Source organism: Clostridium sp. AF37-5, from assembly GCF_003477605.1.
Taxonomy (GTDB): domain Bacteria; phylum Bacillota; class Clostridia; order Lachnospirales; family Lachnospiraceae; genus Eubacterium_F.
This window is the reverse complement of sequence record NZ_QUDR01000024.1, coordinates 1-48,745: the sequence shown is the minus strand read 5'-3', so window position 1 is coordinate 48,745 and position 48,745 is coordinate 1. Positions and strand designations below refer to the sequence as shown.

Here is a 48,745-nt window from a genome sequence, read left to right as displayed (position 1 = left end):
ATTTGCTATGTCCTTTGTTTCTTGGTTGTCTAAAATTTCTTTTTTTCAAACTTCATCCTCCGTTTTTTCAAATGTAAACCTTTTATCTTGTCATAGTATACATTTGAAAATCGGAATTGTCAACCTTTATTTACATTCCACAAATTTTCCTTCTTTGTCAAGTTTAAGCACCGCATGATTATCCCACTTACCATCCTCCTCCATATGGAGCGTGACATCTAAATATATATTTTTAGAATTTGATTTTGGCGAAACTTTCATATCCATACTTGTTCCTACACAGTTCCAACCCAAATCCTCAAACAGGGTATCTCTCTCATCCTGATTCTCAATACATACCGTTCTTTTTCCTTTTTCCACACATAAAATATTCACACTGCTTTTATTATAGAAAAACTCTTTACTGCCAAATTTCCCGGCGCTTGTATACTGCTTTTCATATGCTTTCCATACGTCATTTTTATCAAAAATCTTTTTACCCTGCGGGTTCTTCACAATAAAATTATGATTTTTAAAATCAAGCAAAACACTTGCATCACTTGTTTTATTATCATAATCGTGTTCCATTGCTTTCACAAGAATAGTCTGCGTTTTATCAGAACATTCGGCAGTACCTTTTTCAAAATTCTGATAAAATGCTTTTAAATCCTCATATGAATATAACTGCCAAAATTCCTTTTCGTAAAAGTCTTCATTTTTCTCCCAAGACTCTTCGATTTTAAAATCAGAAAGACTCTTACATGACGGATATGGAAAAGAAATATACTTTTGGTTCTCGTTCATATATTTCGGATACTCCAAAGTAAGCACTTGGTTTTCCAGACACAAATACTTATGTTTCTTCCCTTTCTCACTTCTTTCATAAAGGACATAAGAATTGTTATTCTTAAAATAACGCGCCGCCTTATATTTTGTGTGATTTTCATCCAGATAATCAGTTAATTCCACAAAATACGACGGATTTTTCTTTTGAACCGTTTTGAGATTTTCTTTATAAGAAATAAACTCCCAATTCTGACCAAATTCCGAAACACAGCCACTGCCAGTGCCAAATCTGACTGCCTGAACAGAAAAATCTTTTTGCTTCGTATCCCAGCGCTCAACGGATAATTTTATTTGTTTCAAATCTTTTGGATTTTCCCTTTTCCCGCTTGTGTTTTTTATTTTTTGTACCATAGGACTGCTCGTTGCTTCAACACTTTTTGGCGTTGTTTCTGCTCCTACCTCCAACGCCTTCTGCGGATTTTTTGACTGTTCCTTTGTGCCAGTCCCACATGCTGATAAACAAAGTACACACGCACACGCCAGCAAAATTTCTTTTCTCATAAGCAAAACCTCCCTACTTCACTCTTTTCCCACGGTAATAAATCTTTATCTTTTTATTATTCTTAGCAAATGGCTTTTTCCAATTGTTATAGCGTTTTACTTTATGTGAAATGATTAGCTTTTTCAGTTTGGCTTTGGTTACAACCACGTTTTCACTAATCTGTTTTATTTTTTTCGACAATGTCAACGTGCTTCCCTTGCCAAACACATAAACAAGTTCTTTTTCTGCCTTCCGATACAAACATCTTTTATGAACCGCAAAATATTTGTTTTTCTTCGATACTTTTACCGTTTTTAGGCTGGTGTTTTTTAACGCCGTCGGCTCAATCCATTTCACGCTCTTTGGTATTGTAATTTTCTTTGTATCCGGCATTACCTGAATCAAAGTTTTTTCGGTTTGATTGATAACCATATTACCAGAAAATGTAAGTGTGTCATTTTTTAAATATTTAGTTTCATGTGCAAGCCCCGGCAACCCATCACAGTAGCCAAAAACATTCGCAGCCTCCACTTTAAATTTTGCCGGAAAATCAATTTTCTTAATATCTTTGCTTCCGAAAAATGTTCCATTTTTCAAACTTGTAAGTTTGTCTGACAAATGAATATATTTTAAGTTTCCCATTGCACCAAAAGTACAAGATCCCATCTCGCGAATTGTATCAGGCATCACAACGGATTTAACATTAAGTATTTCCAAAGTCGGGCGGCTGTCGGCATCACAATAATCAAACATTGTCACACCAAATAAGTTTTGTGGCCACGCAGCTTCTTCCCCCTGATATAAATCTGCACTATATCCCAATCTCACAACCGGCGCATTTTCAATTTTTTGAGGAAATATGATATCCAGCATTTTCTCTTTGTTTAACAAATCCGCTTTAAAAATCCAGCTTTCTTTTTTATCTTTCGATAAATAGGCATGATAGGTTGCATCCTGATTGGTAATCGTATATTCCTTAGAAACATCCCAGTAATCCAACCGCTCCATCGCAGAAATCTCCGCTGCATTTGAAACATTTGCTTTCAGACACAATGCAAAAAACAGCAAAAACATCGACACCAAAATCTTTTTCATTTTCATAAAATCACTCTCCTTACTTTCATTTACACGTCCATTAATCATGTACCTTGTACTTATATAACGAATGATAACTGGAAAATGTTGCAAAAGTAAGGAATTTTTTTACGACATTCCCACCAGCAAAACCGCCACCATCGCCCCGGCAAAAGTTGCCACCAATGCACCGGTAAGTGTATAACGCGTTTTGGTCACGCGCGCCGTCATAAAATAAACGCTCATGGTATAGAAAATGGTTTCCGAACAACTCATAAGAACTGACGCTAATGTGCCAAGATAGGAATCTGTTCCATATGTTTTGTATATATCAAGCAAAAGACCGGTTGCCGCCGAGGATGAGAACATTTTCACGATAAAAAGCGGAAGCAGTTCGCCCGGAAAATGAAGGATATTTACAACCGGTGCAAACATACCGGCGAGCCACTCCATAAAACCGGACTGCCGCAAAACTCCTACACCAATCATCAAACCAATTAACGTCGGCAGAATTTTATAGACCGTCAAAAATCCATCTTTGGCTCCCTCAATAAACGAATCAAAAATATCCACTTTTTTGCACATGCCATAGCCGACAAGATAGAGAATCACGAATGGTATCATGCAATCTGAAATATAATAAAGGACTTCCATTTACCGCTCCCCCTTTTTCTTTGATACTTTTCTTGCTATTACAGAAAAAATAACACCGGCTGCCGTCGATACAATTGTAGCCACTAGTCCCATGCCAAGAATTGAAGCAGGCGAGGCAGAACCATACTGGCTTCGATACGCTATAATATTAACCGGAATCAATTGCAAAGAGGAAATATTGATAATCAAAAAAGTACACATATCCGCACTGGCAATGTGGCTTCCATGATTTAATTTTTTCAATTCTTCCATTGCCTTTAAACCAACCGGCGTAGCCGCCCATCCAAGCCCAAGCACATTGCTAATCATATTGGCGGCCATATATTCATTTGCCTTATGCTCTTTTGGCACGCCCGGAAATAAAAAGGCAAGAACCGGTCGAAGTGCTTTTGTAAGCGCATCGATAATTCCTGCCTTTTTTGCAATATTCATAAGTCCTGTCCACATGGACATGATGCCAAGCATCGTAATACATAAAGTCACTGCTTCTTTTGACGAATCCAGTGCTGCTGTTCCGATTTCTCCGATTTTGCCGGTTGCCGCCGCAAACAAAATCCCAATGAGAATCATAAATCCCCAAAGTTTATTGAGCATACGCACACGCCTTTTTCTTTTATTGTATGCGGCAGGAAGATAAACATTCCCACAAAATCAAAAATCGCTGTTAATCAGCGGTGTTCCAAACACAACTTTTGTAACATCCTTTTTTTCATCATAAGAAAATGCAGCCATCATATTTATGCGTCTGCCATTTACCTTTTTGGAACTTTCAAATCCGCTTGTATAGCCGTATGCGACATAGTAATCCGAACTGCTATCGGAATTGCTGTTCATTACTTCTCCACCGCCAAACTGACGAAAAAGTTTGTCCGCCATTGTTTGCTGCTCCGATGCATTCAGCCTGCCATTTACCACACCTTCCATCACACGATTGTCACTATTTATATTTCTTATATCAGCAGCCGCCTCCTGAGTTGATGCTTTCATAATATCACTTTTTGCAAATGCCTGTTCAAACGCAGTCTGCGAAACATACCATCTGGTTAATACAGTCTGCAAAATCACAATAGCCCACAGAACAAACGCCGCAAAAGCCGCTGCAAAAAATTTCTTCTTACCCAAATAAAATCATCCTTTCCAAAGTCATCCACTTGTGACTTTCTTATAGGATTTCCGATTTTTTGAAAAATATGCAAAAATTTCAGTTGTTTTTTTATCTGTTACAATGTTTTTTAATTGCAATAATCAAGCGGAATCTTTTGCGCATCATGGGCGTTTTCACTCATTGAGCTGCGTAACAGCAGGGGCATTGAAACTACCAATGCCTCCTGCTGACGCGCTCAAAACCCACGATTCACAAAAGATTCCGCTTGATTATTACAAACAAAAAAAGATAAGTAACCGTTGATAAAAACAAAATGCCTGACATTCTCGACAACGCTTTTTTCAAAAAATCGTGCTAAGCGTTGTTTTTTAGCTTGTCTTTTTCCCCAAAATATTCCTTTTTTAGGTGGCGTCAAGGTCAAAAACAACTCTTTTATCAATTTATCCCATTCATGGTTGCCCTTTCCCCTCCATAGCCTTACAAATAAGCAACCCTTTCAAGATTTCAGCCTGTTTGCGTTGCATTGACCAGCTTGCCCGCATAAAAAAGTCCTCTTTTGTCAAAACTAATCATGATGTAATGAGAAAAAAGAGACGGTTAATTTCACCATGAGGAATGTTGAACACCGCCGGTGCGCAGAGGGCGTAGTCTGCCCTCACGCACCGCTGCGTGTGTTCTCTCAGCGGAAGCGATTCCGAATGGGAAATTAACCATCTCTTTTTATTAACTATTACATCATAATTATTCATCACTCGTAGCGGCAAAAAATCACACTTGAATTCTGTCCGCCAAATCCAAACGAATTACTCATTGCCACACGAACCTCTTTTTCAATTGCCTTATGTGGAACATAATTCAAGGATGCACATTTTTCATCCAATTCATCCAGATTTAATGTTGGTGGAACAACACCGGTGCGAATACACTGGATACAAGTAATTGCCTCGGTAATACCGCCGGCACCCATCATATGTCCGGTTGCGCCTTTGGTCGAAGTCACAGCCATTTCGCCGGCATGCTCTGAAAAAAGTTCTGCAATCGCATTCGTTTCAATCGGATCACCCATACCGGTAGAAGTTCCATGTGTATTAATATAATCTACGGATTCTTTTGTAATACCTGCATGCTCGATTGCTTTTTCCATGCAGAATACCGCACCAATTCCTTCCGGATGCGGACTTGTTACATGGTAGCCGTCGGTGCAGTTGGAAAATCCTGCAAGTTCTGCATAAATTTTAGCGCCGCGTTTTTTCGCATTTTCTTCCGTTTCAATAATCAGCGCACCGCCGCCTTCGCCAATGACAAAACCATCACGGTCTTTATCAAACGGGCGACTCGCCTGCTGCGGATTCTCGTTATTGGTGGACAACGCATGTGCCGAAGCCAATCCCTGAATAAACAATGGGGATAATGCGGATTCCGTTCCCATCGCAAGAACGGCGTCTGCCTGTCCGGACATGATTAACATGCAGGCGGTACTGATTGCGTCACCACCGGAAGAACATGCTGTGCTCACCGTCAGACTTGGACCACGATAGCCTTTTGCAATTGCCACCTGGGCTGCTGCCTCATTGCCGATAATTTTCGGCACAAAGCGCGGGCTGACTTTTTTATGCTCTCCCTTGCTTAATCCATCCTGCACCTCTGCAATCGGAGAGATACCGCCAAGTGCCGTACCAACAACAATACCCATGCGCTCCGGTACAGTAATTTCCTCTCCGGCATCCGCGATTGCTTCCATCGCTGCTGCATAACCATACTGCATAAACACGTCCATTTCACGCGTCAGTTTCTTTGGCATAAAGTCTTCCGCATTAAAATCTTTGACTTCAGCCGCAATTTTTACCGGCAGCTCCTCGGTGTCAAAGCGGGTAATCGCTTCCACGCCGCATTTTCCGGCCACAAGATTTTTCCAATAATTCTCTACGCCAATTCCAATCGGCGTCACAGCACCCATTCCGGTGATGACAAGCCGACTATTCGTTGTCTTCATTTTCATTCCAGTCATTCTCCTTGATTTCTTTTCTACGAATCTTACCACTTATAGTTTTAGGCAATTCTTTCGTAAAGTCAAGTATTTTTGGCCATTTATATGACGCAATATTCTTTTTCAAGGATTTCATAATCTCATTTCGCAGTTTATCCGTTCCCTCTTCACCGTTGGCAAGAACGATACTTGCCTTAATTGCCTGACCACGGATTGGGTCCGGCACAGAAGTAACGGCACACTCCAAAACGTATGGAAGTTTCATAATTTCATTTTCAATTTCAAATGGTCCGATGCGGTAGCCGCTGGACTTAATTACATCATCGGTACGGCCGACATACCACAGATAACCGTCCTCATCAAAGTAGGCAGTATCACCTGTGTGATAATAACCATCATGCCATGCATTCTGTGTTTTTTCTTCGTCGCCGTAATATTCCATAAACAAACCATTTGGCGCACCATCTTCTGTGCAGATAACAATTTCACCCTCTTCTTCCGGACCGGCAAGTGTTCCATCCGGCAGCATAATCTGTACATCATACTGTGGTGTCGGCACACCCATGGAGCCCGGTTTTGGTGTTGTACCAACGAGGTTACCAATTGTCAATGTTGTCTCGGTCTGTCCAAATCCCTCCATCAGAGTAAGTCCGGTTTTTGCCTTAAACTTCTCAAAGATTTCAGGATTCAATGCTTCACCTGCTGTTGTTACATTCTGCAAAGAAGACAAATCGTACTGGTCTAATTTCAAATGAACCATTACACGGTAAACCGTTGGCGGTGCACAGAATGTTGTAATTTTGTATTTCTCAATCATATGAAGAATTTCTTTTGCATCGAAATTATCAAAATCATAGGTGAAAATACATGCTTCGCACAGCCACTGACCATAAATTTTACCCCACAGAGCTTTTCCCCAGCCAGTATCGGAAATGGCAAAATGGATGCCATCCGGGTCAACCTGATGCCAGTATTTCGCTGTCACATAGTGTCCCAAAGGATACTTAAAGTTATGGGTTGTAATTTTCGGATACGAAGTCGTACCGGAAGTAAAGAACATAATCGATGGGTCATCACCATGGATTGCATTCTCACCATGTGGTCTGCGGAAATGACTTGAAAAATATTTTACTTCCTTGTTAAAGCTGCGCCATCCTTTGCGGCTGGCACCAACCATGATTTTCACTTTCAGATTTTTGTAGCTGCGGCACGCCTTATCCACTTCGCGTGAAACCGGGCCGTCTGCCGTACAAAGAATCGCATCTACATTACCGGCTTTAAAACGATATTCAAAATCGGATTTCAGTAAAAGATTTGTTGCCGGAATTGCTACTGCACCAATCTTGTGCAGTGCCAAAATCGCAAACCAGAACTGGTAGTGGCGTTTTAAAACGAGCATTACGCGGTCGCCTTTTTTAATTCCTAAAAACTGAAGATAGTTTGCTACCTTAGAAGAATAACGTGCCATATCATAAAAGGTAAAGGAGCGTTCCTTTCCATCCTTTGAAATGTGAAGCATTGCTACTTTGTCCGGATCTTTCTTTGCCATCTTATCTACCACATCATAAGCAAAGTTAAAATTATCATCATTTACAAATTTAATGTCCTGCAAAACACCGTTTTCATCTTCCTTAACCTGAATAAATGGTGCTGCAATATCGCCTTTTGAAAATGCCATTTGCGTTCCTCCTATATCATATCCTGCAAATTATTTTTATGTTCCATGTAGTTTTCAAAACCACATCATATTGTAAACAATACATCACGCTTTCTCTATTGTCAAGAAAAACAACGCAAAATCGTGATATTTAATATATTTTTTACACTTCCAGAAGAATCCGTTTGAATTTACCCTTATAATATGATAGAATTATGTTGACTTATGTACACAGATGAATGGAGGATTTTGTTTATGTTCAAAATTGTTGAAAAAAAGTCCCTGAATCCTACTGTCAGTAAAATCACAGTAGAGGCTCCTTTGATTGCAAAGAAAGCAGAGCCGGGACAATTTATTATCTTCCGCGCAAAAGAAGATAGCGAGAGAATTCCTTTGACAATCGCGGATTTTGACCGCGAGGCTGGAACCGTTACCATTATTTATCAGATTGTTGGTGCCGGTACAATGGAATTAGACACCTTAAAAGAAGGTGAATACATTCACGACTTTGTAGGCCCGCTTGGTGTTCCTACACACACAGAAGGATTGAAAAAAGTAGCAGTTGTCGGCGGTGGTGTTGGCTGTGCCATTGCTTACCCAATTACAAAGAAACTGCACCAGATGGGTGCTGAAGTTCACGCCATCGTTGGATTCCGTAATCAAGACTTAGTAATTCTTGAGGACGAATTCAAAGCAGCCAGTGACAAACTCGTCATGATGACCGATGACGGAAGTTATGGCGAAAAAGGTCTGGTAACAGACGCATTGGAAAAATTAATTCAGGATGGAAATGAATACGATGAAGTCATTGCCATCGGACCATTGATTATGATGAAATTTGTATGCCTGACAACGAAAAAATATGACATCAAAACCGTTGTCAGCATGAACCCGATTATGATTGACGGAACCGGTATGTGCGGCGGCTGTCGTCTGACAGTTGGCGGCGAAACCAAATTTGCCTGCGTAGACGGTCCGGATTTCGATGGACACCTCGTTGATTTCGATGAAGCAATGCATCGTGGAACAATGTACAAAGAATTTGAGACACACGCCCGCGATGAATATTGCAATCTACTCAAGAAAGGGGAAAATTAATCATGGCAGAGAGAAATATGGATATGAATAAATGCCCAATGCCGGTACAAGACCCGGATGTCCGTAATAAAAACTTTGACGAAGTAGCTCTTGGCTACACCTATGATATGGCAGTAAACGAAGCTCGTCGCTGCTTAAACTGTAAAAACAAACCTTGCGTCAGCGCCTGCCCAGTTCAGATTAACATTCCGGCATTTATTGAGCGCGTAGCAAATGAAGATATTGAAGGTGCTTTTGCGATTCTTTCAGAATCCACTTCCCTTCCTGCTGTCTGCGGCCGTGTATGCCCACAGGAAAATCAGTGCGAAGGCAAATGTGTCCGCGGTATCAAAGGCGAGCCGGTTGGTATCGGACGATTGGAGCGTTTCGTTGCTGACTACCACAGAGAGCACTGCACAGACGCACCGGTTAAACCGGAGCCAAACGGTCACAAAGTTGCCGTTATCGGTGCCGGCCCAAGTGGTCTTACCGTTGCCGGTGATTTGGCTAAATTAGGATACAAAGTAACAATTTTTGAAGCACTTCACCTTGCCGGCGGCGTTTTGGTTTATGGTATTCCGGAATTCCGTCTTCCAAAAGCAATTGTGCAGAAGGAAATTGATAACTTAAAAGCAATCGGTGTTGATGTAGAAACCAATATGGTAATTGGTAAAGTATTAACCATCGATGAAATTTTCGAAATGGGTAACGAAGCAATCTTCGTTGGTTCCGGTGCAGGACTTCCTCGTTTCATGAATATCCCTGGTGAAAGTCTGAAGGGTGTTTATTCTGCAAACGAATTCCTGACTCGTATTAACTTAATGAAAGCTTACCGCGACGGAAGCAAAACACCAATCCAGCATGCAAAGAAAGTTGCTGTTGTCGGTGGCGGTAACGTAGCTATGGATGCAGCCCGCAGTGCAAAACGTCTTGGTGCAGAAGAAGTTTACATTGTATACCGCCGTGGTATGGAAGAACTTCCTGCCCGTAAAGAAGAAGTTGAGCATGCAGAAGAAGAGGGAATCATCTTTAAGACACTAAATAACCCAGTTGAAATCCTTGGCAATGACGAGGGTATGGTATGTGGCATGAAATGTGTTGAGATGGAACTTGGCGAGCCGGATGAAAGCGGACGCCGCCGTCCGGTTGAAAAACCTGACAGCGAATTTGTTCTTGATGTTGACAGCGTAATCATGTCCATTGGTACAAGTCCAAACCCATTGATTCGCTCCACAACCCCTGGTCTGGAAGCAAATAACCGCGGATGCTTAATCACAAAGGATGAATCCGGTTTAACAACCCGTGATAATGTATACGCCGGTGGTGACGCCGTAACAGGTGCCGCAACCGTAATCCTTGCCATGGGTGCAGGAAAAGCTGCCGCTAAGGCAATTGATGAGGCATTGAGAGGGTAAATAATACGGCTATTCTTACGATAAAAAAGGAAAAACTGCAAACCGACTCGAAACAGAGAATTCGCTTCACGAATTATGTTTCTCGCTGGTTTGTGGTTTTTCCTTTTTTAGGTAAGTCTAACTTATTGTATTCCTAACTCTATCACCCATTCCACCCGCTCCCAGTCCTAACAGACACCAGAACACAGGCGCTGTTACTACCATAGAATCATTAAACATCCCGGCAAAGAGATATCCTAATACAGAAATCAAAATTGCCCGTATAAAATACTCTTTCTGCGTATGGCACTTTCCTTTGGCTGCCGCAAAGCCACGCTTTAAAAAAATCACAAAAAATGCAAGCATCAGAACAAGCGAGAGGCACCCTGTCTCAATTCCCATCTGAAGATAATAATTATGTGGCTTCTTATAATAAGTTGTCAACAAATCATACTGATATCTGGCAACATAATCATTATGCGGGAACACAAAACCAAACTGGTCGGGCCCCGCGCCAAGCAGCACATAATCTTTTAACAGCGGTATCGTTCTTGACCACACAAAACCTCGAAGCGATGCCACCTCATTCATCCACGATGGCAGTGCCGTTTCGGCGTGAATACACAAATCCCATTTTCCGTTTGCATTGAGATAATAATACTTCCCATCCCCACGCTGATTGGTAAACCGCCAGACACTCTTTTTGTACTTCATTTCATAGCCATAAACGGTCTTTTCACCGTCCGCAAATGCTTTCTTTTCAAATGAAAATGCTTTCCACTTTCTATCCGGTGTCTTTTTAAGCGTGATATTTTCACCGCTTCCCTCTATGACAAAAGAATAATTTTTCTTTTTATAGCGGATTTTCACATGGTCATCCTTCGTTTCAATATAAGATAACTTTTTACTTCCCTTGGTAGAAAACCGAACCTGCTGCCATTTTCCAAAAATATCCCCTGTGATGTACCAGTTGCAGAAAGATAAAATTGCAAGCACAGAAACCAAGACGCAGAGAATTGTTCTTTTGTACTGACAGACTTTGTTCCGATATTTTACGCCGCCAACACAAAACGAAACCAGTACCGCAAGCGTGCCGGTCCGCGACTGCGAACCAAAAAGGCAGAAAATCAGCAGATAAAAAAGCACGAACCAAAAAGTTCTCTCCCGCTTTTTACCCGCCTCATGGAAATAAACAATCATTGCCACCGTCACCGGCAGAAGAAGCGCTACATAGCTCCCCACATAGTTCCAATGGTACAAAGTTAAATATATAAAATGTGAAACTCTCGCCTTTCTCCCACCTAGAAACTCTTTCACAAAGCCCATTGACAATAAATCAAATCCAAAGAACTGCGAAATGCCAATCACGCCAAGGATTCCAATTGAGACACCAAGTATTTTTATCAGTATGGAAATATTTTCTGTTTTATTCACCCAAAAAAAACTGTAAAAGAACACAAGCAGATACGAAAGTATTACGAAAAGCCCCTGCATATTGCCGGTCATCCCCCGCACACTCAGAAAAGGATGATTTGCATGCAGAGAAGATGCAATTGCAAAACCACCATATAATATAGGTAGAAGAAGATATTTTGGCATCTCGTGAATCTGCCGCCAAAAGCGCATACGAACCAAAAGCACAATCATAAAAAGACAGCAAAAAAACAGGACAAACAATTTACCATACAAAAAGAAATCTGACTCAACCGCATTTGCGGGAAGCCACGGTTCATTCTCTGTGTATGTTTTACTGTTTATCCTGCCTACAACAAGGGGCAGAAACGCAAGCACCAAAGCAATTGGTGCTAACGTTATCCATTTGTCCCATTTTTTCATCATATTCCTTACTGTGCAGCTTCAGTAGCTCCTTCTTCAACAGCTCCGTCAGTCTGAGTCTGAGCGTCCTGCTGAACAGGTGTCATATCAGCTTTTCCCTTTTCCAAAACAACTTCCATTGTCTGTCCATTTCCCAAATCTAATTTGTATGTGAGCGTCTTCTTGTCTTTGTCATATGCCATGGACATGTAAATTTCATCTTTACCTTCCATTTTAACTTCAATTCCGTCAGAACGTCTCTCATAATCAAATTTTGTCTCACCGTTTGCAGTTACCATTGTCATTTTATCATCTTCTGTGATATTTACATTTACAGTTGCCTGACTAGGATCAACGCCAAGGGATGCTGCATATTCATCAATTGTCATACCATTGATTGTCTTTGCTGTCCAATCACCTTTGATGTCGTCATAAGAAATACCACATCCTGCCAAACTTAACATCATTACAAATACTAATACTGCTGATACAATCTTTTTCATTTTCTAAATCCTCCAAATTTTAATTTTTTATAGAATATTATTATTTACTTTCATTTGCCATAACAAGCATAATTCCTTTTGTAATCTAGTCGGAATGTAAATTTGTTCACCTCCCCGTAAAATAATTTCTGTTTTGGTAACATCTTTAATATAGCCCGCATTGATGTAATAACTTTTCCCGCAGGTAACAAAATCACCGCCATCCGGCATTTTTTCTTTTGCCCTCGTGAGCGAACAATTTGTCCGAAAATCCCCATGCAGCGTATGTATCATCGTCGCATGCCCACATGTTTCCATGTAAATGATTTCGTCTAAGCAAAATTTTTTCATTGTGCGGTCTACCATAAATGATATGTTTTTTTTCATTTGATAAAACATATTCTGAAAACGGTTCAGCGCACAATCAACCTGCTGCTGCACAAACGGCTTTATCAAAAAGCCATCGGCATATACGGAAAAGGCATCCATTGCATAGCATTCAGATGCTGCTGTCATAATCATCTTCTGATTACTCTTTCTCCCCTGAAGTTTTTTTACAATCACAGGGTCTTTTATCTTTTGCTCCGGAAGGTTTACAATCATAAGACTCGGTTTGTTTACCGGAATTTCGGATAACATATTTTCGACCGAGCTGAATTCTTTTATGCTTACTTGATAATTGCCACGCAGATATTTATCTACGCACTTTTTTATCGCTGACCGCTCTTTTGCGGATTCATCACATAAATAAATTCGCATAAAACCCCTCCTCAAAAGATTCCGTGCTCCCAAAATATCATACTTTGCGGATAAATCCTACGCTTTCTGTCAAAACGGCAAAAAAAATGCAGAAACGGTAAAGTCTCTGCATTTCTAATAAATTTCTTTTATAACTCCGGCTTAATCTCGCCATTTTTCAAATTCAGGAAGGCAACGTCTGACATCGTGCTCTTGCCGGTAATATCCGTTACTTCATAAGTAAAGGCATATTTTCCATCCGGCAAATCTTTTTCTTTGAATTCATAACTTTCCTTCCATGTAAATTCATCGTCTGGCATTTCCTGAACCTCATTATTTCCTTCCATGCTCTGTGCGTAATAGACAATAGCTACTTTATCGCCCTTCTCCAATGGTCGCATATCTTTTCCCGCCTGTCCGGATTCATCCACACCGGAAGTTGCACCAAGAATATAGAAGTCTTTTGCCTCATAATCATAGGCGACACTCAAATAGCTGTCTTCTCCATTTAATTTAATCGGAACCGTATACAAATTATAATCATCGCCCTCATAAACTAACTCCATGTAACATTCTCTGTCATTAATAGAACCCCAGACGCCGCGGAAGTTATCCTGGAATACACCTTTTTCCCAGTCGCACTCTAAGTCGTTATCTTTTCCTAAAAAGACAATTGCTTTTCCGTCGTCACTGATATAAGCAAAATTGAAAGCAATGCTTTGAATACTATCTAATTTTGCCGGGTCAATGTTCAACTGGATGTAATCATTTTCATTAATTGACATCTCAAGGTCACCGTCAAATCCGCTTACTTCCTGTACTTCGCCGACACCACTTTCACTCAATGCCTCATCGGATATATTGGCACCGATGGAATAATTGACAAAGGAAGAATAAATATTCTCTGCGGCAATCTGCTGGTAACGGGCTGCTGATTCCTGGTCGCCGTCATAGGAATAATAAACCGAAAGTCCGCTTGCATGACGGCGGTAGTCTCCATTTATTTTATAAACAATCGCATCGGAAAGTGCTTTTTCAATCTGCGCTTTGCTCTCACCGATCAACCCTTCTGCATTCTGTGCCAAATGCCCTAAGTCAACCATGTTTGTGTATCCTTCTTTGTCATTATTACCACCATAATTTTCTGCCTTCGTGGCACTTCTGGCAAATTCCGCGCATACAGAGGAATCTTTTTCTGCTTTTTTCAAAACGACCTTACCCATATTCTGCAGGGCTTCAATTATTGCCGGTGTCTTGGACAAATCGGTTACGGAAAGTGTAATTTCCGCATCCGTTCCTGCTTGTTTACAACCTTGTTTAAAACTGTCGCAGATTTCTTTACCAAGTTCGGCACCGTTCATAGCCGGATTTTTTGCAAGTTTAGAAAGCCATCCGCTGTACAGCCATCCATTTCCCGGCTCTGTCTCCTCAGACGCTACCATGTAGGACGCATAATTCTGGAATACATTCGCTGTATCTACCGTTGCCATCAGGCAGGTATCAAAACCAACAACCTCAAACGGCTTTTTGTCACCGTAGACATCTTTCATAACAGCGGAAATTTCGTCTAATACCAACGAATCCATTTCATAATTTTCATCAAAAGAGACACCGCTTACACTTCCACCACCATGATTCCAGAACAACAACATCTTATGGTCTGCCGGATAGTTTTCCTCTGCATAATTGAGGAATCCCTTTAACGTCTCCGGATCACCCATGCTTGCCTGCTCAGTTTCATCTTTTAAAGTAAGTGTATCTCCACTGTACTCATAACGCTGAATCCGGTCGGTTTTTACCTGATCATTCTGCCACTTTGACGCACCACCCGTCTGAATTACCACTTTTACGTTTTCCGGAAGCTTAACCTGCATCATTTCATTTAGATCTGCTGTTGCTGCACCGTAATTGCTCTCCAAATCGCTGCCACACAGATACCAATAAACAACCCAAGTATCCTCCTTACTGAAACTCTGTTTGGCTTCTTTCTCTTCGTCCGCGCAGCCGGTCATTGAAAATAACATACACAAAACCAGCACAAGCGCCGTCCATTTTTGATATTTTTTTATCTCCATCTTAAAATTTCTCCTTTCTGCTCATTTCTTCATTGTATCGGCTCTTTCTAAATCCTGCAACAAACCTTGCAGAATTGTGGGCAAAGGGTGAAAAATTGCTTGACCCTTCCTTATGAATTTGTTAAAATTTTATATAGGTAAATGTCGCAAAATGATAGGAGGCAGCAATGAATATCGCAATTGTAGATGACTCAGAAAGCGACCGCCAATTACTACAGGAATTGCTAATACGTTATTTCGATATAAGCGGAATCAGTATTACGATTTACCCGTTTCAGTCGGGTGAACTTTTTTTGGCAGGGCTTTCTCACCATTCCTTTGACCTTGTCTTTCTCGATATTTTCATGGATGAGATTACCGGTATGGACGCGGCACACAAATTATTAGAAGCAGGCTGCGACTGCACAATTATTTTTTTAACGTCCAGCCGCGAATATGCACTCGAAGGATACGAAGTAGGGGCTTTTCGTTATTTGCTTAAGCCACTTACTTACGACAAGTTGGAAGATACATTAAATCCCTTTTTACGCAAATTTCGTGGGGAAGCAAGGAAGCTTCCACTTATGGTAGAGCGGACACCGCTGTACATTCCTTATTCGGATTTGTACTATTTATCATCGGTGATGCGCCAGACAGAAGTTCATTTAGAAAAAAAGGTGCTAAAACAGTCTTCCGCCATTAATTTTCAAAAAACAGTCGCTCCACTCCTTAGTGATTCCCGGTTTTTCCTTTGTTCCAAAGGCATTATCGTGAATTTACAGCATGTGAGTGAATTAGAAAAAGATCACTTCGTTCTCAATAATGGAGAGGAAGTACCAATTAGCCGGCGGAATCTATCGCAGGCAAAAAAGACTTTTTTGGATTTTTCGTTGAATCAGTAGCGGGAAAGGATATTTTTTATGCGCAGATTGAAAATGGTTGTTTATTTACTAATTCTTGGCATTCTCAGTTCACTTTTGGGGAATGTCTCTTTTGCGTGGGCATCCACACAGGACAAATTAGTTATTACAGAAATTTATGATCTGGATCTTGCATCTGCTCCCCTCATGTTTCCGGTTGGCTCTCACCATTTTCAGGAAACCATTCAGACTTACAGTAATTGCCCTCTCTACGCCGTCTGTGAAGATGAAAACGAGAGCACGGAACTGATACCATCTTATGACATTCACTCGGTTGATGTGCAAAAAGAAGGCATCTATGAAATGACTATGACTTTGCAATATAACAAAGAAATGTTCCAACTGGCAGAGAACTATTCGGAAACCTATACCATTCCGGTCTGTATCTCTGACCCGGAAAAGTTTGAAATTTTTTCAACCTTTACATCGTTCCACCACACAACGCTGAGTTTTGTGCATCATTTTAAGGATTTTTCCACAATAGAAGGGGCCTATGTAAAATCCAAAACCGCCCTTACTCAATCTCAACTAAACAAAGCCGAATGGACAACAATTACATCTTCGGAAAATTTCAATACAACACCGGATGGCGTCATGTTATCATCTGCTTTTTTTGAGGAAGATGGCTATTTATATATAAAATTAACCAACGAAAATCTTACCTCCAATATTCTTTGTCTGGAGCAGAAAGGTGAACTCGTTCGCTCGAAACCAATTGAGGGTGACCGTGACGGTGGCGATTTTTCCTCGGAAGACCCGTTTGAAATTACTTCACCGGTATCGACACCGGACAGCGGGCAGACTACACACCACACAGCCGTGCCAAAACCAACTGCCACAGCGGCAATTATAATTCCAACAACGTCTGTTTCTTCCATTCCCAAAAAAGAAACAACGCGCACGAAAAAAAAGAAGAATTCTTCCTCTGCCCAGAAATCAGAGGGAATGATTACCGGCATTACAAGCAGTACAGAAAAATCCGGTTCAAATACCAATACAACTACATCAATGAAAAAAGATACGGCAGACAGTGCCACCACTTCCCATGCCAGCGAGAAAAAGACAATAGAACAGGTTGGCTCAAACCGTATTTCTCTATCCGGAAAACGACTTCGTCTGATTGCGGAATCAAATCCAAACTATGTTCCGTTTACTTATGATAATATTACGCTTGAAATTCCGACGAATTATCTTTTATCACTGAATCTTAAAGATAATGAAGTACTGATGGTAAGTATTGTTCCCGGTTCCAGTAAAGAGGTAACTCTTGCAGTTCGTGCCGCAGGTAAAGTGTTGACGAATATTCCAAACAGCCGGCTTACCTGGAAGCAGGAGAACAAAACGCGCACCATTGACAAAACCGGCGTTTACAAGCCCCCGGGCTCTGCCAAACAAAATCTTCCGGTCAAAAGAAACCGCGTGCCTCGTCTTGTAATTATAGGTGCCATTATGTTAGTTCTGATTTCGACCGGCTGCTTTGTCTACCACAAAAAAGAAAGGAAACATTAAGATGAAACCTCGCTTTATCAAACTATTTCTTGCTTTGTTTCTTCCTTTTGCCTCCTTTCTGCTACTTGCGCATTTTCTATTCTATTACAACAATAAATATGAAAATAATCCGGTTTACCCAATAGGCGGTGTCATGTTTTGTTCCGATTCCGACTTATCCGGGGATTCCGTAATTTTCCTTGCCCATCAGTGGAATTTTTTCCCGGGCAAACAATATACGCCTTCCGATTTTAATGAAAAAAAAGTAACGGGAGGCACTTTTTTAACCCTTGGCTCATTTGGCAATTTCAGTCTTGGCAGTACTTCCGAGGCATCGAATGGCACTGCCACCTACCGCTTAACACTGTCTCTACCAGACACGGCACGGACATATTCTTTGTATCTGCCGGAAATTTTTTCCGCTTACACACTCTACCTAAACGAGGAAAAGGTCTGCTCGCAGGGAAATCCTGACCAGACGCATTATAAAGATTTAATTGGCAATAAAGAAATTTCTTTTACCGCCTCCGGAACCGTTCATATCACAATTATTGCCACCAATTATTCGCATATTTACAGTGGTATTACCTATCCACCGGCCTTTGGAACAGTTACTGCCATCCAGAAATATCTTTCCACAAGACTTTTCATCTCTGGCATTACGCTTGCAGCCATTTTTCTTTTTTCTGCCTGCTCACTGTTCTTTTTCTGCCGGCTAAAACATAAAAATGCGCTGATTTTTACTATTTTGTGTGGTTTGTTTTTTGTTATCTCCTTGTATCCGGTTCTATTTTCTTACGGCAGTTATTCTGTTTTTCCGTGGTATCCACTGGAAATTGCCTGCTTAACCGCCATGTATCCATGCATGGTTTTGCTGCAGGGAACGATATTAAATCTCCCCAAGAAATTAATTCGGCACGAAACGCTTATCTTTGGCAGCTGTGTTGTTTTATCGCTTGTATTCACTCTGTTTTTACACGGCAGCACACACTTTGCCAAAATATATTCTGAATTTTTGTTTTTATACAAAGCGGGCTGCGCCCTTTTGCTTTTATTTCAGGCATATTATTCGTATCAGAAAAAATTACACACGTCACCAATTCTCTTAATTGGTACGGTTTTGTTTGCCGCCTCCCTGACTGCTGACCGCATGTATCCGGGCTACGAACCGATTTACGGCGGCTGGTTTCAGGAAATTGGCACTTTTCTGTTAGTCATTTCTATCGGCTATGAATTGTGGCAGGATTTATCGAAGACCTACCGCGCAAAACTTTTGTTGGAGGAAGAAACTCATTATCTGGCAAAACAGATTGAAATTCAGAAGGCGCACTATCAGGAACTTACGGAACGCATTGACGAATCAATTCGCCTGCGCCACGACCACCGTCACCATATGCAGACTGTCACAACCTATCTGCAAAATAATGAGCGCGAAAAAGCACTGGAATACTTGGCACAATACGCAGAGCAGAGGGAGCAGAAAGGACGTATCGTATTATGCCGTAATATGCTCGCGGATGCGATTTTACAATACTATCAAACACTCTGCAAAAACAACGACGTAGCTTTTGAATGTCTGGCAAATCTTCCGCAAACACTGTCGATTCCAGACACTGACTTTTCGATTTTGTTTGGTAATCTTTTGGAAAATGCATGGGAGGCCGCAAGCCAGACACCGGAAAATGCGTATATCCGCGTCCAGATTCAGCCACAGAAAAACAACATTGTTGCAATGATTGAAAATAGCTGCAAAAAAGAACCAATCCAAAAAGCGAATCGGTTCTTCTCAACAAAACATTCCGGTATGGGTATCGGTACCCAGTCTGCCCGCCTCATCGTTGACAAGGCAAAGGGTGTTATTTCCTTTGAGCCAAAGGACGAAATCTTTGTAGTGCGTTTCGTCCTTCCAAATACTGTAAAATAATTACCGGCTTAATTTTCTCTTTAACTGTTCCGGATTAATGGCGGATAAAAGTGCGGTTTCTTCGCTGATTTCGCCTTTCCGGTACAGTTTCAAAATATACTGATCCATCGAAACCATCCCCAGTTCTCCGGACGTCTGAATGACATTATCAATCTGATAGTTTTTGCTGTCTCGAATCATGTTCTGAATCGCCGGCACAATTTTCATAATTTCCACCGCAGGAATCATGCCGCCGCCTTCTCTCTGCAGTAGCTGCTGGGAAACGATGCAGTCTAACACAAGTGATAACTGGATTTTAATCTGATCCTGCTGATCTGCCGGGAAGGAGTCCACAATTCGATCAATCGTATTTACCGCTCCCTTGGTGTGCAGTGTTGCAATAACAAGATGTCCGGTTTCCGCTGCTGTCATCGCCGTGCGAATCGTTTCCGCATCGCGCATTTCCCCTAACAGAATGACATCCGGCGCCTGACGCAGACATGCACGAAGTCCGGTTAGATAATTCTCGGTATCAATTGCAATTTCACGCTGGCTGATTAACGATTTCTGGTTTCGGTGCAAATACTCAATCGGGTCTTCCAGCGTAATAATATGTGCTTCCCGCTCTTTGTTAATCGCATCGATAATACATGCTTGTGTCGTCGATTTCCCGCTTCCAGCCGTTCCTGAAATAATAATCATGCCGTGCTGTAGTTTCGACAGAGCAATTACCTCTTCCGGAATTCCCAGGTCCTTGTAATCCGGAATCCGGAACGAAACAACACGGATAACCGCCGCCTGTGAGCCACGTTGGAAATATGAATTGACACGAAATCTCGCCAAGTCCTCAATGGCAAAGGAAAAATCATCATCTCCCTCTTCTAAAAAATGTGTTTTCTCCCGGCTGGCGCACTCATAGATTTCATCTAAAAGCACCTTTGTGTCATCCGGCATCAGACGCTCCGCCGAAGCTTCCATTGGACGAATTTCGCCATCCACCTTATAACTCAATGCACCACCGGCAACAATAAAAATATCCGATGCTCCGTCAGAGACCGCTTTTCTTAATATTTCCACTAAACGTTCCATATCTTTTCTCTCTTTCTTTAGTCTGGAAGCATTTGTTCCATTCCATCCCAAACATCGATGGTATCGTCCGGTTTCCACTCACCGGTATACTGCTTCTCCCACTTTACTACATGAAATTTTTCTTTTTGTTTTTTGATTTCAACAAGCAGTTTCTGCTTATCATCAATCGCACAAGTGTAAGAATAAGTATTTCCTTTCTGTTTCACACCATCCGGCATATTACCTGCCCGAATCTGTGAATATATCTCTTCTGCTTTCGTATCTGCTGCATAGTAATTACTCACCGCTTTTACGGATTTTTCTGCCAGGTTATAGTTTGCTTTTGCCGTCGACAGTGACAAAAGCGCAAATACCAAAAAACATAACACGGCAAAAATCGTCAGAATCGAACTGCCGCCAACGCTTGTGAATGAGAGCTTTCGTTTTTTCATGATGTGCCCCCTCTCTGCCAAGCCGCCGCAACATGATAAATTTCTTCCTTATCTTCATCAAAAACGGTAACTTTTGCATTTGTCAAATACTCATCTGCATCCGTCTTTATCATTTGGACCGTCATATGGTCCTGCTCAAAAGGAATTTCCAGAGTATCTCCCTCAATCTGACCGGGCATCTCCCCTACTACTTTCTGCCAGTCGCCGGCGCACGTTTTACACATCTCAATTACTTCCTGTGCGTGTTCCGCCGCAATGTTTTCCTTTTCACCACGCGTAGATAATCCATTAGCATAGACAAATGCCTGCAAACACACGGCTGCCGCCAGCGCAAACACTAAAATCATAATAATCTGCTCCATCAGCGCTAACGGAGCTTTGCTTCTTTCATAATTCACAATGCCACCCCGCTTTCTTCACTTCGCAGAGAAACGGTTGTCTCATTCTCACGTCCTTCGCTATCTTTGGATGTAATTCGTATGAGACTGCCTTTTTTCTCAAAATGCAAATCTTTCGCATCCATAATCGCCACACCATCTTCCGGCTTCATCTCGGATTCCTCAGCAGCAAACAACTCATACACCTTACCCTGGTAATAATAAATTTTCAAATCATACCGAATGCCATCGATTGTTTCCAAAAGATGCAACGTATTTACCTCATCATCCACATCCGGCGAAGCAAATCCGCCCACTTTTACGGCATCTGCTCTGTCATAACCACGAATCTGGGCAGACACATAAGACGTGATAATTCTTTTGTTGTATGCATTATTATCACGCTCGACCAAACTTTTATATTGATTTGCTCCCAATGCTAGAACTGCCACAATTGTCATGGCAAAGATAGCAAACAATACAAGAACAAATACATTTTCAATACTATGTCTCTGACTGCTTCTCTTCATTGCTAATCGACCCGCTCCTGATTTTCCATTACTGTAATTTCCGGCATCAAATTTTTGGCAAATACTTCATAAAAGACGGTAAAACGGCTTTCATCAATCTGGATTCCGTAATTTTTCTTTAAATATTCAAGGGTAGGCGGATATACGCCTTCTGTCGCATAGCAGGTCATTGTTGCCTTACGAATGGAGTTTTCGAGTTGTTTCATGCTCTCTGCCTCCTGCCCCTGATTCAGCCTTGCCGCCCCCGCGTTCATCGCATAAAGCAGTCCGCCAATCACCGCTGTCAGCAATACAATTTTTATAATTAAAAAACTTCTCTGCTTCATCATTTTCATCCATCCTATCCAATCGAAGACATGATATGAATCAACGGTAACATCACGGTTATCAAAACAATTCCTACAAGAATTGAAGTAATAATGACAATCGTAGGCTCAATCTTTCCAACTTTTCGTGCAATTTCCAACTGCACTCTGTCGTCCATACGCCGTGAAATTTCTGCCATTGCCGTATCAGATGTACCACTTTTGGCACCCAAATCTAAAATCCGGCAAAATGACGCTTCCAACACTTCATTTTCTCGGAATGACTTCGCCATTGGCTCGCCCACTTCCAGCATCTCAAGGCATTTCTCATAACGCTTCTTCGTCTTTTGATTTACGTCCTGAAAAAGCATCGCTGTACGGAATGCATCTTCGGTATTTAATCCACTCATCATTCCCATCGCCATCGCTGACGCAAATCTTGCTTCACCCATCCGGCGCACAATTCCGTGTCCGCCGAAAACTTTTTTATACAGTTTCACAAAAAAGCCTCTTGCCCTCTTGCTGCAGGCAATCACTGCTGCCACTAAAACAATGACAAATATGATACCGCACAACACCGGCATGATACTTCCGAGCCAGTCGCCAAACCGCAGTAAAAGCTTCGCCGTGCCGCCCATCGTACCGCCAAGCTGCTCATAGACCTGATTGAAAATCGGCAGCACCTTGACAAGCAGCACAACTAAAATTACTAACATCAAAATCATCAATATAAACGGATACAGAAGGGCACTGCGAATCTGCGACATCAACTGCTGCTGCCTGTCGTAATAATCTGCCAGTGCCTGAAAGGACTGCTCCAACCGCCCTGTCTCCTCACCGGTTTCAATCATATCGCCGACGTACTTCGGAAACGTACCAACCTCCCGAACTGCTTCGGAAAACGGTTTACCTTCCGTCACCAAATCCGCTAACTGCTCCAGCATTTTTTTGCTTTTTTTGTCCTTTTCGTCCTCAATTAAAAGATACAATCCATCTTCGATTCCAATGCCGGCATGCAGTAAAAGCGACATTTCCAGACAAAAAGCAGAAACATACTCATTACTTACTGTTTGCTTACTCATGACACACTCCCCTGATTAGTAACTCAATTTTTCTTTGTAATTTCTACCATTTCCTATGTATTTCATAATGGACTTACTCGATTTACTGGTCGAAGCAAATGTCGGGTCCATCAGTTTCCATTTCTTACCGTTAAAGTAAATCATTTTGGAAATGCGTCCTTTTTTCTTGGAATACACGTTAATCCATGCATGATAGGCATTTCCGGTATAGCCGACAACAAGTTTTGTTGGAACTCCCTGACTTCGCAGCATCGCAGTCATTACTGCCGCATAATCAAAACAGATTCCTTTTTTCTTCTTATAAATCTTATTCAGATTTGGCACATAACCCGGCTTTACCGTCTTGGCAAGTTTTTTGTCATATTTATAATTTTTAATGACATAGTTGTATACCTTTTTAACCTTTGCCAAATCGTTTTTACAATTTTTTGTAATCGAGGCTGCTTTCTTCACAACTTTCGTGCTTTTCGTGTAATTTACAAACTGGTTCGGACGCAGATACGGCCCAAACTGGTCGGTCATTTCGACATTTACTTTCAATGTCATCTCCATCGCATAACGACCACCCACTTCATAAAGCAGATAAATCGTATAGGCAGTATTTCCTTCCGTCAATGGAATAACCTGATACTTATTCACGGAAAGTGTATATTTGTAACCATCATTCAGCGCCTGTCCCCCAGTCGTAACGACGCATTTCAGCGTAGGTCCCAGCGCCTTCTTAAATTTCACCATCACATAACCGTCTGCCGTGTTGGAATAGTCAATCACACAATTATTACTTTCCTTAACTTGTTCCCCACTTGCAACAGTCGGATAGATAACTATTTTTGCCCGGCTTTTGCTGTTTGACAGCACAATCCCCGAAACCATCACACACAAAAATCCAAGAATCCATAATCCCCTTTTACTTTTTTTCATGAAATACACTCCTTTCACGGATTAATTATTTTCATTTTATCACTTTTAGGACAAAAAATAAAGCATCCTTTTCTTATTATTATATGCATCCGTGTGTCATAAAAAAGGTCTATTCTTTTTCATTATTTTTTTATACTCTTTTAATCGTCGAATTCCTTGACAAAATGTCAAAAACGTACTATAGTTGAATACGTTAAAAAAAGTTTTCAAAGGAGTAAACCTATGATTGAAACAGGTATTGCAAGACAATTAGATGCAGTCGGACGTATTACTCTGCCAAAAGAACTTCGCAAGTCTTTAGGATTTAAAGACCGCGAATTATTGGAAATATATACTGAAGATGACAAAATTATTTTAAGAAAATGTGAAAGACAGAAACAGGATATCTTTACTGGTTCTGAAGAGGATTTGATTGAGTACAAAGGAAAATTAGTTTCCAAAGAATCAATCCGCGAATTATCAAAGCTTGCTGGTTTAATTTAATCATATATCCCTTTAGTGTTTGCCCGAAGTTTTCCCAGACTTCGGGCGTCTTTTTTTATGTATTATGTGATTTGGCTGCACCGTCGTATGATAAAAAAAGAAATGGAAACGCTGCGTTGACCTGTTTTATAAAAATTACAACAACGGTCAACCAAAATTCGGCTTCCATTTGACTTTTTTCTACTTTTTCTCTAATTAAGTCAACTTTTGTCTATAAAGTGGTTGACTGGATTTATGCTTTTGACAAATCAGGTCAACTAACTGCAAATATCTCCTGCAAAAGTTTCATAATCTACTCTTCCCGCCACTCTTTTAGGGCAGAAGAAAGTCTTCTGTCAATATCTTTTCGCGTTTTTTCACACTCATTTGGATATTCTTTTGCCGCTTTGAAAATAAATCGCATCACAAATTTAAGTCCCACCGGCAAAGCCTTGCGAAGCAAAGATCCCGGCAGTACAAAGTGAGTTCCGTGTTCATACACGAGCGGCACATACTCACAGGTATGCGGGCGCTCTTTTAACCGTTCATCCATACGGCGGATGTATTTTCCTGTCTCCCAGAAGGAATCATCCTCGGCTCCTACAAGAAACAGTCTGCCCTTTATATTCTCAACCGGAATCATTTCCTCTTCGGTATGTTCTCTTGCATTTTCAGAGTCAATAAACAGGCAGGTGCTGCGTTCAATATCACCGGAACCTTTTGTTTCTTCCTGAATTTTCTGCCAATATACCGGATGCTCATATATAAACGGCATATAGGCAAGAGGCTCTCCCTTCCAGGAAAGAGTGGACGCTCCCGGAATCGGCCATTCCTTGCATCCATCCTTTTCTCCCTGCTCAAATCCCTGCCATACAAAATCACTAGGCGTAAGAGCAAATGTCAGCGTAATATCTGAAAATAAAGAAGCTGCAACAAGAGCATCCATACCCGCTGTACTCATTCCCATAATTCCGATTTTTTGATTTCCATTATTTTTCAGCCACTGGATTGCCGTCTCAATACGTTCGAGTGGAAAATTTACATGGCTGTAATTTTTCTTTCCCGGCGACATACAAAGAACATTGACACCATTTTTATGAAGCCATTTTGCCCCGCACTTCGCCATATAATCATTGGGGTCATCTCCAAACAATCCAATAACCGCACAGTCTGAACCTTTGGGATTTACATAATAAGTTCCATAAAAACCATCTTTTTCGGTTTCAAAAAATAACTTTTTCATTGCTCTTCCTCCAGTATCTTATTCGAATGATAATCCCACTCTTTTCTGTCAGCTCAAAGTTAGCATAGACTAACCGCATTGTCAACTTTTAATTCCTTCTCCCCGGTTCCTCTCAATTTACAATTGTAAAATCTTACACTGTTCAAGCCCCGCACTCCAAAACTCCTCGATTGGCTTATTCTTAACCTGACATATAATACTGGAATTCATCGCGCCATGTCCCACAATAAGAACATCCTTTCCTTCCTGCAATTGAGGTTCTATTACTTCCTTCAGAAATGAACCTGTTCTCGCAAAAAGCTCTGCAAAGGTTTCCGCCCCACCGATTGATTCTATGTATTCCTGCGGTTTGTGAAAGATAAGGTTAATTGGACAATCCGGAATTTTAAAACTATTTTCAATTCCCTCATAATCACCAAAGCTCATCTCTACCAGCCGTTCATCTGTTATAATTGGAATTCCCCTGTTTTTCAGCACAATCTGCGCCGTCTCCACTGCCCGAATCAGCGGAGAACAGTAACATACATCGATATTCAACGACTTATATTCCTCGTGTGCTTTGGATGCCATTAATCTTCCTTCTTCATTTAATGGGATATCCGTTCTTCCCTGAAGTTTGTGCAATGCATTCCAATCGGTTTTTCCGTGGCGCATAATGTATAACATGTTGTGAGTCCTCCTAAATAATCTTTACTTGATGCCATATTTTTCACACCTCTCTTTGAGCATAACTATACCACACTTGCGTCCGGGCAACAATGAAAGTTTCCGTTTTCAAAATAATTCCCATTGACTTTTTGTTTTTCATGGTGCACATTCGATTAGATTTCTAATTATGGAGGTTATTATGAAAAAAAAACACCTCACTACCTTTTGATGTCCGAACACCTGATGTTTCAAAAAGCTCTTGTATCAAGTGTCAAAGATACCGGATTAACACCCAGCCAGCCCAAAATACCGGATTATCTGCTCCACCATGACGGAGTAATTCACTGCAGACATTTTACTAAAACTGACTGGGGCAATGCCAAAAATTATGACTTATGCATCAAATCCGATATTTGGGGATGAGCGAGACGGCTCAGATTATTGCTGACCTGTTTCAGAAGAAGATGAAATTTTAGTTGATAACCCTCCTCCGCTGATGTTAGAAGAATTAAAGCCGTGATGGGAAAATAGATTTCTTACATAATAACTATCATGTTGACTTGATTTAGAAAAACTTCTCCCACGGTCAACAAAATTTTACTCTTTCGTTGACTTATATTTGTTTTTTTCTAAATTGAGTCAACTTTTGAAATGTATTTGTTGGCCTTAATTCACATAATTGCAAATACGGTCATTCGTTTAAGACTATTTGGTTGACCTATTTAACACAAAATGGAATTTCAGTCACCTTATGTCTATAAAATGGTTGACCGGATTTGCAATTTTTCAAAACCCGGTCAACTTATGGCAACCTCACCCAGTAAATTTCGCCCCCTACTCATCTTCGAGTAATTTCGCATATATCTCCCGTTTGGATACGCCTCGGTCTTTCGCCACTGCCTTCATCGCTTCCTTGCGGCTAAGCCCTTTATCTTCATAGATTTTCATATGTTTGGGCAGCGGCATTTCCTGCCACTTCTCCTGTTTGGCGCGGTTCATATCTTCTGCACTTTTCCCTTCCAGTACAAGCACAAACTCACCTTTTGGCTCGTTCGCTTCATAATACGCCACAGCCTCACCTAAAGTAAAATGAAGCACCGTCTCATGTTTTTTGGTCAGTTCCTTGCAGATGGCAATCCGGTGGTTTTCACCTAGAATCTCACAAAATAATGCTAGTGTCTTTTTGAGTCGATGCGGCGCTTCATAAAAAATCGTTGTGCAGGTCGTCCTTTCAAGACGGTCTAACACTTCTTTTCTTTCCTTTTTATCCACCGACAGAAATCCTTCAAAAGTAAACCGGCGGGCTGGCATACCCGACAAGGTCAGCGCTGTAATTACCGCTGCCGGCCCAGGAAGAGATGTAACCGGGATTCCCGCTTCATAGCACGCCCTAACCAAATCCTCACCAGGGTCTGAAATTGCCGGCGTACCGGCATCCGTAACAAGCGCAATCGTCTCACCTTTCAACATGCGCTGTACTAAAACCGGCGTCTTTTCATATTTATTATGCTCATGGTAGCTGACAAGCGGGGTCTTGATTTCATAATGATTTAAAAGCTTGATGCTTTGTCTGGTATCTTCAGCCGCCACCACATCGGCTTCCTTTAAAATGCGGAGAACACGAAGTGTAACATCCTCCAGATTGCCAATCGGCGTAGCACACAAATATAACATTCCCGTTTTATCTTCTCTAATCATAATACATCCGCCTCACTTCCTCTGTGTATTGATTCGTATCTTCGTATACAATTAACGGTTTTTCAACTGTCAATTGACGATTTCCTCCTCGAACTCCCTCTATTAAAACCATATTTGGTTCTTTATCAACATACGGATAAACCAGTCTCATCCGTTTTGGCTCCAATTTGTACTGCACCATACAGGAAATAATTTCCGCTAAGCGAAACGGTCTGTGTACCAGATAAAAACGCCCGCCGGGACGCAAAAGCTTCGCCGCGGCTTTTACCACGTCTTCAAATGTGCAGAAAAGTTCATGTCTGGCAATCGCCTTGTGTGACGCCTCGCTGACACGACCATTGGATTGATTCAAATACGGCGGATTACTCGTAACAACGTCAAAGGAAGCAGCTTCAAAAATTGAAGTGGCTTCCCTGATATCACCCTGCACAATATGCACTTTATCTTCTTTTTCGTTATACGCCACACTGCGTTTCGCCATTTCGGCAATATCTTTTTGCAGTTCCAGCCCGGTAAAGGAGCTTCCCTTGGTACGTCCGGAAAGCAGTAGCGGAATAATGCCGTTTCCACAGCCAAGGTCCAAACATTTTTCCCCTTCCTTTACCTTTGCGTATGCGGATAAAAGGACAGCATCCATGCCAAAGCAGAACCACTTCGGATTCTGAATAATGTACATTCCATCCCGCTGCAAATCATCCAGCCGCTCGCCATCGCAAAGAAAATCCTTTGGGTCTTTTTGATTACTCATTCAGCTTCGATTTTCCTTCCTTTTTCTCCATTGCCTCTAACTTCTTCAACTCTTTATCATGTTTATCTTTAATTCTGTTTTTCGACTTGTTCGGACGAAATTTCAACTCATCCACACGGTACTCACGCACCTCTTTCTCGCCGTCATCCAAAAAAACAATAACCTTCACAAGTTGCTTTAAGACACTTACGCTCTGTACTTCCGCATCCAAACCTTCCGCCGTTTTCACACGACTTCCAATGTGTGGCAGACGACTGTTTAATTCCTCATAAGCCTCTTCCTCATTTTTCAAGCAACACATCAGACGTCCGCAGACACCGGATATTTTCGTCGGATTCAGAGAAAGGTTCTGTTCCTTTGCCATTTTAATCGAAACCGGCGCAAACTCGGATAAATAACTGTGACAGCACAAAGTTCTTCCGCAGATTCCAATTCCACCGCAGATTTTTGTTTCATCACGCACACCAATCTGTCTAAGTTCAATTCGAGTGCGGAATACGCTTGCCAAATCTTTTACCAGCTCGCGGAAATCAATTCGTCCATCCGCTGTAAAATAAAACAATAATTTATTGTTATCAAATGTATACTCAGCCGCAATCAACTTCATTTCCAATCTGTGTTTTGCTATTTTTTCAATACAGATTTTATATGCATCTTTTTCTTTTTCACGATTCTTTAACTCGATATCTTCATCTTTCGGCGTTGCCACACGAATAATCTTTTTCAACGGTGCCACAATTTTCTCCTCTGCCATCTCACGGTTTGGCACAACAACCGTTCCGTATTCAACTCCTTTTGCCGTCTCAACAATTACGTGCTCCCCGCGCTCAATCTGTTCATCGCCCGGATCAAAAAAATATACTTTTCCCGCTTGTCGAAAACTAACACCAATAATAATCTTCATAATAACCTCCGTATCTCTATTTCAAAGTAAGAAGCATAAGTTCCATCGTAATATCAAAATTTACATTTGCGCGCAGACGGACTTTTGCCTTTTCAAACGCCTGCAATATTTCCTCAATTTTCTCATAACTGCGGTGGCTTGCCTCACGGGAAATGTAAGACGCCTCATCCTGGAACAATAACTGGTTAATGTCCTTTGTCGCCTTAAACAAAAGCACATCCCGGTACCATAGCACCATTAAATCAATATAATCACGCACTTCATCCTTGCGTGTTCCCAAATCTTTAATTACCGCTAACATCTCAGACAAATCCATCTGCTCCACATGCCGCAGCAGAGAAATAATATGGTCTTTTCTCTCAATGAAATCTTCCGATTTGGCATACCGCATCGCTTTCCCCAGATTTCCCTGTGCAAATGCCGCACTCGCTCTCGCCTGATAATCCGGCACCTGACAATGTTCTTTGACATACGATTCCACAACGGCAGTGCTGAGCGGACGAAACTCCATCGTAAGACAGCGCGACTGAATCGTCGGCAGCAACGCAGAAATGTTACTTGTCATCAAAATGACAATACCATATTCCGGCGGTTCCTCAATTGTTTTTAACAGCGCATTCTGTGCCGCCTCTGTCATTTTTTCCGCCTCCGGCACGAGGTAAATTTTATACGGACTCGAAAACGGCTTAATATCCATCGTATTGCAAAGCTGCTCGCGGATTTCATCCACGCCAAGGCTCGCCTTCTCTCTTGTTACCCAGATAACATCCGGCTGATTTCCGGACTCCATCTGGCGGCAGGATACACATTCCTTGCACGGTTTATCTGCCGACTCACTCTGACACTGCAAACCAGCGGCAAACGTCCTCGCCAGCGCTTCTTTACCAACACCTTCCTCGCCTTGGAACAAATATGCGTGAAACGGTTTCTTATCACGAATCGCTGCCTGCATATGTTCCTTTATCTGTTCATGACCTACAATCTCTGAAAATGAAAACATCGTTTCTCCCTTCTTTTATCACGTAATAATATCCAGTAATAACCCTCTGATTTCATCGACTTTACTCAAAATCGCAAGGGTATCTTTTTCTTCTTTAATCAACTCTCCCGCCAGTTCATCCAACACCACATTCACACGCTTAATCATGCCATACACACGGTGTCTGCCCCGGCGGTCCAAGAAATTTTCACGGCTGAATTTATGCGAACGATTTACTATCTCATTCATAAATTCCTGAATGAGGCGGCGGTAATGCTTCATATCCCGGACATCCATATGCTTGCCAAGCTTTTCTCCCTGCATCGTAATTTCCTGCATCATAACCGATAACCGCTCGGAAAGACCGGCTTCTTCAATCGAACTCATCAGTGTAAATTTAAAATCTTCTCCACTTTGCTGCGCCTGCTGCGTCTGTGTCGTCGCATTTACCTGCTGCATGTTGTCCACTCGAATATCCAAAATATCACCTCTTTCTCGATTTATAATACCACGTTTCACATGATTTATCTACCACTTTTTATCCGCAGAACAATCTCTCTCAGTGCATTTTCAACGGAATCATTTACGATTTTGTCCGTAATTTTTAAGCGCTTGAGATTTTCTTCGGAAAAATCTTTTTCATCTGCCAAAAAGCGGCGGCATACCTCGGAAACGCATGGATTTTTCTGCTCTTTTTCCCTTTTCAGCGAGCGCTCAATCCGGGTCATGTCATCCACCTCGATATAAAGCGGAACAACCTTATCGGCACCATAAAACCGGGAAATTTTCTCAAAACCTTCCAGCGTCGAAATTAGCACAAAATCGCCTTTGTCCCAGTCAATCTGTCCATCTTCCGCCGTGAAATAATACCACGGTCCATGGACGGTCTGATAACACCTTGATTCCACAATCCGGTTCTCTTTTTCCATTCTGCGCATTTTATCTTCGGAGACAAAATAATACGCTCCACCATCCGTTTCGCCCTCCCGTATCGGTCTGGTCGTATAGGGAATCACTGCATGAATCTCCGGGTAACGCGCCAACAGTTCCCCGTAAAGCGTATCTTTTCCCGATGCACTTTTCCCCATAAATACAAACAATCTGCCCATGGTAGAATCCTCTCTTTACCTTTTCTTTTCTTCTTTCACAACCTGCACGGTCTGTCCGCCTGCATCCGCAAATCCAAACAAATGAAGTCCTGCTTTTTTTGCATTTTCTATCTTATCTAAAACCGTTTTTGTAATCTTTTCTCCCGGCACTAAAAACGGAATTCCCGGTGGATACACCATCCCATATTCCGCCGAAACAAATCCCTCTGCCTCATTCACAGACTTTGTCTCCTCCAGTGCATTTACCGCCTGCACCGGCAGCATTTCCACTTCCGGGCAGGTTAAAACCGACTCGCTATAATTTGTTTTTTTCTCTTTGGAAAAAGAAATTTTTTGCAGTCTTTCATCAATTTTAGTAAGGGCATCCATAAGACGGACAAAACCATCCCTCGAATCCGCGAGGCTTGTCATCGCAAGAATATACCCTGCAGCCGCCATTTCCACTTCAATTTGAAATTCTTCCCGCAGCCATTTTGCTGCCTCTGTGCCAGAACATTTTTCCCCGGTCAGAACAACAAGTTTTGATGGTTCCTTTCTTGGATTTTCCCAAAGACGTAATTCCTTCCATTTTTCTGCATGCTCACGAAACCAAATAAGGTTCGTAAAATAAGCCTCAAACCAAGTATCGGCATATTTCCGCATCCACTGCATACACTGGCTGATACTGCCCATCAGCACATAAGAAGGGCTGCTCGTCTCAAAGATTTCCAAATAATGTTCCACGCGCTCTGCCATAATACGGTCACTCGCCCGGTGCAAAACCGCCGTCTGGGTCAATGCCGGCAACGTCTTGTGCAGACTCTCAATCACAAGATCCGCCCCCTGCTCCATCGCAGTCTCCGGAAATTTGTCACTCCATGCAAAATGTGCACCATGCGCCTCATCCACTACAAGCAGCGAATTTTCCTCATGGACAATCTCTGCAATCGCCCGAATATTTGACACAACGCCCTCATACGTCGGCGAGGTCAATACGACACAGGCAGGTTTCGTATCTGCTATGACACGCTTCACTTCCTCCGAAGAAATCCCAAGGCAGATTCCCGTCTCTTTATCTACTTCCGGATATACATAAACCGGCTTCAACGACAAAAGTTCCACGGCATGGTACACCGAACGGTGGCAGTTTCTGGCAATCACAATCGTATCGCCCGGATGACAGCAGGCAGAAATCGCTGCTAAGATGCCACACGTGCTGCCATTTACCAAAAGATAAGAATCTTTCGTTCCATACTTTTGTTTCATCTGCTCCATCTCCCAAAGGATTTCCCCCTCCGGCTGATGAAGATTATCTGTGCCATCAATTTCTGTCACATCAAATGCATAGGGATTTGCCATCGTGAAAAGACCTGCCCGCTTGTGCCCGGGCATATGCATCGGATATCGGTTTTCTTTTGCCGTCCACACGAGTCTTTCATAAAGATTCATCGTAAATCCCTCCTGCCATGAATATTCCTCTTTTATTTTACAATAGAATGGAGACATTGGCAAGGTGGTAGGGCTCGTGTCAAGTATTCGTTGGCACTTTTTTGTTTTCCGTAATTCCGGAGAAAAGCTTTGCGTCTCGTGGGCACTCTCGCTCGTTGAGTGCGTAGCGGTATGGGCACTGAAACTACCAGTGCCACATACCGACGTACTCAAACCCACGAGTCACAAAGTTTTTCTCCGGAATTACTGGAATCCAAAGGAACTGACAGCGAACATTTGACACGAGCCCCCACCATCTTGCCAGCGAATGACTCTGCGCAAATGGGTGTGCGGTTTCGATGCATCTCTTTTTGCTGGTAAGCGTCAAGTGCTCGTATCTTTTTAGTTTCCGGTAAATGAATTAAGAAAAGATTTGTGAAGAGTGGATACAAACTTTTCTTAATTCATTTACCGGAAACTAAAAAAACACCAACGAACACTTGACGCACCATCTCATTATTAGTTACAATGTACTACAGTCGCAGCTATTCATGACTAATATGCAGTGCAAACCATCTTGAATAGCAACATAACCACCAAAGAAAGTGAGATTATTATGAATCAGATTGTTTTTTCAGCGGGATTTGTTCAGGCAAATATTTTTTGTTCACTGCTTTGCATCCTGCTGCCGATTTTATTTGTATGGTATCAGAAACGAAAAAAAGGCGTAAGACCAGGAGCATTTTTTATTGGGGCTGCATTTTGCCTGCTCTTTTCCTACGTTGCCGCTACAATTGTTAATGTTTTGATTTTTTCAATTCCGGGGCTTTTATCCTTTTTCAGTGCAAAAAACCATCCGGTCTACTCGGCACTGTTCGGAGCTTTCTCCCTTGGTATTCTTTCAACCATCGGAGCATTTATCGGATTGAAGTATGCAATGAAAAAACGTCCGGGCAAGGAAAATGCGCTGATTTTCGGAGTTGGTATGGGCGGTTTTGAAAGCATCTTAAATGGTGCTACCGTTTACATCACAAACATTATTGCAGCATTACTGATTAACTCCATCGGCTCAACGGAATATTTCAAAAAACTGGCATTAAAAGGAGAGGAACTCGCTCAGACCCAGAAGTTATTTACCGAACAGGCAGCAACGCCTTCTTCTTCCTTTTTTATGGATGCTACTTACGTGATTCTTTCGCTTGTATTGTATGCTGCCATTGCCATCCTTGTTGAATATGCCATTTCAACCGGAGAAAAACAGTGGACGGTTATTGCTATTGTTCTCCACGTTGCAGGATATGTACCGATTTACTTGCGAAACATTGACATCTATAAAAGTTCGATGACGCTGTTTGTCATCGCAACCGTGTTTACATTTGCTATTGCCCTGTTTGCCTATCAAATCTATCACCGAACGGAAAACGGTAAAAAATAAGTTGACAGAAATCCTGATAAGGTGTATTATGACATTGTAATCAAAGGCGATTCACATTTTGTGGGTCGCTTTTTATTTTTTCCTACGTTTTTTGTTAAACGTGCAATGCACCAAAGACGGCGCGACCGAAGCGCCGCGCCTAAATTTGCCCTAATCATTGGCTCTGCCAATGATCGCCTATATATAGTTTAGTTCTCTATTCCCCAGAAAAGGACCGCTTATGTGGTCCTTTTCGCTTGCTCTTTTATACCATGCGCCATCCGCTGTGGTATTTATTTTTTAAATTATGCTTATTCTTTTTGCCCCAGCCAAGCGGATAATCTTCTACACACACAAGCTGCCAGCCATCCTTTGCAGCAGCTTCCTCATCCGTCAACACCAGTGTTTCGCCCTTTAAATAGCGAACCACCCGCTCATCGTTTACAGACAAACGCAGACAATTCTTATAGTCCTTCGCCCGCAGTGCCATCGCTAACGACTGACTCGGCTCAAACCTCTTTTTCTTCATCTCACCGACAAATAGCCCGCTGCGCAAAAAACGAAGTCCACGCATCTTCGGAAGTTCCTTTGGCATATAGTAAACCATTCCGTTTTTGCTTTCCATACGCTCAGGCAGAAACGTCCGGTTCAGATTCTCACCAAACGCCTCCCACAATTCCTTTTCCTCTCCCCGCAGACCGCTTCTTGTCTGCTCACAGGACACAACCGGCTCATCCGCCGTCTCCTTTTTTCGAAACAGTGCCAGAAAATGCCCCTCGCCATCGACACGGTGCGGAAAAATGCGGACACAGTTTCGTATAGATTCCTCTGTACTACCGATCAATTCTGGTTTTCCAGACGCAAATCCCTCATAACTCTCCATCGGGAGAATCTCCATATCCGGGTTCATAGAAAGTATTTTTTGCACCGTCCCCTCATCTTCCAACGGTGAAAATGTACAGGTAGAATACAAAAGCATGCCGCCCGGTTTTAGCATCGGAAGCGCCTGTTTCAAAATATCTTCCTGTAACGTGGCATAAAATTCAGGACCATTCTGCTCCCATGCCTTTACCATAGACGGCTCCTTGCGGAACATTCCCTCGCCTGAACACGGCGCATCAATCAAAATTTTATCGAAAAAACCGGTAAAATACTCTGCCAGTTTCTTTGGATATTCTGTCACAATAAAGCTATTTTCCACGCCAAACAATTCAATGTTTTTCAACAATGCTTTTGCGCGCTTGCTGCTGATATCGTTGGCAATCAAAAGCCCGGTGCCATGAAGTTTTGCTGCTAACTCCGTCGCTTTTCCGCCCGGTGCCGCACACAAATCAAGTACCACATCATTTTCCTCAATCGGCAGACGCGAAGCCGGCGTCATCGCACTTGGATCCTGCAAATAATATAATCCCGCAAAATAATACGGATGTTTCGCTGGCTGTTCTTTCTCCCCATCATAATAAAAACCGTTTTTAACATACGGAATTGGTGTTAATTCAAACGGAGAAATTTTCAAAAAATCCTCTACAGAAATCTTCGCTGTATTTACACGGAGCCCAAATTTTCTTGTACCTTCCATGGATTTCAGATAATCCTCGTACTCATCCCCCAAAATTCGTTTCATCTCATCACAAAATGCAACCGGTAATTCCATCTTTTTTCTCTCCTCCAGCCTTTTATAAGGAAAAACTGCTTGGCAAAAGTTCGGAAAGCCTCTTACTGCTATAATCTTCTTCGCTCTTTGCCATTACAATTTCAAAATCATCTGCCTTGCAAAACTCCGACATCACCTGCAGACAGACACCACACGGTGCCGGTGCTGTCATTTCTCCCTTTTTTCCGCCAACAATCGCAATTTTTACAAAATCCCTTTTCCCTTCACTGACTGCTTTGAAAAAAGCCGTTCTCTCCGCACAGTTTGTCGGTGTAAATGCCGCATTTTCAATGTTACAGCCGGTATAAACCGTGCCGTCTTTACACAGAAGTGCCGCCCCCACCATAAAACCGGAATACGGTGCATATGCATTTTCACGCGCAGATAACGCCTGCGAAATCAATTCCTTTGTCTCCATAGTTTCTCCTTTATCTTACGATTCACTCATGTAGCTAATAAAATAATTGCCGGCATCCTTGAAAATCTTCTCATACGAACTTCTGCTTACCGTCTGTGTTTTGCCGGACTGCGGATTGTACAAAATCAATTTGGAAGCCGTATAACCACCGATTACCACACCGGTTTTATTGCTAGTCATCGCAATCACTGGTTTACTGCCGCTGACAAAGTACAAAACTTCCTCCAGCGTACATCCCTTCAGACTCATCGGCCGCTGCAAATAATGTGAAAGCGTATTATACGCATTTTCGCCCTTTTTGACCAGTCCCTTTGCCGCCACATCATAATGGTTCGCTTTCAAAAGCATATGAACACACGCATCCAGATTTGACACACCATTTCCCTGCTTCGTCATTTCCAAACCACCAATTGTATTCTGGATGAAGGCTCCGCTTCTCTCCCAGACAACCTGATGATTACTTGAAACAACGACACCCATTTTGGCGTCCGCCTCTCGAATCGCTTTTGCCGCACTTTCGTAGGAAGAAACAATTTGTCCCCCGGCAAATACATAATATTTTGTAAGTTTCGGCTGCTCCAGACGCACATAACGTTCACTCGTAGTCAATGTGGACAGCGGTTCATCCCATGTCGGTTTCGCTTTCATTTCAAACGAAATCGGGAACTGGATGTACCACTCGGTCAAAGACTTTGTGGTTACACGCGATACATAACTAAACTTTGGCTCATCCTTGCTGGAATTGTTCAAAATTGTGTCTTCGCCGCTCATCACGTAATGACTTCCCTGTCTTTTACAAAGCGTCATATTAATTACATTTCCGTTACAATTAATCTTCTGAATATACTGATTTTTTACACTGTATTTACGACGCACTTCACCTTTTGTATTGGCAATATAAAGTTCATAGCATGGCGTTACTTTTGTTCCGTCCGCCATCGTTCCAACATCGGACTTGTGCATGTAACCATACACCATATTATCTTCAATTACGCCAAGCAGTTTAATATAACTATTTTTATCCGGCTGATAAATCACATTCTTTTCATCATTTTCCAAATTGTAAATCGTAATGTTTTCGCCATAGCCTTTAGTAAGAGAGGATGACCACGTGTAACAATTTGCACGTTCCATCGTCATAAAGGTATTCTCTTTTACGTTCTCGGCTATTTTCTCCAGCCGCTTCGCCGTCATGTTATAGGCATACACCGTATTTGCCACAGTGAAATAGTAGATTCCCCGGCTGCTCACATAGCCATAATCGGCAAAATCCTCTTTCAACTGCTGATACGTCGTATTAATCGGCATATATACCATCTCTTCGAGCGTTCCGTCCGCCGTGTACTCATAAAGTACAACCGCCACATCGCCCTCATAGCTGCCACGTGCAAAATAACCGTACGCGCAAAAATACAAATTATCTTTATCGTCGACTTTTAACAGGCGGATTCCCTGCTCGTTGTAAGCACGGTAAGCATAAGAAGCCTTCTCGCTGAACGAAGCGTAAATCTTTTTCACCTGATTCGTCTTCATGTCATACCGGTAAACAAAGCCATCTCTGGAAAAATACAACTTATCTTCTTTTTTATTGGAAAGCATCTTTCCATTATTCTGCTCCGTAATTCCCAACTTTAACTGACTGGATTTGCTGCTTGCCGTCGATACGTCAAACACCGCTTCCATCGACCGTGAAAAATTCAGCAGGTAATCCCTTCCGGAAGCATAACGCACGCGGTAAAATTCTTTGATATGATACGTTTCCCTTCCGGAAGCCGTTGTTGCCTGCACAAAATAATTATACTGAATGCAGGCCGTTTCCATATTATATTCTTTAATCGTAACAAATTCATCCGATATAATTTTCGGTGACATCTCTGCCCACGTTACCAGACTGGCATCCGAGGTGATGTCAACATAGGCAAGTGTCGAGTTCCGGTTCTTGCCATCCGGCTCCAGATAACGGCTGATTTCTTCCGATTTGTTTTTTGAAAATGTATTGTTATGAAATTTTTGGGCAAATGCCAGTTTTTTTGCCAAATTACTCTCATCCAGATAATACTTTAATCGTGTATAATAATGAATTGTTTTTCCCTTGTCCGATGTCGTTTTCAAATCCAAAATATACTCCGTACTTGTCTTGAATCCATAGTCAAACGTCAAATCTACCCTGCGCTGATTCTGTCCAATCGCATTCACGCTTCCGGTTTTATATACTTCTCCGCTCTCCTTATCCACAATGCTGTAGGTGACATTAACAAGACGGCTCTTTGCTTTACTGATTAACAAAGAAATCTGTCTGTTCTGGTTAATCGGCGTAATCGATTCACGCACCACATTTGCTTCGAGTGGCGCACTATACCCATATAAAACATTCACCGTCTGCCCCTGCGTCTGCAGCTGAAGATACGGATATGTCTCATCCGTAATCGCTTCCGTCACGCCCTTTTCTTCCATATCCGTTTCCATATTTCTTCCAAATAAAAACAGTGCACCCGCAAAAATGAATACAAGAGCGACTGCCTGATATATATATTTAACCATAATATCTCTCCATTCCTACAATATGATGTTACTACCTTATACAGTGTAACGGCTTTCGCAAAAAAGTGCAAGGCATACACACAAATTTTTAGCACACATATATTAGTTAATAAACCATCGGAGGAAAACGCATGAGTCATTTTGATAACCAAACCCCCTATGTTCCTACCTATCCACCTGCTTTAGGCAGTCAGAAGCTGATGGAACTGGAAGCTGACAACTCGTACCTTAAATATTTATACCCGAAAATCACAAGACAAATCAGCGAATTTGTGGAAGAAGAATGTGACAAAATGGAATACGAGGGAAGTCTGATGTTTGACGTATTTCCTGACAAAATTGCCTTACAGCTTATGGCTGCCGGAATTGCCGGTGAATTTACAAAAAAATACCCCGATTCCTATCCGGAGGAAGGAAGACTTCTCCGCGATATGATCGAGGTCGTTTTATATCATGAAATTATGTACCGTAGAAACCGCTATCGAAATCACAAACGATTATATCTTTAGTCCGCTGCTTCTGTACCAAACGCTAACTGCTCAAATTCCGGTACAGGCATTGGCTTTGCAAACACATATCCCTGAATTAAGTCACAGTGCATTTCTTTCAAAAACTCCACTTGCTTTCTCTCTTCGACTCCTTCGGATATGGTGTGAAGATCCAGTGCTTGTGCCAGTTTGATTACGCTCTGGATAATATCCTTTCCACGCTCATCGTTATCACCGCTCTCAAAGAATACACGGTCTAACTTCAGCGCATCTACTTTAACATCCTTTAACATATTTAAGGAAGAGTAACCGCTTCCAAAATCATCAATCGAACACGATAATCCTGCATGATGAATCTGGGATACCAGTACACTGAGTGACTTCATATCATTATAAAACAGAGACTCCGTCAACTCAATCTCAATACTTCTTGGCGGAATATCGTATTTCTTTAACACATATTTATAATAATCAAAGAAGTTCGGAATTTCAAAATGACTTCTTGATAAGTTTACAGAAATCGGTATAATTTTGCGTCCCGCTTTATGCCACCGCTCAATCAACTTGCAAACCTCTTCGAACATATACAAATCAAGTTCTACAATAAATCCATTGGATTCAAACAAATCAATAAACTCATCCGGATAAATCATACCCTCTTCCGGGTCAATCCATCGAACCAATGCTTCCGCACCGGCAATCGACTCACCTTCCAATTCGTATTTCGGCTGAAGATACGGTACGAAGTCACCTTGTTCAAGTGCCTTGTGCATCTTCATCTCCAACGCTTTATCACGTCCAAGTTTCTGGCTTTCTTTCACATCGTAGATTCCCATCGGAACAAGATGTGATGGTGAAATCTTCTTACGCGCCAGATTGGCATGTTCAAGCATAGCACTAATATCATTTTCATCGTCTTTTACAATGTAAACACCAAAATAAAGAATAATTCCGTAACAATTTCCATTATCATCCGTAAGTTCAGACAACTGCTTGCTTATCCGATACAATCGCTGGTCAAGCTTCGGAAGTGAATGAAACCGCATCAAAACCCCAAAGTTATCTGCCATAATTCGACCGGACACTTCATCCCAGCGGAGCTCATCATCAATAATCTCGTGAATTCTGCACAAAATCCGGTCTCCGACATCATTGCCATAAGTTTCATTAATCAGCTTAAAACGGTCGATGTTCGCGTACACGACAACATAATTTCCATCCCCGCGAAGCAAATCTCTGGCAATCCGCTCGAATTCCTTTTTATTCTTTCCGCCGGTAACATCATCCCGTCCATACTTCTTATACAACAACTGGTATTTAATAACAAGCATGATAATAACGAAAAGCGCCACACCGCAGAGTACCAATACTTTGTACATCGTAGATGGCATCCTGTCCAGAGAAAAATACGCAAAAACAAAGAGCGCAATCGCAGTGATTACATCCCAGATTAACATCATACTGATGTTTTTCAAACGTGAGATAATCTGTTTCACTGTGCATGCCCCCTTCTTTATCGAATGTGTAATAATTATACCTTAATTTTGACAAAAAGACAACCTTTCAATTGGAAAAATTATGACCAAAATTCAATTTCTTTCTCCAATTTTTTCATTTTTATGACAAGATACGGCATACTCTTTTTCTGACTTACCTCCTGACCTTTCTCCGGTCCTAATAGATTCGTCTCAAATACCACCCCGTCGCCTTTTTCATAGAGACCAAGAACACGCACCGAAAAACCGTTGGTTTCCTGCTCTCCGTAGCCAACCGCCAGATAGCAGTACTCGCCATCTTCATAAGTCATTTGAAACGGATTGATTTTCTTTTTATTGATTTCAGCTAAAAAATCAGCCGGACACTCCTCTGTCGGAACTACCGTATAATCCAAATCCTTTCCTCTTTTGCCCTCTTTTTCCGTGCCACATCCACTAAACAGGCACATTCCAAAAGAAAAAAGAACTACCATTGTAAGCAGCCGCCTGACCCGGCATCTCTTATTCCTCACCGCACACACTCCATTTCTAAGCATATTCCGCTTTTGATTGTTAGTATAATGTATGTGCCGCGGTGATTTTTATGCGCTAATCTTCGAAATGAATCCCTGCCAAAAGAGAAGCTAAAGAAGTCGTTGCCTCCTCATCATGGTACTCAATGGATTCAGCCTCTTCCACTTCCGGTGCAATATCCTCTGCCTCTTTCATGCTCAGGCGAATTTTTCCGTCCGTCACATCGAGGACTTTTACCTTCACCGTCTGTCCGAGTTTCACAACTTCATTTGGCGAATGTAAAAATTTATTGCAAATCTGAGAAATATGAACAAGCCCGGATAAGCCATCCCCGATTGTCACAAAGCATCCATATGGCTCAATGCGCTCAATTACGCCTTCTGTCACGAACCCTTTTTGCAGAGCATTTAATTTTTTCTCCTGCTCTTTTGCTGCTTTTTCCTTTTCCACATCTTTTGCGGAAAGAACCAGTTTATTTGCCTCGCGGTCTGCTGTAATGACAATAACCGAAAGTGTCTTTCCAACATATTCTTCCACATCTTCTACATACTCAAGTGCCAGTTTCGACGCCGGAATAAATCCTCTCAGTCCCTCGCAGTAGGCAACAACACCGGCATTCACGCTGTTATTTACTTTTACCGTAAACACCGTTCTCTCTTCCAGTGCCTTCTCTACCTGTTCCCATGCCTCTTCTCTTTTTGCCTCGCGCAAGGACAGAAGGACACGGCCCTGTCCATCATCCGGCGAAAGCACAACAGCCGTCAGCATTTCTCCGGTGCGAATCTCATCCATCGCATGGAAATTCGGATCATCACTATATTCACCGGAAGGAATTACTCCCTGTGAAAAACTGCGTAAATCCAAAAGGACTTCCTCTTCTTCAACACTTACCACCTCTCCGGTCACCGTATCGCCTTCGCGGAACGATCGAAAAGATGCATTAATTTGGTCTTCGTAATCTGCCATTGTTTCACTCATCGGTATTACCTCCCTGTTGAATCTTTTTTAATTCATCTGCTAATGCAGCAAATTGCGCTAAACTAAGTTTTTCCCCACGAATCGTCGGACTTAACTCCATTGCTTCCAGTGCACTTTTGATTTCCTCTTTGGAAAAGGAGAGTTCCGGACTGTTCGCCAGTCCATTCTGTAAAGTTTTCCGGCGCTGGTTAAAAGACGCCCGAATCAGACGGAACATCAACTTTTCATCGGATACCTCAATTGGCACCCGGTTTAAGCAGTCAAGTCTTATTACCGCACTTCCAACATTAGGCCGCGGCATAAAACAGTTTGGCGGAACATTCGCCGCCAAATACGGTTTTGCGTAATACTGCACGGCAAGCGACAATGCACCATATTCTTTTGTGCCCGGCTCTGCCTGCATACGTTCAGCCACTTCTTTCTGCACCATAACGGTAATGTTCGCAAGTGGCACGTGGCTCTCCAAAAGCCCCATAATAATCGGAGTTGTAATGTAATAAGGCAGGTTTGCAACTACCTTGATTGGTTTTTTGTCGTTATATTTTTCCGCAATTTCATGAATATCCTGCTTTAAAATATCCCCATGAAGAATTTCTACATTATCATAAGGTGAAAGTGTCTCCTGTAAAATCGGAATGAGGTTGTTGTCAATTTCTACTGCTAATACCTGTCTTGCCGCCTCGCACAAATACTGTGTCATCGTTCCGATTCCCGGTCCGATTTCCAGTACAAAATCATCTTTTGTGACTTCTGCCGCCTCGATAATTTTATCTAACACATGCGGGTCAATCAAAAAATTTTGTCCGAATTTTTTTTGAAAATGAAAATCATGTTTTTGTAAAACCTGTATGGTTTCCTGTGGGTTTCCCAGTTTTGCCACGCGTTTTCTCCTTTTATTTATTCTGTGTCAGCCGGTATAACCGGTGGGCATTTTCCGTTGTTGCCTGCTTTACTTCTTCTTCCGTAATGCCCTTAATTTCTGCTAATTTCTGTGCCACATAAATAAGCTGCGACGAATCGTTTCGCTTTCCTCTGTTTGGCTCCGGCGCCATATACGGGCAGTCTGTTTCCAGCACAATAGAAGACAGCGGAATCCGCTCGGCGCATCTTACTAATTTTTTTGCATTTTTAAATGTCAGGACTCCTCCCATGCCAATAAAGAATCCCATTTTCACATATTCTTCCGCCATTTCCGGCGAATACGAATAACAGTGAATGACGCCGCCGCACTCATAGGCTTTTGTTTCCTGAATGATTTGCATGGTCGGCTCTGCCGCATCACGGCTGTGCACAATAATCGGAAGTTTTACTTCCTTTGCAAGTTCAATCTGTCTGCGAAACCACTGCTTCTGAAGTGCCGGTTCCGGCTCCGGCCAATGGTAATCCAGCCCGATTTCTCCGATGGCTGCCACTTTTTCATGTGCTGCATGACTAGAAATCCACGCCATGTCATCTTCCGTCAGCCCTTCCACTTCACTCGGATGCACCCCCAGTGCTGCATAGACAAATTCATACTGCTTTGCCAGTTCAAGTGCCATTTTACTGGATGGCATATCTGCGCCCACATCCACGACTTTACCAATTCCCTTTGCCAAAAGTCCGCCAAGGATTTCGTCGCGGTCGCTGTCAAAAGCTTTGTCGTCATAATGGCTGTGGGTGTCGAAAATATAACTGCTCATAGTTCTCTCCTCTCGCCGTGCCGCACCTCGGAATGCTCCGCATTCCTCACTGCAGGGCTTTCGCCCTTCTCTCGCCGTGCCGCACCTCGGAATGCTCCGCATTCCTCACTGCAGGGCTTTCGCCCTTCTCTCGCCGTGCCGCACCTCGGAATGCTCCGCATTCCTCACTGCAGGGCTTTCGCCCTATACTAGAAAGAAACGATTTTCTCTTTTGTGCAAGCACAAGAGAAATCGTTTCTTTCTAGTGCACGGCTCAATGCTTTAGCATATCTCTGCTCCTGCCGGCATTTTTTTCTCGGGAGTCATGAGGGAGAGGTTGCCTTCTGCGTCTTCTGCGCAGAGAAGCATTCCTTCCGATAATACTCCTGCAAGTTTCGCCGGTTTTAAGTTGACAAGTACCATTACTTTTTTGCCAACCATTTCTTCCGGTGAATAATATTTCTTAATTCCTGATACAATCTGTTTGACTTCACTGCCAATTTTCACCTGGCTGCAAAGTAATTTTTTCGATTTCGGCACTTCCTCACAGGCAATAATCTCGCCCACCTGGAACTGCATTTTCATAAAGTCATCAAATGTGATTTCCGGTTTCGCTTCGATGTCAATTCCTTCTTCCTCGCCGGCATCTTCTTCACCGGACTCAGCCTTTGCTTCTGCCATCTGTTTCTGTTTAATCTCTTCTGCCTTTGCCAAAACTTCTTTCGGATCGAGACGCATAAACAAAATTTCAGGTGAATCCGTTACTTTTGTTCCGGATTCATACTGACCAAACGTATCCATTTCTTCATAGCCACGTTTTTTCGCATTTAACTGTGCGAGAATTTTCTCTGTCGTCTCCGGCATAAATGGCTCTAACAGACTGGCACCAATTACGATACTCTCAACTAAGTTGTAAAGGACGGTAGAAAGACGGTCTTTCTTTGCCTCGTCTTTACCAAGTACCCATGGCTCCGTCTCATCAATATATTTGTTACAGCGTTTGAACAGACGGAACACTTCCGTAATCGCATCCGCCACACGCAGTTTATCCATTTTTTCTTCAACTGCTTTTGGTACTGACAAAACAGTCTCTTTCAAATCGTCATCAACTGCTTCTGTCACATTTTTATTTTCCAAAACGCCGCCAAGATATTTGTTCGTCATGGAAATGGTACGATTTACAAGGTTGCCAAGAACATTCGCAAGGTCAGAGTTCATACGCTCTACCATGAGCTCCCAGCTCACAACACCATCATTTTCAAATGGCATTTCGTGCAAAACAAAATAACGTACGGCATCCACGCCAAAAATATCTACCAAATCATCAGCATAAATAACATTTCCCTTGCTCTTACTCATCTTGCCGTCACCCTGCAAAAGCCACGGATGTCCAAATACCTGTTTCGGCAGTGGAAGGTCAAGCGCCATCAGCATAATCGGCCAGTAAATCGTGTGGAAACGAAGAATATCTTTTCCAATCAGATGCAAATCTGCCGGCCAGTATTTTTCATATAAATTCTCGCCATCCACAAGCGTGTGATTTCCATCCAAATCAAAACCTGTACCGGTCACATAGTTGCTTAACGCATCAATCCACACATAAATTACATGTGCCGGGTCAAAGTCAACCGGGATTCCCCATTTGAAACTTGTACGGGAAACACACAAATCCTGTAAGCCCGGTTTCAAAAAGTTATTTACCATCTCGTTTTTACGAGACTCCGGCTGAATAAACTCCGGATGAGTCTCGATGTGCTTCATCAAGCGGTCCTGATATTTACTTAATTTAAGGAAATAAGCTTCTTCTTTTGCCGGCTGGCACTCTCTGCCACAGTCCGGACATTTGCCATCCACTAGCTGGGATGGTGTAAAGAAAGATTCGCAAGGCGTACAGTACATACCCTCATAAAATCCCTTGTAAATATCTCCTTTATCATAAAGCTTTTTGAAAATCTTCTGAACCTGCTTTTCATGAGCCTCATCAGTTGTACGGATGAAGCGGTCATAAGACGTATTCATCAAATCCCAAATTCTTTTTATCTCTGTCGAAACACCATCTACAAATTCTTTTGGTGTAATTCCTGCTTCCTGTGCTTTTAACTCAATTTTCTGTCCATGCTCATCGGTTCCTGTCTGAAAACGAACATCATACCCCTGAAAACGTTTGTAGCGGACAATGGCATCTGCCAAAACGATTTCGTAAGTATTACCAATATGCGGCTTGCCCGATGTATAAGCAATCGCCGTTGTCAAATAATATGGTTTCTTACTCATTTTTTGATATTCCTCCAATTCTTAAGTCAAGTGGCAAATGAAGCCACTTTCTTAGTTTCTTATTTTAGGCAAAATAGGATGATATGTCAAGCATGGATGTGGCAGGGGAGTCAAGTGTTCGTTGGCATTTTTTGTCTTCCAATAATTCCGTAGGAAAGCTTTGCGTCTCGTGGGCACTCCCGTTCATTGAGTACGTAGCGGTATGGGCACTGAAACTACCAGTGGTCTACGCTCCGCTTCGGTCGTTGCAGAACAGAAGTCCACTGGACTTCTTGCAACACATACCGACGCACTCAAAACCCACTCGTCACAAAGTTTTCCTACGGAATTATTGGAAGGCAAAGGAACTAGTAACGAACATTTATGACAGCCCCATCATCCCAAACTAAGTTTTTCTTTATTATCTTATAACTGCATTCAGAAAACATTTCATAATGTATTTGTAAAACAATGAACGATTGAGTCACAAAAGTTCTAGCTTGTGGCAAATGTTCACCGCCAGTTTCTTTGAATTCCAGTAATTCAAGAGAAAAATTTTGTAGCTCGCGGGTTTGGAGCGCGTCAGCAAGAGGTACTGGTAGTTTCAGTGCCCTTGCTGCTACGCAGCTCCATTAGCGAAAGCGCCCACGAGACACAAACTTATTCTTGAATTATTAGTAATTTGAAAAAGTAATTACCAACTAACACAAACCATTTATCTATTGTTTACACATCAACCCCAAACGTGTATACTAAGAACATCACAAACACGCCCCAGCGTGCCAAAGGAGGATTTCTTATGTTATTACTCGGCTCTCACGTGGGAATGAGCGGCAAAGATATGCTTGTGAATTCCGTAAAAGAGGCACTTTCTTATGATGCCAATACTTTTATGGTATACACCGGTGCTCCCCAGAATACGAGACGTAAAGATATTTCGGAATTATGCATTCCACAGGCAAGAAAATTGATGGAAGAACATAACATGGCAAACTTTATTGTTCATGCACCTTACATTATTAATCTTGCCAACACGGTAAAACCGGAGACCTATGAACTGGCGGCCACTTTTCTGGCAAAAGAGATTGAACGCACAGCGGCTATGGGTGCAACCGTTTTAGTTTTACATCCGGGTGCACATGTTGGTGCCGGAGCAGAAGCCGGTATTGCACAAATCTGCAAAGGACTTAATGAAGTTTTAAACGAAGATACTCCCGTGTTTATCGCACTGGAAACAATGGCTGGAAAAGGCACAGAAATCGGACGCAGTTTTGAAGAACTGAAGGCTATTTATAACGGCTGCAATCATCCGGATAAACTTCGCGTCTGCTTTGACACCTGCCATGTAAATGATGCCGGCTACGATTTAGTGAACGACTACGAAAATGTTATGAAGGAATTTGATAAAATAATTGGTCTTGACCAGATTGCTGCTTTCCATATTAACGACAGTAAAAATCCGCTCGGTGCAGCAAAAGACCGCCACGAGAATTTTGGAAAAGGTTATTTAGGAAGCGACGCTCTGATGCAGGTTATTCGAGATTCGCGCTTTGAAACGATTCCGAAAATTCTGGAGACTCCGTATATCAAAGACCCGGAAAATCCAAAGAAATCAACACCACCTTATAAAGAAGAAATTGCCTGGATTAAAAAGCAATTGATGGAAGGATAAAAAAAGAGGGGCTGTCTCAGTTTGATATGCTCCCTTCTAGGTAGACAAGTGAAATAATTAAACTTGTTACTTA

The 48,745-nt window shown here is 42.1% G+C and carries 45 protein-coding genes; 9 read left to right on the top strand and 36 right to left on the bottom strand.

The genetic code is table 11. The annotated features are described in order from the left end of the window. Window positions 1–126: 126 nt before the first annotated feature. From DW019_RS12825 to DW019_RS12790, 7 genes are all read right to left on the bottom strand, one after another. A complete protein-coding gene (locus DW019_RS12825; protein WP_118443786.1) occupies window positions 127–1,326 on the bottom strand; it encodes a hypothetical protein in 1,200 nt (399 codons plus the stop codon). 13 nt (window positions 1,327–1,339) lie between these two features. Continuing rightward, the gene (locus DW019_RS12820; RefSeq protein ID WP_182431139.1) at window positions 1,340–2,407 is read right to left on the bottom strand and encodes a leucine-rich repeat domain-containing protein; all 1,068 of its coding nucleotides are present in this window, start codon (window positions 2,405–2,407) and stop codon (window positions 1,340–1,342) included. Between the two features lie 102 nt (window positions 2,408–2,509). Further along, window positions 2,510–3,034 carry a nucleoside recognition domain-containing protein gene (locus DW019_RS12815; RefSeq protein WP_118443782.1) on the bottom strand — a complete coding sequence of 175 codons (525 nt, stop codon included), beginning with the start codon at window positions 3,032–3,034 and terminating at the stop codon, window positions 2,510–2,512. After that, entirely contained in the window at window positions 3,035–3,628 is a 594-nt protein-coding gene (locus tag DW019_RS12810) for a nucleoside recognition domain-containing protein (protein ID WP_022376533.1), read from the bottom strand. A gap of 57 nt (window positions 3,629–3,685) precedes the next feature. Then, the gene (locus DW019_RS12805; RefSeq protein ID WP_118443780.1) at window positions 3,686–4,156 is read right to left on the bottom strand and encodes a YwmB family TATA-box binding protein; all 471 of its coding nucleotides are present in this window, start codon (window positions 4,154–4,156) and stop codon (window positions 3,686–3,688) included. A 731-nt stretch (window positions 4,157–4,887) separates the two neighbouring features. Next, a complete protein-coding gene (gene fabF, locus DW019_RS12795; RefSeq protein WP_242989372.1) occupies window positions 4,888–6,138 on the bottom strand; it encodes a beta-ketoacyl-ACP synthase II in 1,251 nt (416 codons plus the stop codon). Further along, window positions 6,116–7,804, bottom strand: a complete 1,689-nt coding sequence (locus tag DW019_RS12790) for an AMP-binding protein (protein ID WP_118443776.1) — start codon at window positions 7,802–7,804, stop codon at window positions 6,116–6,118. Before DW019_RS12790 ends, fabF begins: the two co-directional genes overlap by 23 nt. A gap of 234 nt (window positions 7,805–8,038) precedes the next feature. On the opposite strand from DW019_RS12790, the gene DW019_RS12785 reads away from it, so the two are divergent. Together DW019_RS12785 and gltA are read left to right on the top strand one after the other, a co-directional pair. Further along, entirely contained in the window at window positions 8,039–8,881 is an 843-nt protein-coding gene (locus DW019_RS12785; protein ID WP_117478499.1) for a sulfide/dihydroorotate dehydrogenase-like FAD/NAD-binding protein, read from the top strand. A gap of 2 nt (window positions 8,882–8,883) precedes the next feature. Continuing rightward, the gene (gene gltA / locus DW019_RS12780) at window positions 8,884–10,275 is read left to right on the top strand and encodes an NADPH-dependent glutamate synthase (protein WP_022376538.1); all 1,392 of its coding nucleotides are present in this window, start codon (window positions 8,884–8,886) and stop codon (window positions 10,273–10,275) included. Window positions 10,276–10,392: 117 nt separating this feature from the next. Here the strand turns inward: gltA and DW019_RS12775 are convergent, their stop codons facing one another. The 4 genes from DW019_RS12775 to DW019_RS12760 form a co-directional block, all read right to left on the bottom strand. Continuing rightward, a complete protein-coding gene (locus tag DW019_RS12775; protein ID WP_118443774.1) occupies window positions 10,393–12,093 on the bottom strand; it encodes an O-antigen ligase family protein in 1,701 nt (566 codons plus the stop codon). A 5-nt stretch (window positions 12,094–12,098) separates the two neighbouring features. After that, on the bottom strand, window positions 12,099–12,572 hold the full coding sequence (locus DW019_RS12770) for a hypothetical protein (RefSeq protein ID WP_117478501.1): 474 nt from the start codon (window positions 12,570–12,572) through the stop codon (window positions 12,099–12,101). Window positions 12,573–12,599: 27 nt separating this feature from the next. Continuing rightward, entirely contained in the window at window positions 12,600–13,310 is a 711-nt protein-coding gene (locus DW019_RS12765) for a LytTR family transcriptional regulator DNA-binding domain-containing protein (RefSeq protein ID WP_118443772.1), read from the bottom strand. Window positions 13,311–13,438: 128 nt separating this feature from the next. Further along, window positions 13,439–15,364, bottom strand: a complete 1,926-nt coding sequence (locus DW019_RS12760) for a clostripain-related cysteine peptidase (protein ID WP_118443770.1) — start codon at window positions 15,362–15,364, stop codon at window positions 13,439–13,441. 167 nt (window positions 15,365–15,531) lie between these two features. On the opposite strand from DW019_RS12760, the gene DW019_RS12755 reads away from it, so the two are divergent. The 3 genes from DW019_RS12755 to DW019_RS12745 all read left to right on the top strand — a co-directional run bounded on the left by DW019_RS12755 (window position 15,532) and on the right by DW019_RS12745 (window position 19,675). Beyond that, window positions 15,532–16,245, top strand: a complete 714-nt coding sequence (locus DW019_RS12755) for a LytTR family DNA-binding domain-containing protein (protein WP_117478504.1) — start codon at window positions 15,532–15,534, stop codon at window positions 16,243–16,245. Window positions 16,246–16,263: 18 nt separating this feature from the next. Continuing rightward, on the top strand, window positions 16,264–17,772 hold the full coding sequence (locus tag DW019_RS12750; RefSeq protein ID WP_118443768.1) for a hypothetical protein: 1,509 nt from the start codon (window positions 16,264–16,266) through the stop codon (window positions 17,770–17,772). A 133-nt stretch (window positions 17,773–17,905) separates the two neighbouring features. After that, window positions 17,906–19,675 carry a GHKL domain-containing protein gene (locus DW019_RS12745; RefSeq protein WP_182431138.1) on the top strand — a complete coding sequence of 590 codons (1,770 nt, stop codon included), beginning with the start codon at window positions 17,906–17,908 and terminating at the stop codon, window positions 19,673–19,675. Here DW019_RS12745 and DW019_RS12740 read toward each other — a convergent pair whose 3' ends face one another. Genes DW019_RS12740 through DW019_RS12710 form a run of 7 tightly spaced genes read right to left on the bottom strand, consistent with a single transcriptional unit; the run spans window position 19,676 to window position 24,389 of the window. Then, a complete protein-coding gene (locus DW019_RS12740; RefSeq protein ID WP_117478507.1) occupies window positions 19,676–20,743 on the bottom strand; it encodes a PilT/PilU family type 4a pilus ATPase in 1,068 nt (355 codons plus the stop codon). A gap of 17 nt (window positions 20,744–20,760) precedes the next feature. Beyond that, window positions 20,761–21,174: a hypothetical protein gene (locus DW019_RS12735; RefSeq protein ID WP_118443764.1), complete on the bottom strand. Its 414-nt coding sequence runs from the start codon at window positions 21,172–21,174 to the stop codon at window positions 20,761–20,763. After that, window positions 21,171–21,572 carry a hypothetical protein gene (locus tag DW019_RS12730; RefSeq protein WP_118443762.1) on the bottom strand — a complete coding sequence of 134 codons (402 nt, stop codon included), beginning with the start codon at window positions 21,570–21,572 and terminating at the stop codon, window positions 21,171–21,173. Before DW019_RS12730 ends, DW019_RS12735 begins: the two co-directional genes overlap by 4 nt. After that, window positions 21,569–22,081 (bottom strand): DUF4860 domain-containing protein, encoded by a 513-nt coding sequence (locus DW019_RS12725; RefSeq protein ID WP_022377661.1) that lies wholly within the window; start codon window positions 22,079–22,081, stop codon window positions 21,569–21,571. Before DW019_RS12725 ends, DW019_RS12730 begins: the two co-directional genes overlap by 4 nt. 2 nt (window positions 22,082–22,083) lie before the next feature. Continuing rightward, window positions 22,084–22,410, bottom strand: coding sequence for a hypothetical protein (locus DW019_RS12720; RefSeq protein WP_117478510.1), 327 nt, complete (start codon window positions 22,408–22,410; stop codon window positions 22,084–22,086). An 11-nt stretch (window positions 22,411–22,421) separates the two neighbouring features. Further along, window positions 22,422–23,468 (bottom strand): type II secretion system F family protein, encoded by a 1,047-nt coding sequence (locus tag DW019_RS12715; protein ID WP_118443760.1) that lies wholly within the window; start codon window positions 23,466–23,468, stop codon window positions 22,422–22,424. Between the two features lie 15 nt (window positions 23,469–23,483). Next, window positions 23,484–24,389: a transglutaminase-like domain-containing protein gene (locus tag DW019_RS12710; RefSeq protein ID WP_117478512.1), complete on the bottom strand. Its 906-nt coding sequence runs from the start codon at window positions 24,387–24,389 to the stop codon at window positions 23,484–23,486. Window positions 24,390–24,611: 222 nt separating this feature from the next. Here DW019_RS12710 and DW019_RS12705 point away from each other — a divergent pair, with 222 nt between their 5' ends. After that, the gene (locus tag DW019_RS12705; protein WP_022377665.1) at window positions 24,612–24,872 is read left to right on the top strand and encodes an AbrB/MazE/SpoVT family DNA-binding domain-containing protein; all 261 of its coding nucleotides are present in this window, start codon (window positions 24,612–24,614) and stop codon (window positions 24,870–24,872) included. A 292-nt stretch (window positions 24,873–25,164) separates the two neighbouring features. On the opposite strand, the gene DW019_RS12700 is transcribed toward DW019_RS12705, so the two are convergent. From DW019_RS12700 to DW019_RS12655, 9 genes are all read right to left on the bottom strand, one after another. Continuing rightward, window positions 25,165–26,094 (bottom strand): acyl-CoA thioester hydrolase/BAAT C-terminal domain-containing protein, encoded by a 930-nt coding sequence (locus DW019_RS12700; protein ID WP_118443758.1) that lies wholly within the window; start codon window positions 26,092–26,094, stop codon window positions 25,165–25,167. Window positions 26,095–26,211: 117 nt separating this feature from the next. Continuing rightward, window positions 26,212–26,760 carry a histidine phosphatase family protein gene (locus tag DW019_RS12695; protein ID WP_118443756.1) on the bottom strand — a complete coding sequence of 183 codons (549 nt, stop codon included), beginning with the start codon at window positions 26,758–26,760 and terminating at the stop codon, window positions 26,212–26,214. A gap of 816 nt (window positions 26,761–27,576) precedes the next feature. Continuing rightward, a complete protein-coding gene (gene rsmI / locus DW019_RS12685; protein ID WP_118443752.1) occupies window positions 27,577–28,440 on the bottom strand; it encodes a 16S rRNA (cytidine(1402)-2'-O)-methyltransferase in 864 nt (287 codons plus the stop codon). Beyond that, window positions 28,433–29,188: a tRNA1(Val) (adenine(37)-N6)-methyltransferase gene (locus tag DW019_RS12680; protein ID WP_118443750.1), complete on the bottom strand. Its 756-nt coding sequence runs from the start codon at window positions 29,186–29,188 to the stop codon at window positions 28,433–28,435. Before DW019_RS12680 ends, rsmI begins: the two co-directional genes overlap by 8 nt. Then, window positions 29,181–30,092 carry a stage 0 sporulation family protein gene (locus tag DW019_RS12675; RefSeq protein ID WP_118443748.1) on the bottom strand — a complete coding sequence of 304 codons (912 nt, stop codon included), beginning with the start codon at window positions 30,090–30,092 and terminating at the stop codon, window positions 29,181–29,183. Before DW019_RS12675 ends, DW019_RS12680 begins: the two co-directional genes overlap by 8 nt. 16 nt (window positions 30,093–30,108) lie before the next feature. Further along, window positions 30,109–31,092, bottom strand: coding sequence for a DNA polymerase III subunit delta' (holB, locus tag DW019_RS12670; RefSeq protein ID WP_022377675.1), 984 nt, complete (start codon window positions 31,090–31,092; stop codon window positions 30,109–30,111). 18 nt (window positions 31,093–31,110) lie between these two features. Next, complete coding sequence (locus tag DW019_RS12665; protein ID WP_022377676.1) at window positions 31,111–31,551, bottom strand: YaaR family protein; 441 nt, start codon at window positions 31,549–31,551, stop codon at window positions 31,111–31,113. Between the two features lie 44 nt (window positions 31,552–31,595). Beyond that, on the bottom strand, window positions 31,596–32,180 hold the full coding sequence (locus DW019_RS12660; RefSeq protein ID WP_118443746.1) for a guanylate kinase: 585 nt from the start codon (window positions 32,178–32,180) through the stop codon (window positions 31,596–31,598). A gap of 15 nt (window positions 32,181–32,195) precedes the next feature. After that, entirely contained in the window at window positions 32,196–33,608 is a 1,413-nt protein-coding gene (locus DW019_RS12655; protein WP_182431137.1) for an aminotransferase class I/II-fold pyridoxal phosphate-dependent enzyme, read from the bottom strand. Window positions 33,609–34,203: 595 nt separating this feature from the next. Here DW019_RS12655 and DW019_RS12650 point away from each other — a divergent pair. After that, on the top strand, window positions 34,204–35,022 hold the full coding sequence (locus DW019_RS12650) for a YhfC family glutamic-type intramembrane protease (RefSeq protein ID WP_118443742.1): 819 nt from the start codon (window positions 34,204–34,206) through the stop codon (window positions 35,020–35,022). 244 nt (window positions 35,023–35,266) lie between these two features. Here DW019_RS12650 and DW019_RS12645 read toward each other — a convergent pair whose 3' ends face one another. From DW019_RS12645 to DW019_RS12635, 3 genes are read right to left on the bottom strand one after another with little or no spacing between them, the layout of a single operon-like run. Beyond that, a complete protein-coding gene (locus tag DW019_RS12645) occupies window positions 35,267–36,655 on the bottom strand; it encodes an RsmB/NOP family class I SAM-dependent RNA methyltransferase (RefSeq protein WP_118443740.1) in 1,389 nt (462 codons plus the stop codon). 22 nt (window positions 36,656–36,677) lie between these two features. Further along, the gene (locus DW019_RS12640; protein WP_118443738.1) at window positions 36,678–37,073 is read right to left on the bottom strand and encodes a cytidine deaminase; all 396 of its coding nucleotides are present in this window, start codon (window positions 37,071–37,073) and stop codon (window positions 36,678–36,680) included. Window positions 37,074–37,088: 15 nt separating this feature from the next. Beyond that, window positions 37,089–39,614 (bottom strand): hypothetical protein, encoded by a 2,526-nt coding sequence (locus DW019_RS12635; RefSeq protein WP_118443737.1) that lies wholly within the window; start codon window positions 39,612–39,614, stop codon window positions 37,089–37,091. 131 nt (window positions 39,615–39,745) lie between these two features. On the opposite strand from DW019_RS12635, the gene DW019_RS12630 reads away from it, so the two are divergent. After that, on the top strand, window positions 39,746–40,123 hold the full coding sequence (locus tag DW019_RS12630) for a hypothetical protein (RefSeq protein ID WP_022377683.1): 378 nt from the start codon (window positions 39,746–39,748) through the stop codon (window positions 40,121–40,123). Here DW019_RS12630 and DW019_RS12625 read toward each other — a convergent pair. From DW019_RS12625 to metG, 6 genes are all read right to left on the bottom strand, one after another. Next, window positions 40,120–41,598, bottom strand: coding sequence for a bifunctional diguanylate cyclase/phosphodiesterase (locus tag DW019_RS12625; protein ID WP_118443735.1), 1,479 nt, complete (start codon window positions 41,596–41,598; stop codon window positions 40,120–40,122). The genes DW019_RS12630 and DW019_RS12625 overlap by 4 nt on opposite strands. A gap of 80 nt (window positions 41,599–41,678) precedes the next feature. Next, window positions 41,679–42,110, bottom strand: coding sequence for a protease complex subunit PrcB family protein (locus DW019_RS12620; RefSeq protein ID WP_182431136.1), 432 nt, complete (start codon window positions 42,108–42,110; stop codon window positions 41,679–41,681). 76 nt (window positions 42,111–42,186) lie between these two features. Then, window positions 42,187–43,089, bottom strand: a complete 903-nt coding sequence (locus DW019_RS12615; RefSeq protein WP_022377686.1) for a S1 RNA-binding domain-containing protein — start codon at window positions 43,087–43,089, stop codon at window positions 42,187–42,189. Then, window positions 43,082–43,969 (bottom strand): 16S rRNA (adenine(1518)-N(6)/adenine(1519)-N(6))-dimethyltransferase RsmA, encoded by an 888-nt coding sequence (gene rsmA / locus DW019_RS12610; RefSeq protein WP_118443732.1) that lies wholly within the window; start codon window positions 43,967–43,969, stop codon window positions 43,082–43,084. Before rsmA ends, DW019_RS12615 begins: the two co-directional genes overlap by 8 nt. 13 nt (window positions 43,970–43,982) lie before the next feature. After that, the gene (locus DW019_RS12605) at window positions 43,983–44,768 is read right to left on the bottom strand and encodes a TatD family hydrolase (protein WP_118443730.1); all 786 of its coding nucleotides are present in this window, start codon (window positions 44,766–44,768) and stop codon (window positions 43,983–43,985) included. 261 nt (window positions 44,769–45,029) lie between these two features. Beyond that, on the bottom strand, window positions 45,030–47,021 hold the full coding sequence (metG, locus tag DW019_RS12600; RefSeq protein WP_118443729.1) for a methionine--tRNA ligase: 1,992 nt from the start codon (window positions 47,019–47,021) through the stop codon (window positions 45,030–45,032). Window positions 47,022–47,799: 778 nt separating this feature from the next. Here metG and DW019_RS12595 point away from each other — a divergent pair. Beyond that, complete coding sequence (locus DW019_RS12595) at window positions 47,800–48,672, top strand: deoxyribonuclease IV (protein ID WP_118443727.1); 873 nt, start codon at window positions 47,800–47,802, stop codon at window positions 48,670–48,672. Window positions 48,673–48,745 lie beyond the last annotated feature (73 nt).

Coding starts and splice junctions, on each gene's coding strand:
- DW019_RS12825 (WP_118443786.1), bottom strand. CDS start 1,326: ATGAGAAAAGAAATTTTGCTGGCGTGTGCGTGTGTACTTTGTTTATCA.
- DW019_RS12820 (WP_182431139.1), bottom strand. CDS start 2,407: ATGAAAATGAAAAAGATTTTGGTGTCGATGTTTTTGCTGTTTTTTGCA.
- DW019_RS12815 (WP_118443782.1), bottom strand. CDS start 3,034: ATGGAAGTCCTTTATTATATTTCAGATTGCATGATACCATTCGTGATT.
- DW019_RS12810 (WP_022376533.1), bottom strand. CDS start 3,628: ATGCTCAATAAACTTTGGGGATTTATGATTCTCATTGGGATTTTGTTT.
- fabF (WP_242989372.1), bottom strand. CDS start 6,138: ATGAAAATGAAGACAACGAATAGTCGGCTTGTCATCACCGGAATGGGT.
- DW019_RS12790 (WP_118443776.1), bottom strand. CDS start 7,804: ATGGCATTTTCAAAAGGCGATATTGCAGCACCATTTATTCAGGTTAAG.
- DW019_RS12785 (WP_117478499.1), top strand. CDS start 8,039: ATGTTCAAAATTGTTGAAAAAAAGTCCCTGAATCCTACTGTCAGTAAA.
- gltA (WP_022376538.1), top strand. CDS start 8,884: ATGGCAGAGAGAAATATGGATATGAATAAATGCCCAATGCCGGTACAA.
- DW019_RS12775 (WP_118443774.1), bottom strand. CDS start 12,093: ATGATGAAAAAATGGGACAAATGGATAACGTTAGCACCAATTGCTTTG.
- DW019_RS12770 (WP_117478501.1), bottom strand. CDS start 12,572: ATGAAAAAGATTGTATCAGCAGTATTAGTATTTGTAATGATGTTAAGT.
- DW019_RS12765 (WP_118443772.1), bottom strand. CDS start 13,310: ATGCGAATTTATTTATGTGATGAATCCGCAAAAGAGCGGTCAGCGATA.
- DW019_RS12760 (WP_118443770.1), bottom strand. CDS start 15,364: ATGGAGATAAAAAAATATCAAAAATGGACGGCGCTTGTGCTGGTTTTG.
- DW019_RS12755 (WP_117478504.1), top strand. CDS start 15,532: ATGAATATCGCAATTGTAGATGACTCAGAAAGCGACCGCCAATTACTA.
- DW019_RS12750 (WP_118443768.1), top strand. CDS start 16,264: ATGCGCAGATTGAAAATGGTTGTTTATTTACTAATTCTTGGCATTCTC.
- DW019_RS12745 (WP_182431138.1), top strand. CDS start 17,906: ATGTTTTGTTCCGATTCCGACTTATCCGGGGATTCCGTAATTTTCCTT.
- DW019_RS12740 (WP_117478507.1), bottom strand. CDS start 20,743: ATGGAACGTTTAGTGGAAATATTAAGAAAAGCGGTCTCTGACGGAGCA.
- DW019_RS12735 (WP_118443764.1), bottom strand. CDS start 21,174: ATGAAAAAACGAAAGCTCTCATTCACAAGCGTTGGCGGCAGTTCGATT.
- DW019_RS12725 (WP_022377661.1), bottom strand. CDS start 22,081: ATGAAGAGAAGCAGTCAGAGACATAGTATTGAAAATGTATTTGTTCTT.
- DW019_RS12720 (WP_117478510.1), bottom strand. CDS start 22,410: ATGATGAAGCAGAGAAGTTTTTTAATTATAAAAATTGTATTGCTGACA.
- DW019_RS12715 (WP_118443760.1), bottom strand. CDS start 23,468: ATGAGTAAGCAAACAGTAAGTAATGAGTATGTTTCTGCTTTTTGTCTG.
- DW019_RS12710 (WP_117478512.1), bottom strand. CDS start 24,389: ATGAAAAAAAGTAAAAGGGGATTATGGATTCTTGGATTTTTGTGTGTG.
- DW019_RS12705 (WP_022377665.1), top strand. CDS start 24,612: ATGATTGAAACAGGTATTGCAAGACAATTAGATGCAGTCGGACGTATT.
- DW019_RS12700 (WP_118443758.1), bottom strand. CDS start 26,094: ATGAAAAAGTTATTTTTTGAAACCGAAAAAGATGGTTTTTATGGAACT.
- DW019_RS12695 (WP_118443756.1), bottom strand. CDS start 26,760: ATGTTATACATTATGCGCCACGGAAAAACCGATTGGAATGCATTGCAC.
- rsmI (WP_118443752.1), bottom strand. CDS start 28,440: ATGATTAGAGAAGATAAAACGGGAATGTTATATTTGTGTGCTACGCCG.
- DW019_RS12680 (WP_118443750.1), bottom strand. CDS start 29,188: ATGAGTAATCAAAAAGACCCAAAGGATTTTCTTTGCGATGGCGAGCGG.
- DW019_RS12675 (WP_118443748.1), bottom strand. CDS start 30,092: ATGAAGATTATTATTGGTGTTAGTTTTCGACAAGCGGGAAAAGTATAT.
- holB (WP_022377675.1), bottom strand. CDS start 31,092: ATGTTTTCATTTTCAGAGATTGTAGGTCATGAACAGATAAAGGAACAT.
- DW019_RS12660 (WP_118443746.1), bottom strand. CDS start 32,180: ATGGGCAGATTGTTTGTATTTATGGGGAAAAGTGCATCGGGAAAAGAT.
- DW019_RS12655 (WP_182431137.1), bottom strand. CDS start 33,608: ATGAATCTTTATGAAAGACTCGTGTGGACGGCAAAAGAAAACCGATAT.
- DW019_RS12650 (WP_118443742.1), top strand. CDS start 34,204: ATGAATCAGATTGTTTTTTCAGCGGGATTTGTTCAGGCAAATATTTTT.
- DW019_RS12645 (WP_118443740.1), bottom strand. CDS start 36,655: ATGGAATTACCGGTTGCATTTTGTGATGAGATGAAACGAATTTTGGGG.
- DW019_RS12640 (WP_118443738.1), bottom strand. CDS start 37,073: ATGGAGACAAAGGAATTGATTTCGCAGGCGTTATCTGCGCGTGAAAAT.
- DW019_RS12635 (WP_118443737.1), bottom strand. CDS start 39,614: ATGGTTAAATATATATATCAGGCAGTCGCTCTTGTATTCATTTTTGCG.
- DW019_RS12630 (WP_022377683.1), top strand. CDS start 39,746: ATGAGTCATTTTGATAACCAAACCCCCTATGTTCCTACCTATCCACCT.
- DW019_RS12615 (WP_022377686.1), bottom strand. CDS start 43,089: ATGAGTGAAACAATGGCAGATTACGAAGACCAAATTAATGCATCTTTT.
- DW019_RS12605 (WP_118443730.1), bottom strand. CDS start 44,768: ATGAGCAGTTATATTTTCGACACCCACAGCCATTATGACGACAAAGCT.
- metG (WP_118443729.1), bottom strand. CDS start 47,021: ATGAGTAAGAAACCATATTATTTGACAACGGCGATTGCTTATACATCG.
- DW019_RS12595 (WP_118443727.1), top strand. CDS start 47,800: ATGTTATTACTCGGCTCTCACGTGGGAATGAGCGGCAAAGATATGCTT.